The sequence below is a fragment of the uncultured Algibacter sp. genome (genome assembly GCF_947495675.1).
GTDB lineage: Bacteria > Bacteroidota > Bacteroidia > Flavobacteriales > Flavobacteriaceae > Algibacter_B.
In genome coordinates, this window is the sequence record NZ_CANLZX010000002.1 from 1 (window position 1) to 57,671 (window position 57,671).

General features: G+C 29.2%; 59 protein-coding genes and 1 pseudogene (1 of these 60 running past the window's edge). 32 read left to right on the forward strand and 28 right to left on the reverse strand.

Annotated elements, in window-relative coordinates:
- A pseudogene (locus tag Q0842_RS01670) lies at positions 1-117 on the forward strand (fructose-6-phosphate aldolase); the annotation flags it as partial.
- A 34-nt stretch (positions 118-151) separates the two neighbouring features.
- On the opposite strand, the gene Q0842_RS01675 reads toward Q0842_RS01670, so the two are convergent.
- The 16 genes from Q0842_RS01675 to Q0842_RS01750 all read right to left on the reverse strand — a co-directional run bounded on the left by Q0842_RS01675 (position 152) and on the right by Q0842_RS01750 (position 14,579).
- A complete protein-coding gene (locus Q0842_RS01675) occupies positions 152-829 on the reverse strand; it encodes a hypothetical protein (RefSeq protein WP_298493571.1) in 678 nt (225 codons plus the stop codon).
- Positions 810-1,478 (reverse strand): hypothetical protein, encoded by a 669-nt coding sequence (locus Q0842_RS01680; protein WP_298493573.1) that lies wholly within the window; start codon positions 1,476-1,478, stop codon positions 810-812. Before Q0842_RS01680 ends, Q0842_RS01675 begins: the two co-directional genes overlap by 20 nt.
- Before the next feature lie 13 nt (positions 1,479-1,491).
- Positions 1,492-1,938, reverse strand: a complete 447-nt coding sequence (locus tag Q0842_RS01685) for a hypothetical protein (protein ID WP_298493577.1) — start codon at positions 1,936-1,938, stop codon at positions 1,492-1,494.
- Positions 1,939-2,008: 70 nt separating this feature from the next.
- A complete protein-coding gene (locus Q0842_RS01690; protein ID WP_298493580.1) occupies positions 2,009-2,527 on the reverse strand; it encodes an Hsp20/alpha crystallin family protein in 519 nt (172 codons plus the stop codon).
- A gap of 119 nt (positions 2,528-2,646) precedes the next feature.
- Complete coding sequence (locus tag Q0842_RS01695; protein ID WP_298493583.1) at positions 2,647-3,063, reverse strand: hypothetical protein; 417 nt, start codon at positions 3,061-3,063, stop codon at positions 2,647-2,649.
- Positions 3,064-3,082: 19 nt separating this feature from the next.
- A complete protein-coding gene (locus tag Q0842_RS01700; protein WP_298493586.1) occupies positions 3,083-4,456 on the reverse strand; it encodes an MBL fold metallo-hydrolase in 1,374 nt (457 codons plus the stop codon).
- Between the two features lie 11 nt (positions 4,457-4,467).
- On the reverse strand, positions 4,468-5,307 hold the full coding sequence (locus Q0842_RS01705) for a restriction endonuclease (protein ID WP_298493590.1): 840 nt from the start codon (positions 5,305-5,307) through the stop codon (positions 4,468-4,470).
- A gap of 74 nt (positions 5,308-5,381) precedes the next feature.
- Positions 5,382-5,816 carry a hypothetical protein gene (locus Q0842_RS01710; RefSeq protein ID WP_298493593.1) on the reverse strand — a complete coding sequence of 145 codons (435 nt, stop codon included), beginning with the start codon at positions 5,814-5,816 and terminating at the stop codon, positions 5,382-5,384.
- A 33-nt stretch (positions 5,817-5,849) separates the two neighbouring features.
- Positions 5,850-6,704 carry a universal stress protein gene (locus Q0842_RS01715; protein WP_298493596.1) on the reverse strand — a complete coding sequence of 285 codons (855 nt, stop codon included), beginning with the start codon at positions 6,702-6,704 and terminating at the stop codon, positions 5,850-5,852.
- Positions 6,705-6,770: 66 nt separating this feature from the next.
- Positions 6,771-7,601 carry a universal stress protein gene (locus tag Q0842_RS01720; RefSeq protein WP_298493599.1) on the reverse strand — a complete coding sequence of 277 codons (831 nt, stop codon included), beginning with the start codon at positions 7,599-7,601 and terminating at the stop codon, positions 6,771-6,773.
- A gap of 82 nt (positions 7,602-7,683) precedes the next feature.
- Complete coding sequence (locus tag Q0842_RS01725; protein WP_298493602.1) at positions 7,684-8,535, reverse strand: universal stress protein; 852 nt, start codon at positions 8,533-8,535, stop codon at positions 7,684-7,686.
- Positions 8,536-8,554: 19 nt separating this feature from the next.
- Positions 8,555-9,406 (reverse strand): universal stress protein, encoded by an 852-nt coding sequence (locus tag Q0842_RS01730; RefSeq protein WP_298493605.1) that lies wholly within the window; start codon positions 9,404-9,406, stop codon positions 8,555-8,557.
- 819 nt (positions 9,407-10,225) lie between these two features.
- Complete coding sequence (locus Q0842_RS01735) at positions 10,226-10,612, reverse strand: hypothetical protein (protein WP_298493608.1); 387 nt, start codon at positions 10,610-10,612, stop codon at positions 10,226-10,228.
- A 6-nt stretch (positions 10,613-10,618) separates the two neighbouring features.
- Complete coding sequence (locus Q0842_RS01740; protein ID WP_298493611.1) at positions 10,619-11,467, reverse strand: universal stress protein; 849 nt, start codon at positions 11,465-11,467, stop codon at positions 10,619-10,621.
- A 93-nt stretch (positions 11,468-11,560) separates the two neighbouring features.
- Complete coding sequence (locus tag Q0842_RS01745) at positions 11,561-12,622, reverse strand: response regulator (RefSeq protein ID WP_298493614.1); 1,062 nt, start codon at positions 12,620-12,622, stop codon at positions 11,561-11,563.
- A gap of 79 nt (positions 12,623-12,701) precedes the next feature.
- A complete protein-coding gene (locus Q0842_RS01750; protein WP_366941093.1) occupies positions 12,702-14,579 on the reverse strand; it encodes a PAS domain S-box protein in 1,878 nt (625 codons plus the stop codon).
- 118 nt (positions 14,580-14,697) lie between these two features.
- On the opposite strand from Q0842_RS01750, the gene Q0842_RS01760 reads away from it, so the two are divergent.
- The 17 genes from Q0842_RS01760 to Q0842_RS01840 all read left to right on the forward strand — a co-directional run bounded on the left by Q0842_RS01760 (position 14,698) and on the right by Q0842_RS01840 (position 29,107).
- Positions 14,698-15,111, forward strand: a complete 414-nt coding sequence (locus Q0842_RS01760) for a hypothetical protein (RefSeq protein ID WP_298493617.1) — start codon at positions 14,698-14,700, stop codon at positions 15,109-15,111.
- Entirely contained in the window at positions 15,111-15,410 is a 300-nt protein-coding gene (gene trxA, locus Q0842_RS01765) for a thioredoxin (RefSeq protein WP_298493619.1), read from the forward strand. The genes Q0842_RS01760 and trxA overlap by 1 nt, the downstream gene beginning before the upstream one ends.
- Positions 15,407-16,105, forward strand: a complete 699-nt coding sequence (gene deoD / locus Q0842_RS01770; protein ID WP_298493622.1) for a purine-nucleoside phosphorylase — start codon at positions 15,407-15,409, stop codon at positions 16,103-16,105. The genes trxA and deoD overlap by 4 nt, the downstream gene beginning before the upstream one ends.
- Before the next feature lie 316 nt (positions 16,106-16,421).
- Positions 16,422-17,504, forward strand: a complete 1,083-nt coding sequence (locus Q0842_RS01775) for a site-2 protease family protein (RefSeq protein WP_298493625.1) — start codon at positions 16,422-16,424, stop codon at positions 17,502-17,504.
- 5 nt (positions 17,505-17,509) lie between these two features.
- Positions 17,510-18,589, forward strand: a complete 1,080-nt coding sequence (locus Q0842_RS01780) for an efflux RND transporter periplasmic adaptor subunit (RefSeq protein ID WP_298493628.1) — start codon at positions 17,510-17,512, stop codon at positions 18,587-18,589.
- Positions 18,589-19,851 (forward strand): FtsX-like permease family protein, encoded by a 1,263-nt coding sequence (locus tag Q0842_RS01785; protein ID WP_298493630.1) that lies wholly within the window; start codon positions 18,589-18,591, stop codon positions 19,849-19,851. Before Q0842_RS01780 ends, Q0842_RS01785 begins: the two co-directional genes overlap by 1 nt.
- Position 19,852: 1 nt before the next feature.
- Entirely contained in the window at positions 19,853-20,527 is a 675-nt protein-coding gene (locus tag Q0842_RS01790) for an ABC transporter ATP-binding protein (protein ID WP_298493633.1), read from the forward strand.
- A 104-nt stretch (positions 20,528-20,631) separates the two neighbouring features.
- Positions 20,632-21,084 (forward strand): hypothetical protein, encoded by a 453-nt coding sequence (locus tag Q0842_RS01795; RefSeq protein ID WP_298493636.1) that lies wholly within the window; start codon positions 20,632-20,634, stop codon positions 21,082-21,084.
- Between the two features lie 173 nt (positions 21,085-21,257).
- Positions 21,258-22,166 carry a J domain-containing protein gene (locus Q0842_RS01800; protein WP_298493639.1) on the forward strand — a complete coding sequence of 303 codons (909 nt, stop codon included), beginning with the start codon at positions 21,258-21,260 and terminating at the stop codon, positions 22,164-22,166.
- A gap of 1 nt (position 22,167) precedes the next feature.
- Positions 22,168-22,464, forward strand: a complete 297-nt coding sequence (locus tag Q0842_RS01805; RefSeq protein WP_298493642.1) for a chaperone modulator CbpM — start codon at positions 22,168-22,170, stop codon at positions 22,462-22,464.
- Positions 22,465-22,476: 12 nt separating this feature from the next.
- Positions 22,477-23,382 (forward strand): mechanosensitive ion channel family protein, encoded by a 906-nt coding sequence (locus Q0842_RS01810; protein ID WP_298493645.1) that lies wholly within the window; start codon positions 22,477-22,479, stop codon positions 23,380-23,382.
- A 43-nt stretch (positions 23,383-23,425) separates the two neighbouring features.
- A complete protein-coding gene (locus tag Q0842_RS01815; RefSeq protein WP_298493648.1) occupies positions 23,426-25,402 on the forward strand; it encodes a heavy metal translocating P-type ATPase in 1,977 nt (658 codons plus the stop codon).
- A gap of 320 nt (positions 25,403-25,722) precedes the next feature.
- Positions 25,723-26,175 carry a pyridoxamine 5'-phosphate oxidase family protein gene (locus Q0842_RS01820; protein WP_298493651.1) on the forward strand — a complete coding sequence of 151 codons (453 nt, stop codon included), beginning with the start codon at positions 25,723-25,725 and terminating at the stop codon, positions 26,173-26,175.
- Between the two features lie 72 nt (positions 26,176-26,247).
- Positions 26,248-26,775, forward strand: coding sequence for a pyridoxamine 5'-phosphate oxidase family protein (locus Q0842_RS01825; RefSeq protein ID WP_298493654.1), 528 nt, complete (start codon positions 26,248-26,250; stop codon positions 26,773-26,775).
- A 130-nt stretch (positions 26,776-26,905) separates the two neighbouring features.
- The gene (locus tag Q0842_RS01830) at positions 26,906-27,373 is read left to right on the forward strand and encodes a pyridoxamine 5'-phosphate oxidase family protein (RefSeq protein WP_298493657.1); all 468 of its coding nucleotides are present in this window, start codon (positions 26,906-26,908) and stop codon (positions 27,371-27,373) included.
- A 110-nt stretch (positions 27,374-27,483) separates the two neighbouring features.
- Positions 27,484-27,990: a nicotinate-nucleotide adenylyltransferase gene (locus Q0842_RS01835; protein WP_298493659.1), complete on the forward strand. Its 507-nt coding sequence runs from the start codon at positions 27,484-27,486 to the stop codon at positions 27,988-27,990.
- A gap of 214 nt (positions 27,991-28,204) precedes the next feature.
- Complete coding sequence (locus Q0842_RS01840; protein ID WP_298493662.1) at positions 28,205-29,107, forward strand: universal stress protein; 903 nt, start codon at positions 28,205-28,207, stop codon at positions 29,105-29,107.
- A 79-nt stretch (positions 29,108-29,186) separates the two neighbouring features.
- On the opposite strand, the gene Q0842_RS01845 is transcribed toward Q0842_RS01840, so the two are convergent.
- The 4 genes from Q0842_RS01845 to Q0842_RS01860 form a co-directional block, all read right to left on the reverse strand.
- Positions 29,187-29,393 carry a dodecin family protein gene (locus tag Q0842_RS01845; RefSeq protein ID WP_298493665.1) on the reverse strand — a complete coding sequence of 69 codons (207 nt, stop codon included), beginning with the start codon at positions 29,391-29,393 and terminating at the stop codon, positions 29,187-29,189.
- A gap of 95 nt (positions 29,394-29,488) precedes the next feature.
- Positions 29,489-30,478, reverse strand: coding sequence for an MlaD family protein (locus tag Q0842_RS01850; RefSeq protein ID WP_298493668.1), 990 nt, complete (start codon positions 30,476-30,478; stop codon positions 29,489-29,491).
- Between the two features lie 11 nt (positions 30,479-30,489).
- A complete protein-coding gene (locus Q0842_RS01855; protein ID WP_298493671.1) occupies positions 30,490-31,269 on the reverse strand; it encodes an ATP-binding cassette domain-containing protein in 780 nt (259 codons plus the stop codon).
- A 2-nt stretch (positions 31,270-31,271) separates the two neighbouring features.
- A complete protein-coding gene (locus Q0842_RS01860) occupies positions 31,272-32,042 on the reverse strand; it encodes an ABC transporter permease (protein WP_298493673.1) in 771 nt (256 codons plus the stop codon).
- Positions 32,043-32,579: 537 nt separating this feature from the next.
- Between Q0842_RS01860 and Q0842_RS01865 the strand changes: the two genes are divergently transcribed.
- The 3 genes from Q0842_RS01865 (at position 32,580) to Q0842_RS01875 (ending at position 35,916) form a co-directional block, all read left to right on the forward strand.
- The gene (locus tag Q0842_RS01865; RefSeq protein ID WP_298493676.1) at positions 32,580-33,914 is read left to right on the forward strand and encodes an outer membrane protein transport protein; all 1,335 of its coding nucleotides are present in this window, start codon (positions 32,580-32,582) and stop codon (positions 33,912-33,914) included.
- Between the two features lie 130 nt (positions 33,915-34,044).
- Positions 34,045-34,809 carry a patatin-like phospholipase family protein gene (locus Q0842_RS01870; protein ID WP_298493679.1) on the forward strand — a complete coding sequence of 255 codons (765 nt, stop codon included), beginning with the start codon at positions 34,045-34,047 and terminating at the stop codon, positions 34,807-34,809.
- Between the two features lie 168 nt (positions 34,810-34,977).
- Positions 34,978-35,916: a L,D-transpeptidase gene (locus Q0842_RS01875; protein ID WP_298493682.1), complete on the forward strand. Its 939-nt coding sequence runs from the start codon at positions 34,978-34,980 to the stop codon at positions 35,914-35,916.
- 36 nt (positions 35,917-35,952) lie between these two features.
- Here the strand turns inward: Q0842_RS01875 and Q0842_RS01880 are convergent, their stop codons facing one another.
- Complete coding sequence (locus Q0842_RS01880; protein WP_298493684.1) at positions 35,953-36,945, reverse strand: 2-hydroxyacid dehydrogenase; 993 nt, start codon at positions 36,943-36,945, stop codon at positions 35,953-35,955.
- 149 nt (positions 36,946-37,094) lie between these two features.
- On the opposite strand from Q0842_RS01880, the gene Q0842_RS01885 reads away from it, so the two are divergent.
- From Q0842_RS01885 to Q0842_RS01935, 11 genes are all read left to right on the forward strand, one after another.
- Positions 37,095-37,592 carry a hypothetical protein gene (locus Q0842_RS01885; RefSeq protein ID WP_298493687.1) on the forward strand — a complete coding sequence of 166 codons (498 nt, stop codon included), beginning with the start codon at positions 37,095-37,097 and terminating at the stop codon, positions 37,590-37,592.
- A gap of 11 nt (positions 37,593-37,603) precedes the next feature.
- A complete protein-coding gene (locus Q0842_RS01890; RefSeq protein ID WP_298493690.1) occupies positions 37,604-37,975 on the forward strand; it encodes a GerW family sporulation protein in 372 nt (123 codons plus the stop codon).
- 314 nt (positions 37,976-38,289) lie between these two features.
- Positions 38,290-40,806: a nitrite reductase large subunit NirB gene (nirB, locus tag Q0842_RS01895; RefSeq protein ID WP_298493693.1), complete on the forward strand. Its 2,517-nt coding sequence runs from the start codon at positions 38,290-38,292 to the stop codon at positions 40,804-40,806.
- 23 nt (positions 40,807-40,829) lie between these two features.
- The gene (gene nirD, locus Q0842_RS01900; protein WP_298493696.1) at positions 40,830-41,207 is read left to right on the forward strand and encodes a nitrite reductase small subunit NirD; all 378 of its coding nucleotides are present in this window, start codon (positions 40,830-40,832) and stop codon (positions 41,205-41,207) included.
- A gap of 23 nt (positions 41,208-41,230) precedes the next feature.
- Positions 41,231-41,815, forward strand: coding sequence for a DUF4202 domain-containing protein (locus Q0842_RS01905; protein ID WP_298493699.1), 585 nt, complete (start codon positions 41,231-41,233; stop codon positions 41,813-41,815).
- 10 nt (positions 41,816-41,825) lie between these two features.
- Positions 41,826-43,640, forward strand: coding sequence for an ATP-binding protein (locus tag Q0842_RS01910; protein WP_298493701.1), 1,815 nt, complete (start codon positions 41,826-41,828; stop codon positions 43,638-43,640).
- 10 nt (positions 43,641-43,650) lie between these two features.
- On the forward strand, positions 43,651-44,031 hold the full coding sequence (locus Q0842_RS01915; protein WP_298493702.1) for a RidA family protein: 381 nt from the start codon (positions 43,651-43,653) through the stop codon (positions 44,029-44,031).
- Positions 44,032-44,068: 37 nt separating this feature from the next.
- Positions 44,069-44,734: a response regulator transcription factor gene (locus Q0842_RS01920; RefSeq protein WP_298493704.1), complete on the forward strand. Its 666-nt coding sequence runs from the start codon at positions 44,069-44,071 to the stop codon at positions 44,732-44,734.
- A gap of 419 nt (positions 44,735-45,153) precedes the next feature.
- Complete coding sequence (locus tag Q0842_RS01925) at positions 45,154-46,581, forward strand: MFS transporter (RefSeq protein ID WP_298493707.1); 1,428 nt, start codon at positions 45,154-45,156, stop codon at positions 46,579-46,581.
- A 186-nt stretch (positions 46,582-46,767) separates the two neighbouring features.
- Positions 46,768-50,289 carry a nitrate reductase gene (locus tag Q0842_RS01930; protein WP_298493710.1) on the forward strand — a complete coding sequence of 1,174 codons (3,522 nt, stop codon included), beginning with the start codon at positions 46,768-46,770 and terminating at the stop codon, positions 50,287-50,289.
- Positions 50,289-51,716 (forward strand): rubredoxin domain-containing protein, encoded by a 1,428-nt coding sequence (locus tag Q0842_RS01935; RefSeq protein WP_298493713.1) that lies wholly within the window; start codon positions 50,289-50,291, stop codon positions 51,714-51,716. Before Q0842_RS01930 ends, Q0842_RS01935 begins: the two co-directional genes overlap by 1 nt.
- 28 nt (positions 51,717-51,744) lie before the next feature.
- Here the strand turns inward: Q0842_RS01935 and Q0842_RS01940 are convergent, their stop codons facing one another.
- The 7 genes from Q0842_RS01940 to Q0842_RS01970 form a co-directional block, all read right to left on the reverse strand.
- Complete coding sequence (locus Q0842_RS01940) at positions 51,745-52,404, reverse strand: Crp/Fnr family transcriptional regulator (protein WP_298493716.1); 660 nt, start codon at positions 52,402-52,404, stop codon at positions 51,745-51,747.
- Between the two features lie 122 nt (positions 52,405-52,526).
- Positions 52,527-53,579: a porin gene (locus tag Q0842_RS01945; RefSeq protein WP_298493719.1), complete on the reverse strand. Its 1,053-nt coding sequence runs from the start codon at positions 53,577-53,579 to the stop codon at positions 52,527-52,529.
- A gap of 24 nt (positions 53,580-53,603) precedes the next feature.
- Positions 53,604-54,614, reverse strand: coding sequence for a rhodanese-like domain-containing protein (locus Q0842_RS01950; RefSeq protein ID WP_298493722.1), 1,011 nt, complete (start codon positions 54,612-54,614; stop codon positions 53,604-53,606).
- Between the two features lie 34 nt (positions 54,615-54,648).
- Positions 54,649-55,626 (reverse strand): rhodanese-like domain-containing protein, encoded by a 978-nt coding sequence (locus Q0842_RS01955; protein WP_298493725.1) that lies wholly within the window; start codon positions 55,624-55,626, stop codon positions 54,649-54,651.
- A 367-nt stretch (positions 55,627-55,993) separates the two neighbouring features.
- Positions 55,994-56,647: a Crp/Fnr family transcriptional regulator gene (locus Q0842_RS01960; RefSeq protein WP_298493730.1), complete on the reverse strand. Its 654-nt coding sequence runs from the start codon at positions 56,645-56,647 to the stop codon at positions 55,994-55,996.
- Between the two features lie 63 nt (positions 56,648-56,710).
- A complete protein-coding gene (locus Q0842_RS01965; RefSeq protein ID WP_298493733.1) occupies positions 56,711-57,349 on the reverse strand; it encodes a rhodanese-like domain-containing protein in 639 nt (212 codons plus the stop codon).
- Between the two features lie 54 nt (positions 57,350-57,403).
- Positions 57,404-57,671, reverse strand: partial view of a rhodanese-like domain-containing protein gene (locus Q0842_RS01970; protein ID WP_298493736.1) — the final stretch only. 389 nt of this gene lie beyond the right edge of the window; only the last 268 of its 657 coding nucleotides appear in the window; its start codon lies beyond the right edge, outside the window; it ends in the stop codon at positions 57,404-57,406.

The following is a 57,671-nucleotide window of genomic DNA, read 5'->3' on the forward strand; positions in this document are numbered from 1 at the left end:
AAATTAGGAAGTGATGTTATGACAGGTCCTTTATCGGCTATTAAAGGATTATTAAAACACCCTTTAACAGATATTGGATTGGCTAAATTTTTAGAAGACTATAACAAAGGAAATTAGAAGTAAACATTCAAATTATTACTCAAAAAAAAGTTCAGTTTTTACTGAACTTTTTTGGAATAATTTTCTCTTTTTCTAAGGTCTTAATTAATTTTTTGACATAAGTTTCAATAGCTTTAGTATTGCTATTGGGGTCTACTAAATCAAATGTTCCTTGCCATACTAAAGATTTATCAGAGTCTTTTTTTAAATTATATATAGTTGTTTCAATATTGTAAACCTTATATTTAGTACGATTTTCTTCATTAAAATAGGCATTTTGATGAGTTAAATAATATAATGCAAATCGACGTAAATGATAATCGGTTTTTGATGATTCACCTTCAAATAATTCATTTTCATCTATACCTTTAACTAAAGAAACTAATACAGTATCATAATTGTTTTGTAATAATTTATCAATTTCTAACTCTATTTCTTTTTCAGTTTGCTCTTTGTTTTTAAAAGAAGATTCAAAAACTACGGCACTTTGCAAAGCATTTATTTTTCTTGCATTTAACTGTGTTATAACTTTAAATTCAAAAGTTTTTCTGGCTTCATAATCTGGTGTTACACCAACAACCAATATTTTTTTAGGTTTAAATAAATTGAATTTCGGATTTTTATTACTTCTAATTAATTTTATTGAAGAACAGCTAGTTATTAGGCATATGAATAATAGAACAAATAAAATTCTTAATCTTGAATTGATATTATTTAATGGCTTCTTCATTTTTTGGTTCTTCCATAATAATTGAATTGATAAGCTTTTGCTCTTCTAAAACAACAGTAATAAGGTTAACATAATCATTTACCGTTTCACTTACAGATTGAGGATCCATAATATCTATATAACCTTTCCAGATAAGTTCTTTATCTTTTGTTGGACAAATACAATACATTGAGGTTTCTGTATGATATACAGTATATTCTTTATAATAATCTGGGTTGTAAAATGCATCTTGATATTTTAAATAATCTTCCCTAAATTTTTTATGTGTGTTATCATACCTTTCGTAATTTTCTTTATATGCTATTTTATCTTCAACACCTATTACTTTTGTTAATAAAATAGTATCAAAACCATCCATTAAAAGTTTGTTTTCTAGCGATATTAATTCCTCTTCAGTTTTCTTTTCGGATGTAAATGTAGGCTCAAAAAGATTTAGGCTCATAACAGCTTCAATGCCTCTAGAAGTATATTCTTTTTGTAATTGGGTTTCAAATTGTTGTCTGGCTTCACGATTAGAAGTCATACCAACTATAAACACTTTATTAGCATTGTAAGAGTCTATATCTGGGTTTTTCCAATTATCAACGAGTTCGGTAGTTGAGCAACCAAATGTAAAGACGCAAATTAATAATATAATAAAATGTTTCATTTTAGTTAGGTTTTTATTGAAGCAAACGCTTTTGTTTGCCTTCTTTAATAATACTTTTTATTAGTGTGAATAGTTGAGATTTTAAAACTTTGTATTTTTTTGAAAACTCGCTCATTACAATAATTAGTTTTCCATGTTCGTCTTTATAAGCATTCTCCTCTTTAATTTGATTTATGCCATCTACCATGATGTTAAGTCCTTTTTCATGGTCTAATACTTTACTTATTAATTCATCGGTTTCCTTTTGTTGAGCAACTAATTGGCTTACAATTTTTTTACTTTCTGCAAAATGTTTTGAATCTATTAGTTGAAGTGTGTATGATTTAATTAAATCATCAAAAAATAATTGTTCATCTTTTGCAAATTTTAATTCAGACAACCATTTAATAGAGCTGCTATGCATGATCTCTGTACTTAGCCAAGCTTCATATTTTTTTACTTTAAATTGTTTTGTTTTCATGATTATTAATTTTTTTAAGAAAGCAGAAAGTAACTTTTTAAGTTTATTACTTTCTGCTTACAAAAAGTTATTACAGCACTTCAATAACTTTTTTAGGGTTTTCTTTTTTAACAGTTTCTTCTTGCTTTAACAGCTTTACCTTTAAAATGCCATTTTTATAGGATGCTTTAATTTCTTGATTTAAATCAACCGAGTTAGGTAGCATCATAGATCTTTGAAAAGACTTGTAGCTAAACTCTTTACGAGAAAAATCATCTTCTTTTTGTTCGTCTTCTTTTTTCTTTTCACCACAAACATGAAGTACATCTTCTTCAATTGAAACTTCGAAATCTTTTTTATCGAATCCTGGTGCTGCAAATTCAATTTCGAAATCCTTTTTATGTTCTTTCACATTCATAGCAGGCATTAAGCTATCACCTTCAAAAAAATCATCTTCAAAAACATCATCAAATCTTGTAAGATTATTTAAGTTAGAATTAAATAACCTATTTCCCCAAGGTCTTAACATACTATTACTCCATGGGGTTAATAATCTGTTTTCTAATGCAGATAAACCATTACGCTTTCTGCGTTTTTTTAATGTTGTCATAATATTAAGTATTAAGGTTAAACTTATTTTTATGTTCTAAATTATTTACAAAAACAGATTTTCGCAATGATATATATCAGTATGCTATGTCTTGAATAGTTAATTAATAAATAATATTTTTAGTCGTTTAGCACACTTTCTGTAAATTGAAAAAGTTTAAATTTAAAGTCGTAAATTTTAGTATTAAAATTGAAAACGTTAAGCTCAATAGCATCATGTTTTTTTATAAAAAAGAGGTCGCAAGCAACATCTTCACATTCCATTTTAATTCTAATTTTATTAGCATGAGAGATTAATCTTTCTATTAACTCCTCACAATTTTTATTTAAAGACTTTATTTCATTTTTAAATTTTGAAAGCGTTTCAAATAAATTCATCGCATGTGGATTAAAAATGGGTTTATTTAATAGATTTTTTAAAAATTGAAGTTCGAATTTTATATTTTCAAGACCAGTTTTATGCATTTTTATATTGTATTCTAATTCTTCAATAGTTTTATTCTCGTTAAAGCTTTTGTATAATAATTGTGGTTCCATTACTTGCTAATTTTAAAATTTAAATGATTAGTTTTTCTACATCTGTAAGTTTTGGTATTGCAACATTCCAATTAAATGTCTCTTTTATTTTTACTCTAAATGCATCTTGTGCATTAGGTTCGCCATGAATTAGAAATACTTTTTCGGGCACATTTTTAATATGACTCATCCATTGTAATAAATCATTTTGATCTGCATGTGCCGATAAACTTTCTATGTGTTTAATTGTAGCTTTTACGGGATAGTATTTACCAAAAAAACGTATTTCATGCACTCCTTCTTGTAATTGCCTACCCCGTGTGCCTTCGGCTTGATAACCTACTAATAGTACTGTTGTAGAAGTTTCGTCTATAAGTTGTTGTAAATAGGTAAGTACCCGTCCGCCTGTTACCATACCACTTCCGGCAATAACTATTTTAGATCTTTTATCATCAATAGTTTCCCATGTTTCTTTATAAGATTGAATAATATTTACATGGTTACACATAGCATTATAATCTGTCATAGATAATTTGTGCCATTTAGGAAAACGCTGAAAAACATCTAAAACATTGTTACCCATAGGACTATCTATAAAAATTGGGATATTGGGAATTCTATTTTTTTTATAGAGTTTCCAGAGTAAATACATTAGTGTTTGCAATCGTTCTACTGCAAAACTTGGGATAATTAAATTACCTTTTTTGTGAATGGTGTTGTTAATAAGTTGAGCCAATAAATCTTCAATACTTTCTTCTGGATGTAATTTATTACCATAAGTACTTTCAACAAATAAAAAATCTGCCCATTCAGGTTTTTTAGGGTCGTCTAGCAAATAATCATTTGGTCTACCAATATCTCCAGAAAAGACAAAACGTTTTCCGTTAATATCCAATTCTATAAAAGTGGCCCCAATTATATGACCATTGTACTGAAAACGGTATGATATGTTTTTAGATAACGAAATCCATTTATCTTGGATTTCAACTTGAAATAGTGCGATGGCTTTTTCTGCTTCCCTCACGGTATAAAAAGGTAACGCAGGATTATGTTTTGTGAATTTTTCCTTATTTGCTTTTTTAGCATCTTCTTCATGAATTTTAGCACTATCTATTAAAATAATTTCTGCAATGGCTAGAGTAGGAGCGGTGCCAATAATTTTGCCTTTAAAACCTTGTTTTATTAATCTTGGTAAATACCCAACATGGTCTAAATGGCCATGTGTTAATAAAACAACATCAATAGTATTAACATCTACAGGTAAATCACTCCAATTAAGTTCTCTTAATTCTTTTAGACCTTGAAACATGCCGCAGTCTATTAATATATTTTTTTCTGAAGTTTCGATAAGAAATTTTGAACCTGTAACCGTACTTGCTGCTCCTAAAAAATTAACTTTCACAAAATTATCCATATGTGTTATTTTTATGCGTTACATAACATTTTTATTTCATTCAATATTTTTTCTTTTCGGGTTTCTGAAACGCCTAAATGGTCTAAATAAAAGGCATCGCCAATTAATTCTCTACACAATACTACATCTCTACTTAATAAAAATTGTTTTTCTCTATTGGTTAATAATGTAGAAACAGTAATTGGATATAAGCCTAAACGATCTATGCGGTCTTTTAAGCCATCATTTTTAGGATAATCCCAGCTTAGTAAATATAAGTTTGCACATTTGCCAAATTGTATTGCATCTATTGTAAAACGTGTGTTTGTTACAACCCAACCTTTTGTAAGCTTGTTGTTTTTGTTATTAGCGTTCCAATAAGCTTTAACATCATTATACCGAGAGTTTATATAAAGTGGAATTTTTACATTACAATTAATTCCCTCATCGTTATGAAACTTACATTCAATTATAGTTGTTTCGCTATTCTTTTTGGCTATGATATCAATTTCGTGGGTAACACATTTTCCTTGTAAAATTTTATTCACTTCGGTTTCATAACCAGAATATTGTAAAATGGCACTTATAAAACGTTCAAAAGGGAAGCCCGTAGGACCTAACTCATAAATGGCTTTTTTAAGTTTATACTTAGAAGCTAAGTAACTTTTTTTCTTTTTAAGTAATGCAAATGCCCTGTTGTAAATCTCTTTTGTTGAAATGCCTTGGTACAATTCATCTCTAACTTTATTAATAATTTGATTTACCGTTTTTTGGTCTGTACCAATGCGTTTTAAGGAGGCCTTTAATTTATCTAAAGAAAATTTTACTTTTTCTCCTGATGATTTAATAATCTCGATAGAGTTTGTTTCCATATCACTTTTTTATTAAAACTGCCAAAACCAAAAAAATGATTTTGGCAGTTACCAACCAACCTAATTTTAATCGACTAGGACGTTGATTTATAAAAATTTTTAACCCAAGCTTTAACTTGTCTTTTAGTCATACTATCTGCTTTTACCACATCTTTAACCTTTTTACTTAAATCTTTGTAATTTGAGTGTATTATTTTATTAAACTTGTTACAAGTTTCTCCAGGTCCAAAGATGACAATTGCTGTAGCATCTTTTATCTCAGAAATGATATGATGGAAATACTTTTTTATTTGATGCTTTTCGCGCTCCAAATATTTGCTATCGTGAACAACATCTTGTGGTCCACCTTTTTTTCGAGAGCCAGAACCACCTTGTATATGAAAATGCTCTACACCAGAAAGGATAGTATTTAAACTAATATCGCCATTGTAAAGGTTTACAATTATTGCTTTGTCCTTATCTAGCCAAATTCCGGTTTTTCTTATACTATTAAATTTTATTTTTCCCATTGTAATTTGTTTATAAAGGATTATAATTTCTGTTTAGTTTCTCAAATCGTGCATGACCAATATGGGAACTTTAGAATCGTAACTAATTTCTTTAACAAGAGGTTTACTTAATATGCTACCAAAAAAAGTGTGCTTTTTATTAATAAACGCTACCATATCACTTTCTCTACTTTCTACAAAACAGTTAATTGCAGCAGGCACTTCAATAGGGCCAAGGGTATGGAAGGAATAATCAATATTTTCAAAATACTCTTCTAATAGTTTTTTGTTATTAAGTTGTTCTTTATCTAATTGGTCTTCTTCGGTAACATGAAGAATTCTAATAGATGCATTACAGTTTTTAGCCAATTCTATTAAATAATTAAGTTCGCGCCTTTTTACATGTGTTCTATAGCTTGTGGGAAATACAATTTCTTTAGGTAAATTATGTTTTGCTAATTCTGGTACAACTAAAACAGGACAATTACGCACCTTTTCCATTACGTTTATGGCGGTACTTCCATAAACTATTTTATTGTAGTTTGTTTCACCTTTTGTACCCATAACAATCATATCTATGTCCTTTTCTTCAACAATGTTTTTTATGGCTTCGACAGCATTATTGAAAGTTGAAATAATTTCAAATTTATGTTTCGGGTTTTTATGATCTTTAAAAGCCAACATATCTAAAACTTTAGCTAGCCCGTTTTCAGAATTTAATTTTGCAGTTTCATATAATTCACTCCCAGGTTCCATGTTAATTAAACTATCAATAATGTTACCTGAAGCAGTAAATACATTTAAAATATAAAACGTACACTGTTCTTTTTTGTATAGCTCTATGGCATAGTTTATAGCATGCCATGCATTTTTAGAAAAATCTGTAGGTAATAATATTTTGCTTCTCATAAGGTTTGTTTTTTTATTACTTAAATTTACTTTTAAGAGCTATTTATAGCAATGATATCTATCAGTTCATTCTGGAATAACTAAAAATGGTATTACAGGTTTAAAACCAATTTTTTTTATCACAGGTTCTTTTATTATTTTTTCAATAAAACTGTGTTTGTAATTTACCATGGCTAGTATTTCAATATTCAATTCTTCTATAAAATCATTGATTTCTACTACTTTTTTTGCATATTTAGGCATCCAATGAAAACTACATTCGTAATTTTTTAAATAGCTTTGTAATTCAAATAAATTATAATCTTGTACATCATTTAATTCTTTTTTTACGTTTATGTGTACAATTCTAATTTTCGAATTATATAAATCTGCTATGTGCTTTAAAGGTTTAATTTCTTTAATACTATAAAACCTATTGTAATCTGTTGGAAATGCTATTTGTGTAGGTGTAATAAAATTATAATCTTCGGGTACAATTAAAATGGGGCAATTTCTAATATTATTAATTACATGAACGGTATTACTACCAAAAAATAATTCTTTTGTACCAGTAGCTCCTTTAGTACCCATAACAATTAAATCTATTTTCCATTCTTCAATGGCTTTATTAATAGCTTTATTTAAATTCTCAGTACTTAAAATTATTTGATAGTCATGATTTGCATTAGCGTTATTTATTTCTACTATTTTTTTTACTTGTAGTAATTCTTTTAAAGCATCATCTTTCATAGTTTCTAATAACTTATTTGAAAGATTTGATAAGGTGGATACTTTAATTGAAATTGAATTTAGAAAGTAAAACGAGCACTCCTCATTAGCATAAAGTTTTAAAGCATAACCTATGGCACTCCATGAGTTGTCTGAAAAATCTGTGGGTATTAATATGTTTCGTTTCATCTGTTTAATTTTTATTTTGTTAATTTCAGATGTATTTTGCCTTTAATTACATGTGATTATTTATCACATATTTGTAATATTTCTATTCTTTATTTTTCGTTGAAGGAATTACTAAAAAGGGTATGTTTAAATGAAAGCCTATTTGGTTTATGGCATTCTTGAAAAACAAATTTTCAAAAAATGAATGTTTATTATTAATCATTACCAATAAGTTTATTCGATTTTTTAATTGAAAATTATTGATTGCTTCTGCTACTGTTTGTCCACTAACACTATGAAATAACTTGGCTGTATCTTTTAAATAAGTTTCTAGTTTGTTTTTATTTTTTAATTGTTTTTCAGATAAGTCATAACCATAAGTTGCATTTAACACATTTACTCTTGTATTAAAAAGAGCGGTAATATCATTAATTGGTTTAATATGATAGTCTTTATAATCAATTTCATAATCTGTAGGAAATAGTACTTCATGAGGTTTTTCAAATTCGAAACCATCAGGTATTGCAATTATTGGGCATTTTACATTTTTAAATACATGTACAGTATTAGATCCAAATAACACTTCTTTTAATCCCGAAGCACCTTTTGTACCCATTACTACAAAATCTATTTTCTTTTTTTTAACGATATCTTTAATTTCTTGAACTAAAGTGTTAAAAACAGCCATTGTTTCTATTTTATGCTTAGGGTTCTTATACTCATTTTCTATTCGTGTCTCAAAATCACTCAAGTTTTTTAATGCATTATCTTTAATTGCATCATACATACCAAATTGTGCAGGTTCAACTAACACATATTCTACTTGATAAATTGCTGGTGTATAGGTGTTAAGTAAATAGAATTTACAGGATTCGTTCTTAAAAAGCTGTAAAGCATAAGTAATAGCATTCCAAGAGTTTCTAGAAAAATCGGTAGGAAGAAGTATATTTTTCATGACATTTATTTTTTAATTGTTATAATTTGCGTTGTATATTTTGTAGTGCTAAAAAAGGTATATCAAGATTTAAACTTAATTCATCAATAGTAGATTGGTATAAAATATTTTCTAAAAATGAATGTCTAGTATTTACCATTACAAGCACATCGGTATTATTTTCTTTAATAAGTTTATAAATTGCATTAATGATGTTTTTGCTGTTTTCTACTTTAAAATTGATACTGTTTTTACATAGTTCTTCTTTAATAAATTCTTTGTTATCTTTTTGCCTCATAGATAGTTTATTGCTTTTAGAGATGTATAACATGTCAATTTTAGCCCTATATGGGTGAGCCATTTCACAGAGTAATTTTAATTCTCGTCTCTTATATGGTATTAAATAATTTGTTGGAAAAAGAATATGCTTAGGTTGTTTGTATTTATAGTTTTCTGGAATGGCAAATACAGGGCATTGCACATACCTTAATACCTGAAGAGTGTAGCTGCCAAAAGTTATATTTTTATCATTAGTTTTACCTTTAGTACCCATAATGATAATATCTATATTGTGTTTATCTACAATTTTATCAGTTTCATCAATAAGTAAATTATTAGAAGAAATAGTATAAAAAGTATGTCTTGGGTTTGGTGATATATTAGTAATCTCTTTTTTGATATCTTGTAGTTTCTCCTCAGATTTTTTACTAATGGTGTTTGTTCTATTCTCTAAAGTTTCTTTAGTCAGTAATTCTTCGTCAGAATAAATGTCATCTTGATAAGCGTGCATGATATAATACTCGCTAACGTCATATTTAAATAATTCTGTAGCGTATTTTAATGCATTCATTGCATTTTTAGAAAAATCGGTAGGAATCAATATTTTTCTCATGGCTTTTAGTATTATTACTAAAAATAGATACTAAGCCGTTTAAAAACAATGATATATATCAGATTAAGTAACCTGGTAGAAACAACAAATTAAGAGAATAATACTAACGAAAAAAAGAGATATTTAATAAACACCTCTTTTTTTCTTCACATTATAGAATTAATTAATAGCCGCTTTTTGAATAAGAAACAGGAAGTTTATACTTCCTGTTTCCTTTTTATAAAATATTTGATTTTATTGGTTAGCATTTACTAATTATTAATATCCCTTATGGAAGCTATATTAAATCTTTAGCTTACTAATAATTCCAAACATTTATAAAACAACGTTTAACATATTGCAATACAAAACGTTGTAATTTTTTAAAAAAAACAGGAAGCTTACACTTCCTGTTTTTCCAAAGTATTTATTGTCATTTTCTCACTTTTGGTTTTCTGCAATTTATACCCTGTTATTAAAAAGGCATTATTGAGGTTTTCTTGTCAAAAAACAGCTTGAAACACTCTGTTTTGGTATTATTATTTACAACAACAATACCTATATATATTTTAAAAAACAGGAAGCTTATACTTCCTGTTTTTCCAAAGTATCTATTGTCATTTTCTTACTTTTTGGTTTTCTACAATTTATATCTTGCTTTACGAGATACTATTGAGGTTTTCTTGTCAAAAAAATAGCTTCAAACACTTTGTTTTGGTATTATTATTTTACAACAACAATACCTATATTTTTGCAACTATGTAAAAGAACTTTTTAATTATGGTACTAATCTAAACATCTATTTCCAATTAGTAAATGATATCCATCAGTTTACAAAAATTATACGGGTATAATGCCATACACTATATTTAATAAAAATAAACCCATAAGTAATAATAGGGTATATATAATTTGCACTAATTTAATATTAACAAACTGTAAAAATGCTACCATACGCTTAGGGAATATAAATAATGATAAACCAATAAATAACGAAATCCACCCTATAAGTGTAATTATAAATTTCCAATTGGCTTCCCAAATATTATGAAATAAAATATTAAGTAAACCAACAATTATTGCCATAAATGATGACATGATTAAAAATTTTTCATCATTTAAATCATTGAAAATTTGTTTAATTCTTTTAGGGTTGAAGCTTAATATACAAAAGAAGATAATTAAATACCATCCCCAAAACTTTGCTAAAAAAAATGAATTATCCATGATGTTTTAAGATTTATCGTGTAATACTAAAAAAGGTGTTTCTATATGATAACTTATGTTCTCTACTTTTGAGCGGAACAATATTTGTTGAAAATAATTTAGATTTTTTGCCACCATACAAATCATATTTATATCTCGGCTTTCAACAAAACATTGTACAGCACTTTCTACTTTGTTATTTGATAAATAATGGAAACTATATGGTATGTTATTAAAGTAATCTTCTAATATTTCTTTACTTATAATTTGGTTACTATTTAAATCTGTTTTCTTTTTATTTATGTGAAGTATTCTTAACGAGGAATTCCATTTTTCTAAAATATCATAAAGAGGGTCAAGAATTTGTATATTATAGTTTACAGAAAAATCAGAAGGAAATGCTATTTCATCCATTTTAACAAATTGAGCACCTTCTGGTATTGCTAAGGTTGTACATTGTACTTTTGTAATAACATCGGCAGTATTGCTTCCAACTATAATTTTTTTTAAGCCAGAGGCACCTTTTGTACCTAATACAATACAATCTATTTTTTTTTCTTCAACATGTTTTCTAATAGAATCTAAGAAATAATTATAATCTGTAAGTGTATAAAATTTATGGTTTTTATTATTTGTAAACTGTGTAGCTATACGTTTTAAAATTCCACGTAATTTTAATTTTGTAGGCTTGGTATAAACATTATCTACAACTTGATTTGTGGCAACATAAGTAGAGTCGTCAAAAACAACGGTGCTAAACCTATTTACGTGTAATAAAAAAAAGTTACATGATTCATTTTCAAAAAAATTAATTGCGTATACAATAGCATTCCAAGAGTTTTCTGAAAAATCTGTGGGAAGTAATATATTTTTCATCTAATAGCATTTTACTTGTACTAATGTATGTTGTAAATGCTAAAGAAGAAATGATATTCGTCATTTTTAAAATGAGTTAAATAATAGATTTATTTAAATAACATTTTTTAATTTTTCAATGTTTATAACTTTAATATTTCTGCCTTCTGCTTTAATAATACCTTGTTTTTTAAACTCGGTTAAAGCTCTAATTAAAGTTTCTGTAGCAATACCAGCAACACTTGCTAAATCGTTTCTTGAAATTTTTATAGGATCTTCTGGTTTACGATTCATTTTTTCAGCAAATTTTAAAATGGTAGCGGCTGTTTTTTGGTTAACAGTTCCATATGCCATTTGTAAAAGTTGTTTTTTTACATTAGATAAATCGTCGGTTAAAAGATTAATAAGTTCTAATGCTACTTTATGATTTTTACTAAGAATATTATTGAATTCAATGATAGAAATCCCTATTAAATTAGTGTTTGCAATTGCTTTAGCTGTTTCTTGATGAGGAGTGGTTTCTGTAAATGAGGTGTAACCAAATATATCATCTTCTTTGAATAAAGCGGTAGTTAATTCTTTTCCCTGCTCATCTATTCTATAGTTTTTTACAGCGCCTTGACCAATTAAGTATATGTAATTTGAATGGTCGCCTTCTCGGTAAATTACTTCTTCATTATCATATGCGAACTCTTCACCATAATCTTCAAAAAAGTTTTTTAAATCATTAAGTGTTTTTATTTCATTTTCATTTGGTTCATCAATATTGAGTTCTTTTTCGCGCTTTAATTCTTGCAAGATTGAAACTTTAGCTAAACGGCTTTCTATAGCACTTACTAAATCATTTTCAGTAAATGGTTTTGTTATATAATCATCGGCACCTAAATTCATACCTTTTCTAACATCGCTAGGTTCTGTTTTTGCAGATAAAAATATAAAAGGTATATATTTAGTTAATTTACTTTTTGAAAGGGTTTTAAGTACACCATAGCCATCAAGTTCTGGCATCATAATATCACATATTATAATATCTAAATCAAAGTGTTGTTTTTTTGCAACATTAACTCCATATATTCCATTTGGAGCTTTTAACACTTTATAGCCTTGAAGTTCTAGAAGTTCAGCTGTATTTTCCCTTAAAACCACATCGTCTTCAATGAGTAAAACAGTTTTCATGGTTGGTTGATATTTAATTAGTTGTTTTTACTGTATTCTTATTATTTTAAATAATTATATTTCTAGTTACTACTAGTTCTTATTCCGCTACATTAGGAAATGTTATTGTAAAAGTTGTTCCAAGGTTTTCTTTGCTATTAAAACAAATATTGCCGCCTAAGTTTTCTAGGTGGTTTTTAGCTATGTTTAAACCAATTCCTGTGCCTTGGGTGTTAATAACATTTTCTGCTCTAAAATAACGTTCAAAAATGCTTTTTTGGTCTTTTAAAGGTATACCTACGCCTTCATCAATAACTGATAATGTAGTAACATTGTTATCTTGTGTAATTTTTAAGTCTATTACCGATCCTTCAGGCGAATATTTAATGGCATTATGCAATAAATTTGAAAATATTAGCTGAATTATTTTCTCGTCTTGATAGAGCGATAAATCTTCAATATCTTCAGGATAATTTATTTGTTGACCTTCTTTTAAAAGCATATTGGCATTATACACAACCTCATTTACTATTTTGCTAAGTTTAAAATGGTTAAATTTATAATTAACTTTTCCTGTTTCTAATTTTTCAATAGAAAGAAAATCGTTTAATATATTATTTAAATAATATACTTTATCTGTAATGGTTTTTATGTGTTTATCTCTTTTTTCTTGATGTTCACTTAAATGGTATTTACTTAGTAGTTGACTAGATGTTAAAATACCACTTAAAGGTGTTTTAAACTCATGTGAAACTAATGATAGGAATTTAGTTTTTAGCTCATTAAGTTCTTTTTCTTTGTTTAGTGCAATTTTAAGTTGTTGGGTTCTTTCTTCTACTTTGTTTTCTAATCTTGTAGTGTAGTTTTTTCGTTCTGTTATATCTAAAATAATGGCAACAAAAACTTTTTTTTCGCCTAGATATGATGTTTGTAAATGTACTTCAACAGGATATTTAGTGCCATCTTTTCTCTGGTGTATTGATTCAAATTCTAATTTTTCAACGTTCTTTTTAATTAAAACATCTATAGTTTTTATAAATTCATCTTTAATAGCAAATGGCTTTATATCAAGGGGTGTCATGTGTTTTAACTCTTCAATATTATAACCAATATTTTTTTGAGCACCATAGTTAGCATTTATAAATTTTAGTGTTTTAGTATCAAAAACATATATTTCATTTAAAGACTCATTAAATATTGTTGCTAGGTGATGGCGTTCTTCTTCAGATTTTATTTTTAAAGTAACATCATTTTGTATGCCAATAAAATTTGTAGTATTTCCGTTAGAATCTATAATAGGGAAAACATATAAATCGTTCCAAAACATAGAGCCATCTTTTTTGTAATTTCTAAGTGTTGCTTGGCAACTTTCTCCTTTTTTTATAGCTTCCCTTAGTTTTTTAAGTGGTTTTTGATTTCTGTCTTTACCTTGTAAAAAGCGACAATTATGATTAAGTATTTCTGCATCAGAATAACCAGTAAGATTTTGAAAAGCAGAATTAAAATAAATTATTGGATTATCTTTTTTTAATGCATCAGTAATAACAACACCATTTTTTGAAGATTGTAATGCTTGAGTTCGCAACATTAAGTTTCTTTCAGTTTCTTTCTTTTCTGAGAGATCTTTAATTACAGCCATTACATAGGTTTCATTAAAGATATAGAAAGGGTTTAAATCAACTTCAACAGGAATAACTTCTCCGTTTTTTTTTAAACCAAAAATATTTGAGGAATCACCCATTTTACGGCGTTTGCCCATTTTTATAAATGCCTCAAAGCGTATAGCGTGTCTTTTATGATGGGCGGGAGGTATAAGTGTATTTAATGCTTTTCCTGAAATTTCTTTTCCTGAATACCCAAAAATATTTTCGGCGGCAGTATTTACTTTTACTATGTTTTGATTTTCATCAACAATTAACACACCCTCAGAAATGGTTTCTGAAAGAATATTAAAAATATCTTTATCTTGATGAAACATAAAATTTTATGTTTTAGTGGTTTTTTAAAAATACAAAAAAAATGTCTTAAGCATTACTGATTTTTATCATATATGATTTGGCAAAAAGTATGTAATTTTATAAATATATTCTGGGAAAATGAAAACCAAAAAAAAATTAACTCTTAAGTTTTACCAAAACCTTGGTAAGTTATTCTATGCTATGGCAGCGGCAGATAAGCAAGTGCGTGATGTTGAATCTAATAAGTTAAAAGAATTAGTAAAAAAACAATGGTTGGCTGTTGATTTAATTGAAGATCCTTATCATACAGATGCAGCATACCAAATTGAAATTGTTTTTGATTGGTTGAATAGTCAAGAAAACTTAAATGTAAAATCATGTTATAATGATTTTGTATCTTATAAAAATGATCAGCCACAATTATTCACAGAACCTATTAAAAAATTAATTTTAAAAACAGCAGGTGCTATTGCAGCTTCATTTTCAGGTGTTAATAAATCAGAACTAATTATGCTTGCCCAACTAGATATAGATTTAAAAAAAAATAAATAATGAATAATAGTTTTTCTAATATTATTAATTCAGATACACCTGTTTTGGTAGATTTTTTTGCCAATTGGTGTGGGCCATGTAAAATGCTAGCTCCTATTTTAAAAGACGTAAAGCAAGAACTAGAAGACACCGTTAAAATCATTAAAATAGATGTTGATAAAAATCAACCTTTAGCCGCAAAATTTCAAGTTAGGGGAGTACCTACTATGATTCTTTTTAAAAATGGTAAACAAGTTTGGAGACAATCTGGAGTACTTCAAAAAAATGAAATTATTAATATTATAAAATCTAACTTATGAGTACTCATATAGAGGCTAAAAAAGGTGATATTGCAGAAACAGTTTTATTACCAGGAGACCCATTACGTGCAAAATGGATTGCAGAAACATTTTTAGAAAACGCTACCTGCTATAACAATATACGAGGTATGTTAGGTTTTACAGGATTTTATAAAGGTAAGCGAGTTTCTGTTCAAGGTACTGGTATGGGTATACCATCTGCACTTATTTATTGTAATGAATTAATAAGTGAATATGATGTGAAAAACCTAATTCGTGTTGGTTCTGCAGGATCTTATCATAAAGATGTAAAAATACACGATATTGTTATTGCTATGGCTGCCTCATCAACTTCGGGCATTAATAATTCACGCTTTTTAAATGCAGATTATTCGCCTACAGCAAACTTTGATTTGTTTATGAAAACAGCATTGTACGCCAAAGAAAAAAATATTCCTATTAAAGCAGGTAATGTATTATCTGCTGATGAATTTTATGATGACGATTTTGAGTCTTATAAAAAATGGGCAGATTTCGGGGTGCTATGTGTCGAAATGGAAACAGCTGGTTTATATACAATAGCTGCTAAATTTAATGTAAAGGCCTTATCTATTTTAACCATTTCAGACTCTTTAGTTACTAAAAAAAGTATAACTGCTAGCGATAGAGAGAGTAGTTTTAATACCATGGTAGAAATGGCTTTAAATACATTATAATTTACTTTTAATGTTTCTTTTTTTTGAATGATAAATATCATTTTAAAATTGCTCTAAGCATCCTATTTTTAGAATGTTAATTGTAAATACATAGTCTTAAAAAATAATAATATTACCCAAAAATAATTCCTGTTATTGTTTAAAGCAAACTACAGCAAATTAGATTTTATATTTTTTATAAATGAAATTGTAACAGCTGTTAATAGCCAATTTAATAGTGTTTTAAGTGATGTGGTAATATTAATTTAGCGTTTACAAAAGACTTAGTTTTAACTGTTACCAATGAAAATTATAAATAATTCATTAAATAAACAGGATGAAAGCAAATTTAAAATTAGGGAGTATTTCTGGAATTAAAATTAAAGTACATTGGACGTTCTTTTTTTTAATTGCATGGATAATTTTTGGCGAATTAAAAAGGGGTGGTACAAGCGAAAGCATATTATTTAATGTCGCATTAGTGCTAGCAGTTTTTGCATGTGTGATATTACATGAATTAGGGCACGCCTTAACTGCCAAAAACTTTGGTATACAAACAAAAAAAATAACATTACTGCCTATTGGTGGAGTGGCAAGTTTAGAAAGTATACCAGAATCACCAAGACAAGAATTTTTAGTTACCATAGCGGGCCCTTTAGTAAATGTTATTATTGCCATATTTCTCTATTTTATTGTACCTGTTAATGAATTTGTACACTTAAATTTTACAGAAACCTTTGAAGTATTAATGAGCTTTACATTTCAAAATTTTCTATTCTATTTATTTATTGTTAATGTAGGCCTAGTAGTTTTTAATTTGATACCAGCTTTTCCTATGGATGGCGGACGCATTTTAAGGGCCTTGCTAGCAAATAAAATGAATCGTGTAAAAGCTACCCAAATAGCCACAAGTGTTGGGCAATTTATTGCTGTATTATTTCTTTTACTGGGTCTTTTATACGATCCGTGGTTAATATTAATAGCCTTATTTATTTTTATAGGCGCCTATGGTGAAAATAAAATGGTGCAACATTTAGCTTTAATTAAAGGACATACTGTCGAAGAAGCAATGATGATTAATATTACCACTTTTCAGCCAGATGATTCTTTAGATTTAGTTGTAAACAAATTAATATCGAGTACAGAAAATAATTTTGTTGTGTTAAAAAACAATGAGGTTGTAGGGCTAATTTATCACCAAGATATTATAGATAATTCCAATAAAAATACATTGGTTAAAGATATTATGAATACAAATTTTAAAATAGTAAAAAATACAGACTCACTTCAAGAGATTTATAAATTATCACTTAGTGAAATAAATTCTTTCTTGCCAGTTACTAAAAACAACAAACTTGTAGGAGCCATTGATAATTTTAACTTAAACGAATATATATTGTTACAAACAAAATTAGCATAATACATATGATACGACTTAACATTTTCATGATTATTCTTGTGTTATTTTCTTGTTCAAAATCAAAAGATAAAATACTTCCAACGGAAAGAAGTTTAACAGAATCGGTATATTCATCAGTTACTATTCAACCAGATAGTTTATATCAAGCTTATGCTATTGTTTCTGGTATATTAGATAAGAATTTTGTGGAAGAAGATGAGGTAGTTTTAAAAGATCAGCCATTAATTCAAATAATTAATAATACGCCAAAACTTAATTCCCAAAACGCAAAATTCACCTTAGAATTGGCCAAGGAAAATTATAATGGAAGTGCTGCTGTGTTAAGCAGCATTAAAGATGAAATAGCTTCTGCAAAGCTTAAATTTAAAAATGACTCTATTAACTATTTCCGTCAAAAAAATCTATGGCAGCAAAAAATCGGTTCAAAATTAGATTTTGATACTAAAAAGCTTAATTACGAACTAGCTATCAATAATTTAAAAACTGTACAAAACAAATACTTTACCACAAAAAACGAATTGCAAACAGCTGTAAAACAAGCTCAAAATAATTATAAAACAGCTTTAATAACCACTAAAGATTTTATGGTTAAAAGCAAGATAAATGGAAAGGTATATGCTTTATATAAAGAGCCAGGAGAAATTGTAAACACAATGGAAGCATTAGCAAGTATAGGAAGTGCTACCAATTTTGTTATTGAAATGTTGGTTGATGAAGTTGACATTATCCGAATATCAAAAAATCAAAATGTTATTATTCATTTAGATGCATATAACGGTCAAGTTTTTACAGGTAAAGTATCAAAAATATATCCTAAAAAAGACGAGCGAAATCAAACCTTTAAAGTTGAAGCTGTTTTTGAAAATCCACCAAATATATTATACCCAGGACTATCTGGCGAAGCCAATATTGTTATAGCAAAAAGGGATACAGTATTAACTATTCCTAAAAGCTATTTAATTGATAATGATAAAGTACAAACAGATGAAGGACTAACTACTATAAAAACAGGATTGCAAAATATGGAGTACATTGAGGTAGTTTCTGGAATTACTAAAGATACCCACATTTATAAACCAGAATAATGACAAACTGGAAAGTCATATTAAACATTGCTAAAACTCATTTGCTTACTAAGATAAAGCAAACATCTACTGCTGCTTTAGGGGTTACTTTCGGTATTGGAGCGTACATAACTTTAGTTTGTTTTATGACGGGTTTAAACGCCATGTTAGATGATTTAATTCTAAATCAAACACCTCATATTCATATTTATAATGAAATTGAACCTTCAGAAAATCAGCCTATCACTTTATACGATGATTTAAAAAACAGTTTTAATGTTGTACATTCTATAAAACCAAAATTAACTCAAAAAAAAATTCATAATGCCTTACCAATTATTTCATATTTAGAAGATAACCAAGATGTATATGGTGCTTTGCCACAGGTAAAAACACAAATCTTTTATATGGCAGGTTCAATTGAGTTGGGAGGAAATTTAACGGGTATTAACCCTGTAGATGAAGCACGTTTATTTAATATGGGCGATTATATTGTTGAGGGTTCTGCTGAGGCTTTACAAAACTCAGATAATGGTATTTTATTAGGTATTGGTATTGCAAAAAAAATGTCTTTAAAAGTTGGTGATCGTGTACAAATAAGCCCTATAAACGGTGGTGTTTTTCCCCTAAAAATTGTTGGATTCTATCAAAGTGGTATTTCAGACATTGATGCCATACAAAGCTTTACTAATATTAAAACAGTACAACGTATTTTAGGTAAAGCTAAAAACTATATTACAGATATTAATGTAAAATTATATGATATAGAACAAGCAATGCCTATGTCAAAAAAAATAGAGAAACAATTCAATTTAACAGCTATAGATATTAAAACAGCCAATGCACAATTTGAAACAGGTACAACCATAAGAAACCTTATTACTTATGCGGTTTCTATAACGCTTCTTATTGTAGCAGGATTTGGAATTTATAATATTTTAAACATGCTTATTTATGAGAAGATGAACGATATAGCCATTTTAAAGGCTACGGGGTTTTCTGGTAAAGATGTTCAGTTAATTTTTATGAGTCAAGCCATGATAATTGGTTTTGTTGGAGGTGTTTTAGGTTTACTTGTTGGTTTTGGTTTAGTAAGTATTATTGATACAATTCCTTTTCAAACTGAAGCATTACCAACAGTAGAAACGTATCCTATAAATTTAAATCCATTGTTTTTTGTTATTGGTTTTTCCTTTGCTATGCTTTCAACTTTTTTAGCAGGATATTTACCATCAAAAAAAGCAAAGAAAATAGATCCTGTACAAATTATAAGAGGGCAATAAAATGAGTGTAGTATTAGAAGCAAAACATATCAATAAATACTTTAGAAAACCAGTATTATTTCATGTTTTAAAAGATATTAATTTTCAAATAAAAAAAGGGGAGTTTGTATCTATTATGGGGAAATCTGGTTGTGGTAAATCTACTTTGCTTTATATCCTATCTACTATGGATACCGATTATGAAGGCCAACTGTTATTAAATGATAATTTAATAACAGGCCAAACCAGAGATCATCTTTCATTTATCAGAAATAAACATATTGGTTTTGTATTTCAATTTCATTATTTATTGTCTGAATTTTCAGTTTTAGAAAATGTGATGCTTCCTGCTAAAAAACTTGCCGAAAAAACACATGAAGAAATTGAATTTGACGCATACCAAAAGCTAAAAATGCTTAATATAGAGCATTTGGCAAAAAAGAGAGCGTCTAGGGTGTCTGGTGGAGAAAAACAGCGTGTTGCTATTGCTAGAGCTTTAATTAATAACCCCTCTATAATAATGGGCGATGAGCCTACAGGTAATTTAGATAGCCATAATGCTGAAAATGTATTTAATATTTTCAAACAGTTAAGTGATGAGAAAGGATTATCACTTTTAATTGTAACCCACGACGAAGATTTTGCTAATAAAACAGATAGAATTATTCAAATGGGAGATGGTGAAATTATTGTCTAATAAAATATAAACACTTCTTTCAAAAATATTATAGGACTGATATTCATCATTTCAAATCTGCATTTTTAAAATTAATTTTAAGTATTAATCTTAAAACTAGTAAGATGATTAATTATAGAAACAGACCAAAAGGGAATTATATAAAAGATGCAAATTGGAATGAACTTTATCTATTGTCTGAAAAATGGAAAAGCGATTTAGAGTTTTATTTGTATGAATTAAATTTTCTGGAAACTTTAATTGAAAGCCATTTTTCTGAACTATTACTTACCGAGAATCTTGACGAATTAAGAGAGTTGCAAATTGAGCTTTATGAACTAAAGAACCAAAGTGAATATTTGCTTAGTTATACTAAGAATAATCTTGAATGTATTGTGGATGTTATTAACAACGTTTATATTCATGAAACCTCCAGTCTTAGAATTGAGAATGAGCAGCTTGAAGAAAACATAGTGCGTTTTATAAATGCAGAAAGAGAAATTAAAAAGTTCATTTTTAATATGATTAAAAGTATACTTGAAAACAAAAAATCAAGAAAGTTTTGGATGTTTAATTAATACAATTAGCTCTCAATTACAAAACTTATATTTAAAAGTTATAAGAGAATATTCCTTTTTGGCATAAATTTTTAGAGCATTTATGGATTAATAAAAATACTACAGAAGATTAATTAAGGCGCATAAAAAAGTAAATATTAAAACATCATATTGAAACCTATAAATCAAAATAAATGGCATTTATTGATTATTATAAAATATTAGGAATATCTAAAAATGCTTCCGAAAAAGACATTAAAAAAGCTTATCGAAAATTAGCACGAAAATATCATCCTGATTTAAACCCAAACGACAAGATTGCCGAAAAAAACTTTAAAGAAGTTAATGAAGCTAATGAAGTATTGAGCAATCCTGAAAATCGAAAAAAATACGATCAATATGGCGAGCATTGGCAAAATGCAGAAGCGTATGAAAAGGCAAAGCAGCAACAACAATATCAAGGAAGTTACCGAGACGGTTACCAAAGAAGCAATCAAGGTGCTTCTGGTGGTTATTCAGAACAAGACTTTTCAGACTTTTTCGAAAACATGTTTGGTGATGCATCCTCACAATCTCGTGGTAGACAAGTAAAGTTTAGAGGGCAAGATTTTAATGCCGAATTACAACTAAACTTAAAAGATGTTTTTACTACACATAAACGCACTTTAACAGTTAATAACAAAAATATTCGAATTACTATTCCGGCTGGTGTAGAAAACGGACAAATTATTAAAATAAATGGTCACGGAGGTAAAGGTGTTAATGGTGGGCCAAATGGCGATTTACTTATTCAATTTTTAATTATAAACCATTCAAAATTTAAAAGAGATAAAGATAACCTCTATACAACCGTAGATTTAGATTTATATAAAGCTTTATTAGGCGGAGAAATTATGGTTGATACATTTAATGGTAAAGTAAAATTAAACATTAAACCAGAAACCCAAAATGGTACAAAAGTAAAGTTGAAAGGAAAAGGTTTTCCAAAATATAAAAAAGAAGGGCAATTTGGAGATTTATACATCACTTATCAAATAAAACTACCAACTAAACTTTCTTCTGAAGAAAAGGAACAACTAAAACAGTTACAAAAATTGCGTTAATATGAAACCAAAAGATTTAATACCCATACAATTAATTTGCAAAAGTTATAATGTTCCAATCTCTTTTATTAACACTTTACAAGAGTATCAACTTATAGAACTTATAGTAGAAAAGGAAGATTCTTATATTCATTCTAAGCAAATAAAAGAGGTTGAAAAAATAATGCGTTTACACTATGATTTGGATATTAATTTAGAAGGTGTAGATGCCATTTATAATCTCTTAAAACAAGTTGAAACATTAAAACAAGAAATAAGTATTTTACATAACAGATTACGATTTTACGAAGGTTTATAAATACATATTATAATGGAACAAATAAAAACCTGGTTTGCAGAAAACCCAACGTTATTTAGTGTTTTTAAGTATGTTTTACTTGTGTCATTTGTTCTAATACTAATTCAATTAATAAGACGGTATTTAAGAAAAAAAGTAGCAAATACTAATGCTCGATATAAATCTCAAAAAGGTGTTGAAATTATTGGATATGTTGTTTTAATCATTCTTTCCTTTTCATATTTTACAGGCAATATAAAAGATTTTTCTTTGGCTATTGGTCTATTTAGTGCAGGTGTTGCATTTACACTTCAAGAGTTAATTTTAAGTATTGCGGGATCGTTATATATATTTATTGTTAAAGTATATAAACCTGGAGACCGAATCGAAATAAATGGTATTAAAGGTGATGTAATTGATGTTGATAGTATTTACACTACCATGATGGAAATTGGGCAATGGGTAAGTAGTGATAATTATAGCGGACGCATTGTAAAACTAAGTAACGCCTTTGTGTTTAAAGGCCCTATTTATAATTATTCGCAAGACTTTCCTTTTATTTGGGACGAATTTAATTTACCTATTAAGTACGGTTCAGATATGGAGCTAGCAAAATCTATAATAATTAAAATTGCTTCAGAAACGCTTTCAGAATACACCAAAAATTCAAAATCTAAATGGTCAGAAGTTGTCAATAAATATTATATTGAAGATGCTGTTGTAGACCCAACCTTAGCAATTACATTAACAGATAATTGGATTCAATTTAATCTTAGGTATATTGTAGATTACAAAAAAAGACGTCATACAAAACATGTTTTAAATGATTATATTAGAAAAGCAATTGAAAATACAAATGGTCAAGTTTTATTAGCATCAACAACTTTAGAACTTATTAAAATACCTGAATTTAATGTGAATGTAAATAAGGGTAAATAAAACCTTTTTATATTAATTCATTATTAAATGTTAACTCTAACTTATGGAAGTTATAATGGCAGAAAATAAAAATGAAACCCATAAGCATAATCATGGTATTGGAAAAAAAGCAGAACTCTATTTTGCTATTTTATGCGGTGTATTTCTTCTTATTGGTTTTATTGTTCAAAAAGCAACTAATTTATCTAGTTTACTTTTTCTATCATGTTATATTATCTCTTATTTTTTTGGTGGTTATTATATAACTATCGAAGCTTTTAATAAAATTGTTAAAGGTGGTTTTGATATTGATTTTTTAATGATTGCTGCAGCCTTGGGTGCCTTTTATATTGATAAATGGGCAGAAGGTGCATTGCTTTTATTTTTGTTTAGTTTAGGGCATGCTTTAGAGCATTTTGCCATGAATAAAGCAAAGAAATCTATTGAGGCTTTAAGTAAACTTTCGCCTAAAACCGCACTTATAAAATATCAGGATAAACTTGAAGAAATACCTATTAAAAACCTCAAAATAAATGATGTTATTGTTGTAAAGCCAAATACAAAAATTGCTGCCGATGGGGTTATTATTAGTGGCAGTAGTAGTATAAATCAAGCGCCAATAACTGGAGAAAGCATACCTGTAGATAAAGTATTTATAGAAAACACCAATAATTTACCCAGGTTCACAGAAATTGATAAGAAACATATTGTTTTTACAGGAACCATTAATGGAGATAATAGTATTGAAGTTTTAGTCCTAAAACTTAGCAAAGACTCTACTGTTTCCAGGTTAATTAAAATGGTAAGTGAAGTTGAAACTCAAAAATCGCCAACACAACGACTAACCAAAAAATTCGAAAAATGGTATGTGCCAATAGTTATACTAGTAGTTTTTTTATTGTGCTTTGCCCATGTTTTTATTAACGAGAGTTTTAATCAAAGTTTATATAGAGCTATTACCGTTTTAGTAGCTGCAAGCCCTTGTGCTTTAGCAATTTCTACGCCAAGTGCGGTTTTAAGTGGTATTGCAAGAGCTGCACAAAAAGGTGTACTTATTAAAGGTGGTAAAGCTTTAGAAGATCTTGGAGAGATTACTACCATAGCATTTGATAAAACTGGTACATTAACTGAAGGAAAACCAAGGCTTACCAATATTATTCCTTTAAATAATTTTGATAAAATAGCGTTTATTGAATTAGTACTTGAAGTTGAAAGTTTAAGTAATCATCCACTAGCTAAAGCCATAGTAAATGATATAAGAGTAGAGTATAAAATTGAAGCAAAAAATAAAGCATCAAAAGTTAATGCTATTCAAGGCAAAGGAATGTCTGCAACATTTAATGGTGAAAATGTTTTTATTGGTAATACCAAACTTATTGAAGATGCTGGCATTACTATAAATAAAGACATTACTACTAAAATGGATACGCTTTTAAAAAATGGGCATACAGTCATGATTGTTGCGTTTAAAAGTGATATAATAGGCCTTATTAGCGTTATGGATATACCAAGAAAAACTACTGCCTCAACATTAAAACGTTTAAAAGAAATAGGTATAAAACAAATGATTATGCTTACTGGCGATCACCAAAATGTAGGCGATGCGATAGCCAAACAAATAGGACTTACCGGTGTTAAAGGAAATTTGTTGCCAGAAGACAAGGTTTCTGAAATAAAAAAATTAATTAAAAATAATAAAATTGCCATGGTTGGCGATGGTGTAAATGATGCACCAGCAATGGCTTTAAGTACCGTAAGTATTGCTATGGGAGCAGCTGGCAGCGATGTAGCCTTAGAAACTGCAGATGTAGCTTTAATGTCTGATAAAATTGAGAATCTACCATTTGTAATAGGTTTAAGTAGGGAATCAAAACGAATTATTAAACAAAATATCTGGATAAGTTTAGGTGTAGTCGTTTTGTTGGTGCCTGTTACTATCTTAGGTTTAACAAATATTGGTTTAGCTGTTTTATTTCACGAAGGTTCTACAATTGTGGTAGTTATTAATGCACTAAGATTATTGCGTTATAATTTAGATTAGTTGTCGTGTTTCATAATAATTTTTAATTTACATTTTATCTAACTAAGTTTCTCTGCTGTTCTTCAAAGTTTATTTATTAGCTGCTCTTTCTTATAATAGATAACAATTAATTTTCCATTATAATAAATTTTTTAAAATGATATCTATATGCATTTAAGTTAAATAGCTTCAAATAGAAATGGAACTAATAAGTTTCATGTAAAGACAATTAATTAGCTAAAATAGCTAAAGTTAGCAGGTAAAATATTGCCAATTGATATATATCATTGTAAATAAAAAAAAGCAATAATACTTTTAAGGGGATAGATATAAACAATGCCATGAGAGTTTTAGAAAAAGATGATATTATACATGTGTTGCAAACAAACTATATTGGTTATTTATCTTTTATATCTAACAATGAGCCATATGTAATACCCATTACTTATTATTATAATAAAGATGAAGATTGTATAATTAGTTATTCTTCAGAAGGGCATAAAATAGAAGCCATGAGAATGAATAAATCCGTATCTCTTGGCGTAACCAACATAATGTCTATTAATAATTGGGAGTCTGTTTTAATTCGTGGTACGTTTGAAGAGCTTGTTGGTACACATGCTAAACATCAATTACATAAGTTTTCGGTTGGAATAAAAAAAATAATATTGATTCAAGAGAATAAAGCTAAACAATTAATAAGTGATTTTTCTAGTAAAATAGCAACAAAAGGCTTACCCATAGTTTTTAGAATAAAGGTATCTGAGATAATTGGTAAATCTAGAGAGTTCTAATTGCTAAGGTTTAAATTTTATTGAATTCAAATGACATTTTTTTTAAAAATATATAAATAAAAAATAGAAGCTATGATAACAGATTTAACAAAGGCAGAATGTCTAAAAATATTAAGTAGTAATTATATAGGTCATTTAGGATACATATCTAGGAATTTACCATTTGTAATTCCTATTACCTATTATTTTGATAGTAAAAACATAACCGTTATTGGTTACTCGAGTGAAGGGCATAAAATAAATGCACTTAGAAAAAATAATGCAGTAGCACTTGAGGTTGTAGAGGTCGAGTCAATTAATAACTGGAAATCTATATTAGTTCATGGCGTTTTCGAAGAGTTACAGGGTCCAGATGCTAAATATTGCCTTCATGAGTTTTCTGATAAAGTAAAAAAACTTGTTCTCATTAAAGAAAAAAAAGAGCTTGATTTTATACCTCAATTTTCTGCTAAAACTCATTCTGAAACTATTCCAATTGTATACCGTATAAATATTCAAGAAATAACTGGAAAGGAAAGAAAAACAAAAAAATCTAATCAATACGCTGTTATTAATAGAAGAAAAAAAATAGAAGATATTTTAAACGTTAAAACTGAGTGAATCATGTTTTATAAGAAATTAAACTATTCTATAACTAAAAATATTGATGCAGTTAAAGGAAAATAAAAGCAATTTAAATCTAAAAAATATTTTGTATTCAGAGTTTTGAACTAAAAAAACTATTATTCCAATGATAATAAACTTAGATAAAAAAGAGAGTTTGTATTTACTTAGCCATAATTACATAGGGTACATATCATATATATCTCAAAATAGACCTTTTGTTGTGCCCATTACTTATTTTTTTGATTCAAGTAATAATACATTAATATGCTATTCTGGCGAAGGTCATAAGATTAGTGCCATGCGTCAAAACAATTTTGTATCATTATGTGTAACAGATATAAACACATCAAGCAATTGGAAATCTGTTTTAGTTCATGGTAGCTATTCTGAGTTAAGTGGGAGTAATGCCAAAACACATCTTCATGAATTTTCATTAGGAATTAAAGATATTATTAGAAAAAAAGAGAAAATGAATGTTGATTTTATAAGTGAGTTTTCTAGTAAAATATATAACGGTGAAAATTCAATAGTTTTTCTTATTAAAATAGAAGACATTATTGGAAAAAAAAGAAGATTTGAAAAAATAAACTAATTAATATCCGTAATTATTTTTAGCTTTTTTATAGTAACTGATGGTAGTCATTGCGTAATTTACTGACAGGAATTAGTTTTATTTCATATTAACAATTAATACTTTTTATTATGAAAAAATTAATCCTCGGTTTATTATTATTGGGGTTAACCACCCAAATTTATGCCCAAGACCCAGTACCTACAGAACAGCTTCCACCAATTTTTGTTGTTCATAATTATAAATATTTAAGTAGCTCTAGTGCAGAAGATGTTGCAATACCTGTAGAGAAATTACAGTTAAAAGTAAGTGATTTTGATATTAAGAGTTTAGATATTTATACGGATGAAAATGAATTATATGATGTTTATTTTATTATTCCTGAAGGTAAAGTTTTGGCTTCTTATAACGATAAAGGCGATTTATTAAGTACTGCTGAAAGATATAAGAATATTAAATTACCAATACCAGTTTCAAAAGCTATTGCTGAAAGGTTTCCTAATTGGTATGTATCAAAAAATATATATCTAGTTAACTACCATGATTCAGGTAAAACAAGAAAATTATATAAAATTACTCTTGAAAATGGTGAACAACGAATTAGAGTAAAAGTTGATGATAGAGGTAACTTTAAATAATAAATGTTTTAACTTTTAAAATAAAAACACCAAACTTATCTGGTTATTAATACTAGAACATTTTCTCAAAAAAGCATTTTTAAAACTATTTAAAGGTGCTTTTTTTATTAAAGCCTTTACATTAATTATTAAAATTATTATCTGAGTTATATGACAAATATCATTTCGAAAACTGAGTTTATAAACTAGATTTGATTAGTTAAAACATTATGTTATGAAAACAATAATATATGCTACAGATTGTAGTGAAAATGATGCTTCGTCACTTAAGTATGCTTATCGTTATAGTTGTATAATGAAAGCCGAATTGCATGTTTTGCATGTATATGATTTTCCTCCAATAACTTTTTCAACTATTCGCTCTTCAACAACTCTAAAAAAAGGCGTCCATGAAGAAAAAATAGCATTTTTGGATAAGTATTGTAAAACACACCTGAAAAATGAATTTAGCCAGAAACCTATTACTACACATGTTATTGATAGTGTTTCGATTTCTGAAAGTATAAAGCGCCTATCCAAGTCATTAAATACAGATTTAATTATTCTTGGTAAAAAAGACGGCCACAGTAACAGAGGTTATTTTTCTGGTAATATAGCAAGTGCTTTATTAGATATTATTGACGTGCCATTGTTAATTGTACCTAATGGTTTAATTTATAATACAATTTCAACAATTGTTTATGCTACTGATTTTGAGGAAGACGATGTTTTATCAATAAAAAAACTTATAGGAATTGCAGAACCATTTTCGGCACTAATAGAAGTTATTCATATTTATAAAACAGATGAGGAACCAGCAAAGGAGCTAATGGAAGAATTTAAAAATTTGGTTACTAATCAAATATCTTACAAGGAAATAACATTTAGAACCATAGCGTCTACAAGAATTAAGTCTGGTTTATTAAGTGTTTTAGATATAGAAAAAGCGAGTATGCTGGCTATGCTGGAGCGAAAACATGATTTAAATTTTTCAAATTTATTTCACAAAGATTTAGTGAAAGATATGGAGGAAACATTAAGAATACCTTTATTGGCTTTTAATAAACATAGTTCAAAACTTCAAAATGCTAATGCAAAACTTAAAAAAAAAGACAAACAATTATTAGCTTTTAGCTAAACAAAAGGCTGTATATAAAATAGCAATATATTATATACAGCCTTTTTCATTTCTAATTTTTAGTTATAAATACAGAAAATTACATACTCAAAATACCAAAGCATACTTTAGTAGTAACACGATACTCCATAATTTTATTGTTATTAACTGTAACCTGCATATCTTGTACATAAACAGATTTAATATCTTTTATAGTTTTTGATGCTTCAAGAACTACATTTTTTACAGCGTCTTCAAAACTAACGGTGGAGTTTCCTAGTATTTCTACAACTTTTAATACAGACATAATATTTGATTTTAAGATTAATAATAAAATCAATTTAGATGTAATGTATTGATAATGAAATGATATAAATCAATTATCATAAAAAATAAATGAAGCTATTTTTTTGTGTTTGATGCCTTCTTTTTATTCTCGCGTTCTAGTTTTTTAAAATATCGGCTTGTTAAAAAATTATGTTTAAATGCCTCCATATTCTGGTTAAACTTTTCGGTACCTTCATTAATATTTTTTATAGATTTATCAAGGTTTTTTACAAAATCTTCATCGTTACTAAGGTAGTTTAACGCGCCTTTGCCTTCTTTTATATTTATTAAGGTTTCATTTAAATTTAAAATAACGGTATTAATATCTTCACTAGTAGCATCAAGGTTGGCAATAAGATGTTTTACTTTTTGCGTTTCAATTGAATCATTAAATAATAGGCCTACAATACTTTCATCTAAATTAATTTTATTTACCATATTATTTATTTCTTTTATGGTTTTATTGGCTTCGATACTTGTTAGTTTTAAATTATAAATAGTTTGCTTTATGTTTTTAGCGGCTATAGTGTCATTAATAAGCATGCCTAGTGTGCCTTTTCCATTGGTTATAGTGTTTGTAATATCAAGTAATTTTGCGGTAAGTAAAGCAGCATTTTCGTTGGTAACGTTTAATGTGTTTAGCATTTCACCTGTGCCAATTTTAGTGTAAGTATTTATAATATCTCCTTGCTCAATAGGTTTGTTGTTAGTTTTACCCGGAATAATATTTACAATCATATTACCTACTAAACCATCTGTTCCAATAGTTGCAATAGCATCTTTATTTATATGAACAACCATTTTTTCTTCTATTGCCATAGTAACATTTATTGTAGAATCATTAAGCATAGAAATACGTTTTACTGTACCTATATTTAAACCAGAATATCTAACATTATTGCCCTGTAACAAACCATTAACATTGTTAAAATTGGCGCTTATGGTAAACGTTTTTGCAAACATATTTTGTCGTTCTCCAATCAAGTAAATAGCAACAATAAATAGCACTAATCCTGTAATGACTAGAATTCCTAATTTTAATTTTTCATTGGTTGTTTTTTTCATGATGACCTGTTTTATTTAAAAAAAGCTTTAACTTTTTCGTCTTTTGAGTTTTTTAATTCATCAAAAGTACCTTCGGCATAGTTAATGCCATCTACTAGCAAAATTATGCGTTCTGAAACAACTCGTGCACAATCTACATCGTGAGTAATAATAAGTGAAGACGTTTTATATTGCCTTTGTATGTTACGCATAAGCTCAATAATTTCTTTTGAAGTTATGGGGTCTAAGCCACTAGTAGGTTCGTCATATAAAATAATTTTAGGTTTTAAAATTAATGTTCTAGCTAAGGCAATACGTCGTTTCATACCACCAGAAAGTTCGGCTGGCATTAAATCTATGGCATCAATTAATCCAACGTTTTTAAGAGCTTCTGTAACCAGTTTTGAAGTATCAATATTATCACCAAATTTATGTTTGTGTCTTCTTAATGGAAATTCTAAATTTTCTCTAACTGTCATGGAATCATATAAGGCACTTCCTTGAAAAAGAAACCCTATTTCTGTTCTTAATTCATCTAAATTAATTTGATTGAGTCCTAATAGGTTTTTACCCATAATTTTAATGCTACCAGAGTCGGGTTCCATCAAACCAACTAAACATTTTATCATTACCGATTTTCCAGAACCTGATTTCCCCATTATTACAAGGTTTTCACCTTCTAATAATTCCAGATCAAAACCGTTTAATACATTATTTTCCCCAAAACTTTTGCGTAAATCTTTAATTTCTAGCATGAGTCTTTTGGTTGCTAATTTTTTCGAGGTTTCTTGTATGTGTTTAGCATCATTCATCTTTAAATTTCAAAAAATATATCGGTTATAAAAACAGCTATAAAATCAATTACAAAAAGTAATAATGATGAAAAAACAACCGCAGAATTTGCTGCAATACCAACGCCAACAGTTCCTTTTTTGCAATTATAGCCTTTAAAACATCCCACTAAACCTATTGCAAAACCAAAGAAATAAGTTTTAATTATTGCTGGTATAATATCTCCAAACTCTAAGGAGTTAAATACTTTATTAAAATATAATTGAAATGATACGTCACCTTTTGTGTTTTCAATTAAATAAGATCCATATAGCGCAATAGTATCACCAAGAATAACTAAAATGGGTAACATAAGTGTAGTTGCTAAAACTCTTGTTACTACTAAATATTTAAACGGATTGGTACCCGAAACTTCCATAGCATCAATTTGCTCTGTAACGCGCATAGAGCCTAATTCTGCACCAATACCTGATGCAATACGTCCTGCAAAAGTTAAAGCTATAATTACAGGTCCAATTTCTCTTACTATGGATATGCTTACCATTGATGGCATCCATGATTCAGCTCCAAATTCTTCTAATGTTGGCCTTGTTTGCAAGGTTATAACCAAACCAATAATAAATCCTGTAACCCCAACTAGTAACAGCGATTTATTACCAATATAATAGCATTGCCTTAAAAGTTCTTTAAACTCAAAAGGTTTTGAAAACAGTTCTTTAAAAAATCGTCGACCAAAATAAGTAAGCTCTCCAATTTCAATAAGAAATAATGTTATTTTTTTAGATTTAAACATGGAAAAGCTGTTTACTAATTCAAATATAGAACTTGTAAACGGCTATTGAAATGATATAAATCACTATAAATCTATGTTTTAATTAGATAAATAGTAATTGACAGCCTTCCTGGTAGGCTTTGCTATAAAAATCTCCAATAACTAAAAACCTATCTAATTCATCTATTAAATCTTCCTCTTTTAAATGAAACTAACATACAGCTAGTTTACATACCCGTTTTTCATATCTATAATTTTATGTGTTCGTTTGTGATGGTGTAATGTATTGATTGTTAGTTTTTTTTAATAAGGTTTGTGCGAAATCTATATGACTTTTATTATAACTGTTAGTAACAAAAAAGTCCAGAAGAAATTTTGACATTTTGGAGAATTTAAAATCTAGATTATCAATAATAACAACATTTTGCGTCTATGATAAAAATCATACTTCATCATTTATATTTCTATTATTTTTATAAGTGACTATAATTAATTGTCAATCAAAAAAATCATACTTTTTTGAGCCAGAATTTTTAAGAATCTTTTAAATCATTTTTTATGAAAACTAACTTTTTAAAATTATTTGTTTTGCTTTTCTCAACTGCTTTATTTTCACAAGCAGGACATGTTATGCAAGGTGTAGGAGCTGTAAATATGTCTATGGGAGGTGCATCAACTGCGCAACCTTTAGATATTTCGGGAGCGTTACAATGGAATCCTGCCACAATTTCAACGTTTAATGATAAGATTATTAAGTTAGATGTTGGTTTGTTTTTTTCATCTCCAGAGTTATTCTCTACGGTTCCAACACCAAATGGGACTTTTAGCGGTAATACTCAAGACGATAGAGGGGTGTCACCAATGCCATCTTTAGCTATGGTTTGGGGTAAAGAAAATAGTAAACATACATTTGGTGTCTCTGCATTTGGTATTAGTGGCTTTGGAGTTACTTTTCCAGAGAGTATGACAAATCCTATTAATATGTCTCAAAGTATGGGTGGTTTTGGACATATTGAATCTGATTATATGTTATTACAAATTGGATTTTCTTATGCATATGAAATAAGTGAAAAGTTTTCTATAGGGATACAACCAAATATAGATTATGCTGCATTAGAATTAGCCCCTAATCCGTTAGCATCACCAGATTTCCCTGTTGAAATGGGTGGGACTGGAAAAGGATATCCAACAAGCGATAAGGCATCAGCTATTGGTTATGGCGCTCAGTTTGGAGTGTTTTTCGATTCAGGTTTTGGACTTAAATTAGGAGCATCATATAAAACTGCTCAAAAATTTGGTGAATTTGAATTTAACAATACTTATTTAGACGGGACAGATGCACCAGATGTTAATTTTCAAATGGACTATCCAGCAATTATGTCTTTAGGTTTAGGTTATTCTGAAGGGAATATTGATTTTGCTTTAGACTTTAGAAGAGTTATGTATGAAGATACTGAAGGTTTTGAAGCTAGTGGCTGGCAATTTGCAAGCAATGGTTTTCCAACTGGCGCAGTAAACGGATTTGGTTGGGAAAACATTTCTATACTATCTGCAGGTATTCAATATAAAGGTATTAACAAATTGCCTTTGCGTTTAGGGTATACTTATAGTTCTAATCCAATTAGTGACGATTTAGCCTTTTTCTCAATTCCAGCTACAGCGGTAATTAAAAATGCTTATCAATTTGGACTTAGTTATGAAGTAAATAATAATTGGAAATTAGATGCTGTTTACCATTATGGTGATAGTGGAAATAAGACATCTGGTAAAATTTTAAACCCAATGCAAATTACACCAAGTAATATTCTTGGAGCTATTCCAGGATCATCTGTATCATATGAAATGAAAACATCTATGATTCAATTTGGCTTGAGTTATACTTTCAATAAGTAATATAAAAGCAGCTTTCTAGTTTGCTAATAAAAAAGTGAGATAACATGATTTTATCTAAGCATTTAATCAGATTATTTCGCTTTTTTATTTTATATTCAACATAATAACTACTTTCAATATTATTAAACAAATGAATTTAGGTTTAGTCTTATCAGGTGGAGGTATGCGAGGAGCTGCGCATATAGGAGTCATAAAGGCTTTAGAAGAGCATGGTTTATACCCAACTCATATAGCAGGAACTAGTGCAGGTGCTATTGTAGGGGCGCTTTATGCTTACGGATATAAGTGGGAAGATATACTTAAGTTTTTTAAAAGTATTAATGTATTAGATATAAAAAAATATGCTTTAAATAAACCTGGTTTTTTGGATGCTGAAAAGTTTTATCAAGAGTTTAAAAATTATATTAAAAATGATGATTTTTCTTTTCTAGAAAAGGAATTAAGTATAACCGCAACAAACATTTTAGATGGTAAGCTTGAAGTTTTTAATAAAGGAGAATTGATTAAACCTATATTAGCATCTGCAGCATTTCCTGGTGTTTTTGCTCCAGTTAAAATTAACGATTCTTATTTTGTTGATGGTGGGTCGCTTAATAACTTTCCTGTAGAGTTGTTAAAAAAATCTTGTGATAAAATTATAGGTGTTTATGTAAATGGGTATGATGTAGTCACCATTAAAGATTTAAAACATTCTTATAGTGTTATTGAGCGCGCTTACAAATTAAAATCAGTAAAAGAAGATAAAAAAAAGTTTATAGATTGCGATTTAGTTATTGCTCCAAATGCATTAAGTAAATATGGAACTTTCGATAAAAAATACATAGATCAGATATTTAATATAGGTTACAATGCAACTATAGATGAGCTATTGATTAATAAGAATTTTTCGCTTTAAACTAATAAAAACTGATTCATGTCATTTCTAATCTTTATAGACTAATGTACATTTATTTAATTGCATAATTAATCTAGTAAACTACAGTCTTCATTCTAAACATGTAATGTGCAAAATAAATGGTTTAAGTTGTGCAATAGGTAAAATTAATACTTAGAAGCTAGTAAGATGTTACAGAAATTAAGTCTACCATTTTTTTTAATTATTGTATTGTTATTTTCTTTAAAATATTGTTGCCCTAAAGATTCAGATTATCTTATAGTATCTTTAAATACAGAAAAAAGTAAAACTTCTTTTAAAAAATATAATTCAGACACTCTTGTAATTAATAAAGATGTTACAATTGGTAATTATTTTGAGTTTTTAGATTCTATTGTATTTAAATATGATTCGTTAGTCTCTTATGATTTAAATGAGCATGTTTTGGTAAGAGCTAATCCATGGATTATCAATAAACTTAAAAATACAGATTATTACATCATGAAATCAAGGGATTCATTTGTAAATAATCAAAAACAAATGATAGCCTTGCCAAAAGGATCTTACATTGTATTGCCAGATTCTGTTTTTATTGATAAACTTCAAAAAACCTTTATAAAAACGCATATTGATGTTAATATTCCAGAGTATAAACTTCGTATTTATGAAGATTCTGTAATGTTATACGAATTTCCAATTCGTGTTGGGCGAAATGAAAATAAGTACCTAAAAATGGCAGGAAGAAATGTAGATTTAAAAACAGAAACTGGTGATGGTTTTATTGTAGGATATAATAAAAACCCCAATTATTATAATCCTGTAAATGGCCATCAATATTTTGTAACAAGAAGAGATGATGAAAAAGTAACTAAATTACCTAGAATCCCTTTTATAGAGACTGAAATAAATGGTATTAGAAACGGGCAACTTATTCATCCAACTACAAACCCCAATACATTAGGGAGAGCGTATTCAAATGGTTGTATTGGAACCAATGAAGCCGATGCTTGGGTTATTTATTATTATGCACCAATTGGTACAAAAATACATATTAGGTATGATTTAAATGTGGTTGATAAAAACGGCAATAAAGTAATACTTAAAGATATTTATGGTTATAAACTATAAATTAGGAGTTAGGTTTTTAATTGTTTGGTTTATGGATTAAAAATGAAGTTCATTTTCAGACTCCTTATTATCACTCCAACAATCTAAATTGTAAATAGTAGTTTCTGCTATATTAGTTAATGCTTCATCTGTTAAAAATGCATGATGACCAGTAATTAATACATTGGGAAGCGCATTTAATCTTATAAGAATGTTGTCTTCAGGAATATTAAAAGATCTATCTTTAAAAAACACACTTTTTTCATGTTCATAAACATCTGTAGCGAAGCCAGAAATATCTTTATTGATTAATGCATCTAGAAGATCCTTTGAATTAATAACTGCGCCTCTTGCCGTATTTATAATAAGGCAATTAGGTTTCATTAAATTTATTGTTTTTTTATTAATTAAATACTGTGTTTCTGTATTTAAAGGTAAATGGATTGAAATAATATCAGCTTCTTTACACAAGGCATTAAGTGAAACATATTTTAAATGATATTGTTCTGATAAATTTTTATTTTCATTAATATCAAAACCCAGTAATTTACACCCAAAACCATGCATAATTTTAGTCATTACAGAGCCTATTTTCCCAGTACCTAAAATACCAACAGTTTTATTATTTAAATCAAAACCTACCAGATTGTTAATGTCAAAATTAAATCGTTTAACACGTTCATTCGATAATAAGATATGTCTATTTAATGCCATTAAAATAGCTACTGCATGTTCTGCAATAGCATGAGGAGAATATGCAGGTACATTAGCAACTTTAACACCCAAATCTTTTGCAGAAAACAGATTAACATTGTCAAAACCAGCAGATCTAAGTGTAATATGTTTTACCCCAAAATCTTTAAGTTTTTCCAAAACTATATTTGAAGCATTATCAGCTGAAAATATTGATATGGCCTCATAACCAATAGCTTTTATAGCGGTATCAGAGGTTAATGAATCTTCAATAAAAGTTAATTTATGTTTACCTCTATTTAGATCTTCTAAATAAGGAATTTCAAATGCTTTAGCGCTATAAACAAGAACTTTCATGTTTGCTTATTTAGTTGGTTTTTTAGTTGAATAAAGTTATCTGATTAAGAAGGGATTGACAATGATATATATCAGGAACGAGTGTCAAGTTGATTAATATCATTGCTTATATATTTAACAGTCATTACTTTAAGTGAAAATTATAAATAATGGGACTGTTAATAATAATAGCATGTATGATTTTATTGGTTGCTTTACTATTAGTGCCAATTACAATATGTATAGATACTATATCTAATCTATATTATATAAAATTGCAAGGTTTGTTTAAAGCTAATTTAGAACAGCATGAAACCGAATTATTCAGAATTAAATTAAAAATTTTGTTTATCAAATATTATATATATCCCTTAAAAAAAGGAACTGTAAACAAACCCAACAAGGCAAAAAAAATAGCTGTTAAAAAATATAATAAAAGGAGTGTTTTTTTAAGGCTTTTTAGAGTATTAAGAACATTTAAAACAAAATATTTTTATATGAATATTGATACAGGAAATTGTATTACAAATGCCAAATTGTATCCTATAATTGCTTTACTAAATTATAAAGGAGGTCATTATAATGTCAATTTTCAAGGACAAAATCAACTCGTTTTAATTTTAAAAAACAGACCAATCAATATTATAAAATCAATTATTAACCTTTAAATTATTGAATTATGGATTTACATTTTGAAGAATTATTAGGAAAAGTAACAGACTTTATAAAGTCTGAAGCTAAAACTGAAACTGTTGTTGGCGAACAGTTTGAATTAGGACAATTTAAATGCGTACCTGTAATAAAAGTAGGTATGGGATTTGGTTCTGGTGGTGGCGAAAGCTCTGAAACTAAAAAGGCCCAAAAGGGTCAAGGAGCAGGAGCAGGAGCAGGTGTTGGTATTGAACCTTTAGGTTTTTTAGTAACAAAAAATGATGAAATATCTTTTATTGAAGCAGGAAAATCACATGGGTTAGCTGCGGCTTTTGAGAAATTACCAAACTTAATTGATAAGTTTATTGATAAGAAATCAACAAGCGAAGTTGTTAGCTAAAGTTATTTCATTTTAATGGTTTAAATACAGACTGAATATTTTTAAATTATAATATTCAGTCTGTACCATTTTAAAATCAAGCTATATATTTTCATATACCGTATTCGGATTCTTGTTTAATTATTTACTTAGATTAAGTGTAATTAAGAAATTATCATTCTTTCATAATAAAAAAAGTAATATTTTATTTAATAACTAAATATATTATTCTCAATTGAGAAATTGATAATAATCATTCTTCTACGTAAAATTATATACTAAATACACTTTAAAATACGTATAAATACTTAGTTTTGTATTCAAAATACGTAATTATGAAGCAAATTGTTGTAGTTGGAAACGGCATGGTTGGTTATAAATTTTGTGAAAAATTTGTTGAAAAGCCAGAATTCAAAGATTTTAAGATTACAGTTTTTGGTGAAGAACCAAGACCTGCTTATGATAGAGTTCATTTAAGCGAGTTTTTTGAAAACCAAGATGCTAAAGCATTAGAGATGGCTCCTGCCGAGTGGTATGCTAAGAATAATATAGAATTAATTACAGGAGAACGTGTTGCAGATATCAATAGGACTTCAAAAACGATTACTACAGCTCAAGATCGTGAATTTACATATGATTATTTAGTTCTAGCTACTGGTTCTGCGCCTTTTGTACCACCAATAAAAGGTGTTGAAAAAGAGGGTGTTTTTGTATACAGAACTATTGAAGATTTAGAAGGCATGTTAGCTTATGCAGCTAAATTAAAAGCTAAAAATCCAAATGCTAAAGCTGCGGTTCTTGGTGGTGGTTTGTTAGGCTTAGAGGCTGGTAAAGCGGTTATGGATATGGGTTTAGAGCCTCATATTGTAGAGTTTGCTTCTAAGTTAATGCCTAGACAATTAGATTTAAGAAGTAGTCAAGTATTACAGCTAAAACTAGAGTCTATAGGATTAAATATACATTTAAGTAAAATAACTAATCAAATTTTAGGAAACGGATCTATTGTAGGCATGGAGTTTGGCGAAGATGATACGCTAGATGTTGATATGCTTATTGTTTCTGCAGGTATTAGACCTAGGGATGAATTAGGGAAAAATAGCGGATTAGAAGTTGGTGTTCGAGGTGGTATTGTGGTTAATAATAAAATGCAAACCTCAGATGAAAACATTTATGCCATTGGTGAAATTGCTCTTTACAATCAAATGATTTATGGGTTAGTGGCTCCCGGGTATGATATGGCTGCGGTTGCAGTAAACCAAATTATTGGGCAAGCTAAATCGGTAATGCCTGATGATATTGATATGTCTACCAAATTAAAATTAATTGGGGTAGATGTTGCAAGTTTTGGAGAACCATTTATGCCAGCCTCTAAAGGTCATTCTATTATTTTTGAAAATAAAACACAGCATTTATATAAACGTATAAATGTGAGTCACGATGGTAAAAAATTACTTGGTGGTATCCTTGTTGGAGATGCTTCAGATTATAATATGTTACATCAAATATATTTAAATGGAATGGCTATTCCTGAAGATCCTGCTCAACTTATTTTACCAGCAAGTGACGGTGCTTCTGCATTTGGTGATGTAAAAGATTTGCCAGACGAAGCTCAAGTTTGTTCTTGTGAAAGTGTTACAAAAGGACAAATATGTGCAGCCATTGAAAATGGTGAAGCTACAGATGTTGCAGCCGTTGTAAGTTGTACTAAAGCAGGTACAGGTTGCGGAGGTTGTAAACCCATGGTTGCAGATTTAACTAATGCTACACTTAAATCTTTAGGTATCGAAGTTAAAGAAGGTGTTTGCGAACACTTTGATCTTAATAGACAAGATTTATATAAAATTATTCAAGTAAAAGGCTATACTCATTTTAATGAAGTATTAGATAATCATGGAAATGGTGGTCATGGTTGCGAGTTGTGTAAACCATTAATTGCTTCATTAATGGCAACTATTAATGCAGATACGGCTAATAAAGAATATGCTATTCAAGATTCTAATGATCGATTTTTGGCAAACATTCAACGTAACGGAACGTATTCTGTAGTGCCTCGTGTTCCTGGCGGTGAAATTACACCAGATAAACTTATCGCATTAGGAGAAATTGCTAAGAAATACGATTTATATACAAAAGTAACAGGTGGTGTTAGAATTGATCTGTTTGGGGCAACATTAAACCAATTACCATTAATATGGAAAGAATTAATTAGTCATGGTTTTGAAAGTGGTCATGCTTATGGTAAATCTTTGCGTACTGTAAAAACTTGTGTAGGTTCAACTTGGTGTCGTTACGGTATGGATGAAAGTGTAAGTTTTGGTATAGAACTTGAAAATCGTTACAGAGGTATTCGTGCGCCTCACAAAATTAAAGGAGGCGTATCTGGGTGTATTAGAGAATGCGCCGAGGCTCGTGGTAAAGACTTTGGTTTAATTGCTGTAGAAGGAGGTTGGAATTTGTATTTAGGTGGTAATGGTGGTGCTAACCCGCGCCATGCTGAATTATTTGCTGAACAAATTGATAATGAAACGGTAATTAAATACTTAGATCGTTATTTAATGTTTTACATGCGTACTGCAAAACCATTACAGCGAACTGCTGCTTGGCAAGAGCGTTTAGAAGGCGGATTAGAGTATTTAAAAGAAGTAATTATTGATGATAAATTAGGTATTGCAGACGATTTAGAAAAAGAAATGCAAACATTGGTTAATAAATTTGAATGCGAATGGACACAAGCTATCAATAACCCAGAAATGATGAAACGTTTTAATCATTTTGTTAATAGTGAAGAGGAAGATGATAACTTAGTGTTTGTGCCTATGAGAGATCAAAAAATGCCAGAACCTTGGAAATAAATTAATACTCAAAATTAAAATAAATGGAAGAAATTCTTGATACATATAAAACAACTAAATTAGAAGATGTTAAAATTTGGTTTAAAGCAGCATCAATTCATGATTTTCCTGCAGATGGTGGTGCGTGTGTAAAGTATAAAAACAAACAAATAGCGGTGTTTAATTTTGCTAGAATAGGTAAGTGGTATGCTTGTCAAAATGTTTGTCCGCATAAAATGGAAATGGTATTATCTCGTGGCATGATTGGAGACGATAAAGGAATACCAAAAGTAGCATGCCCACTTCATAAAAAAACTTTTTCTTTAGAAGATGGAGAAAATTTAAATGGCGATATGGATGCTATTGCTACATATCCAGTAAAAATTGAAGAAGAAAATGTGTATATTGGCTTTTCGGATTAATTAACAGACCAAAACGCACAATAATGAAACCTACCAGATTTGAAACAGCCATTGCTCTAATCGATAAAGCAAACTCTGAAGATATAAATACTTATGAGGTAGCTGGTATGAAATACCCAAAGGAATTGTTATACTCACAACGTATGACAAGAAAATTGCTACAGTTCGATCCTAATGCATCTAAAGCATTACAAATCGCAGCTCGTGCACAACATATTTGCCGTTGGAAAATTAATCGTAATGAATACCCAATGGATCGTGTGGGGTATTTAAAATGGCGCGAAACCTTAAAGCGAATGCATGGTGATTTAACTGCAGATATTTTAACAAAAGTTGGTTTTGATAATCAATTTACAGATAGAGTTAAATCTATTATTCTTAAAAAATTAATAAAGAAAAATGAAGAATCTCAAACTCTAGAGGATACCATTTGTTTAGTGTTTTTAGATTATTATTTTGACGAATTTGCGGAAAAGCATAGTGACGAAAAAATTATTGATATTCTTAAAAAAACTTGGGTTAAAATGTCTGATAAAGGGCACGAAGCCGCATTAAAAATACCTTTCTCAGATAGAAGCTTGGCTTTAGTGAAACAAGCTATTTCATAAATGTAAACACATGACAAAACTGAGTAATTCATTAGACCAAAGAACGTTTGATAAATTACGCCGTTTATATATTATTGCTTTAAGCACAATTGCCGTTTCAGTAATTGTAAGTCAGATATTAATACGCACCCACCTTAGTGGTCAAGAAAGTGATTCTACTGTAATAAATGTTGCTGGTAGGCAGCGTATGTTAAGTCAAAAACTTACAAAAGATATTGTTTCGCTTTCCACAGAAATTAACCAATCAAATAGATTACTGTTAAAAGATAAAATTAAAGCAACACTTCAACTATGGGAGTTATCTCATTATTCGCTTCAGCAAGGAAATGATAGTTTAGGTTTACCAAAAAAAAATAGTCAAAGTGTCATTGCTAAATTTAAACGTTTAAATCCTGTTTTTGATACTATAAGTGAGGCTTCTAAAAGTGTGATTCAAAAAATCGAAAATTCACCCGCCTTACCATATAGCAGTTTTATAAATGATATTGAGAAAGTAAAATTAAACGAGAGTGATTTTTTAATGATCATGGATGATATTGTGAACCAATATGATATTGAAGCTAACGAAAAAGTAGAGTGGTTACGTAAGCTGGAATTATGGTTAACAACATTAACCTTATTAATATTATTAGGTGAGTTTTTATTTATTTTTTGGCCAGCTGCTAAATCTGTAAAATCAGTTTTAGCAGATTTATTAATTGCAGAAAAAAAGGCTAAAAAAATGGCTTTTGATGCCGATGAGTTAAGTGTAGCTAAAGAAAAATCAATAAAAGAATTACGTGCTTTAAGCCGTGTAATGGACGAAACATTATTGTTTGCTCGAATTTCACCTAATGGAAATGTAATACACTTTGGAGATAAATTTTCACGCTTATATAAATTCTCAAAATTCAATGAAACAGCCTTGTTTTGGAATGTATTATCCACGATAGAAAATGAGCAACTTAAAATTGAAGATCTTATTATTAAACATAAAAAAACAGGTTGGCAAGGTGAAGTTAAATCAACAACTAAAGAAGGCGATAGTATATGGTTAGAAATGTCTATAATTCCATATACGCCTACTGAAGATAAATCAGAATTATTGATTATTGCATCAGATATTACAGAGCGCAAAATTGCCCAATTAGAAATTGATAGATTGACAGAGAAGAGTTTTGAGGAAAAAATGAATCAGCAAAAAATCATTTCTAGCAAAATTATTGAAAATCAAGAAAAAGAACAGAACCGTATTGCTAAAGATGTACATGATGGCATAGGGCAAATGTTAACAGGTTTGAAATACAACTTGGAAAGTATTGATACCAAAGATGTTGAAAAAGCGACAGCTAAAATTGAACATTTAAAAGAGCTTACAACTAATATTATTAAAGGAGTTAGAACGGCAACCTTTAATTTAACTCCTCCAGAATTAACAGATCATGGTATTGTGCCTGCCTTAACAAAATTAACTCTCGAATTAGGAAAACTTACAGGAAAGGAAATAGTACTCTTTAATAAAACAGATTTTAATTTACGCCTTGATTCACTTTCTGAAATTAATATTTATCGCATAACTCAAGAAGCAATTAATAATGCTATAAAGTATGCCGAATCAACACATATTATCGTATCCTTATCTCATAGTAAAAAGATGTTAAGTATTGTTATTGATGACAATGGTAAAGGGTTTAATCCAGATAAGGTAAAACATGTAAAAACTGGTGATGGAGGTATGGGAATGACCTTTATGAAAGAGCGTATTAAATATATAGATGGAAGATTGTTTTTAACTTCAGAAGAAGGAACAGGTACGCGTGTTACACTAAATATACCATTAAATTAAAAATGAATTTATGAAAAGAAAATTAATAAGTTCAGGCTCTAATTTTGAAGAAAATATAGGCTATTCAAGAGCAGTTGTTCAAGGCGATTGGGTTTTTGTTTCTGGTACTACAGGTTATAATTATAGTAATATGACTATAAGCGAAAGTATAATAGAACAAACAGAACAATGTTTTATAAACATTAAAAATACTTTAGAGAGAGCAGACTCTAGTTTATCAGATATAGTTCGTATTACTTATATTTTGCCAAATGCTAACGAATTTGAATTGTGCTGGCCTGTATTGCAAAAATATTTAGGTAGTATAAAGCCTGCTGCTACAATGTTTTCCGCAGGACTTGCAGATAATAAAATGAAAATTGAAATTCAAGTAACTGCTTTAAAGTCTTAAATACTTAGAATTACGTATTTTTATTACATTTGTACTTATGGATATAATTAACGTTGTACTTGCCGATGATCATGTTTTAGTACGAGATGGTATTAAAGCACTTTTAGAAGATCAATCTGGAATTGTAGTTATTGATGAAGCATCTAACGGGAAAGAGGCTTTAGAGGTTGTAGCAAAAAATAAACCACATGTATTAATTATTGATATACGCATGCCAGAAATGAATGGTATTGATGCCGTTAGAGAGATTAATAGAATGTATACCGATGTACGAACTTTAGTGCTTTCTATGCACGACTCAGAAGAATATGTGGTTCAGGCTATTCAAGCAGGTGCAGATGGTTACTTGTTAAAAGGAGCTAGTAAAGAAGAATTTTTAAAAGCTGTAAATAAAGTAGCTTCTGGCGGTAAGTATTTTACAGGAGATGTTACAGCTATCATTATGAATAATTTTGTTAATGGTAATACCAATACAGTAGTTAATCAAAAAGTAGAAGTTAAAGAAGACCCATTTAAACTCACCAAAAGAGAAAAGCAAATTTTAACTTTAGTATTACAATTAAAAAATAATAAAGATATAGCAGACGAGCTTCAAATTAGCAAGCGTACTGCAGAGGTACATCGTTTTAATCTTATGAAAAAGCTTGAGGTAAAAAACTTAATGGAACTAAGTAATAAGGCAAAAGAGTTTGGGTTAGTGTAACATAAATTCTTTTCATTTTGCTAAAATCTTTAAAAGAGAATTTTATTAATTTATTAGAAGAATATCCTTTTTATACAGGAATAGTAATTTTACTTTTAACTATTTTGTTGTTGTTATATAAGATTAGAAAGAATCAATCAATAGATTTTGATAATAGAAACGTTGCCTCATGGGATGCCTATTTTAACTCATGGGCAATAATAATTGTACTATTTATCTTTGCTCCTTTTTTATTATTATAGTGTTGCTGTTACTTTCTTATATTCATAAAATTCTATTGATTTAAATACTCAATTTACCAAATCCTCAAAATCCATATTCTCAAATTATCAACTTCATATTTTTTTATAATTACGTACCTGTTTTAAATTAAAATTAAGTATTAATACGTAGATTTGTACGTATAAAAGTACTTAATTATGAATTCTACAGCACAAGCTAAGTCAACAACATTACAATTATTCAATCTTAAAAATGTATCAATTCGAACATTTTGGATTACAGCTATATCCTTTTTCTTATGTTTTTTTGCATGGTTTGGTATAGTGCCTTTTATGCCAGATGTAGTAAGAGATTTAGGACTAACCCCAGATCAAAAATGGAACTCTATAATATTAGCGGTTACAGGAACAGTTTTCGCGCGTTTGTTAATAGGTAAATTGTGTGATAAATACGGGCCTCGTTTATGTTATACCTGGTTACTAATGCTAGGAGCAATTCCTGTAATTTTATGCGGATTAGTACAAACTCCAACACAATTTTTAGTTTGTAGATTATTTATTGGGTTTATAGGCGCATCTTTCGTAATCACTCAAGTACATACTTCGTTAATGTTTGCGCCAAATATTGTTGGTACTGCTAATGCAACTTCTGCTGGTTGGGGAAACCTTGGTGGTGGTGCTAACCGATTAGGAATGCCCTTAATTGCTGCTGCCGTAGTTGGTTTTGGAGTAGCAGAAGGAGAAGCTTGGAGATACTCTATGGTAATTGCTGGTATAGTATGTTTCCTTATGGGAATTGTGTATTTCTTTTTTACACAAGATACACCACAAGGAAATTTTAAAGAATTAAAAGCATCTGGTATTAAAATAGAGAAAAAGAAAGACCAGGTTGGGTTTGCTACTGTATTAAAAGATTATAGAACATGGATTTTGTTTTTAGTTTATGCAGCATGTTTCGGAATTGAACTAACGGTTTATGGAACCATGGATGATTACTTACAAAACACTTTTCAAATAGAAAGAGCAACTGCCGGAAATATTGTACTGTCCTTTGCATTAATGAATATTTTTGCAAGAACATTAGGTGGTTTTTTTGGTGATAAATTTGGTAAACTTAAAGGTTTAAGAGGTCGTGTATTATTCTTATCTGGAATTTTAACTGTACAGGGCGTTATGTTAATGACCTTTTCTACAACTACAAGTATTGCCGTAGGTATTTTGTTTTTAATATTGTTTAGTTTATCCGTTCAAATGGCAGAAGGAGCTACTTTTTCTGTTGTGCCTTTTATTAATAAAAAGGCTATCGGGTCTGTTTCAGGAATAGTGGGTGCAGGTGGAAATGTGGGAGCGTTTTTAGCAGCCATGTTATTAAAATCTCAATCTGCTGTTGCAGAGAAAGCAGCTATTTTAGCAAGCAATGGCTTAGATGAAGCTTCTGTTACTGCAGCGCAATCTGCAGCGTCTGCTTCAGCAGTATCTAATGGTTATTTTATTATAAGTATTGTTGTTCTTATCACCGCAATTGTTTCATTAGCTATTCGCTTTTCAACTGATGATGAAGAAATTGCAAAAAAAGATTCTAATATTAACCTTAATGATTTAGTGCCTATTAAAGTAAGAAGTTAATTCAATTATTGGTAATCAAGATTTGAAAATAATTATTAAGATTGATAAATATAATTGGTTAAATAATATATTCATTTTTATTAATTTAAAAATATATTACAACCTTTTTAAAGTATTCAGAATAATGAGTTTAGTATTTGTTTACTAAAATTTAAATGTATTATTTAGTGTAAAATGTAAGTCCCTATGATTAAAAAAGAAGTAAAAACAACTTGTTCATATTGTGGTGTTGGCTGTGGTATTATTGTAAAAAAAGATAGCAATAATAAAGTATTAGTTGAAGGTGATAAAGATCACCCAGTAAATAAAGGCATGTTGTGCTCTAAAGGCATGAATTTACATTATGTTGCAAATGATATTTCTGATAGAATTTTATACCCAGAAATGCGCTGGAGTCGTTCTCATCCAAGAGAGCGTGTAAGTTGGGACGATGCTTTAGATAGGGCAGCGAGCGTTTTTAAATCAATTATAAAAAAACACGGTCCAGATAGTGTTGCTTTCTACGTTTCTGGGCAAAGCTTAACCGAAGAATATTACATTGCTAATAAACTAACCAAAGGTTTTATTGGTACTAATAATATCGATACAAACTCACGTTTATGTATGAGTTCTGCTGTAGTAGGTTATAAAAAAACATTTGGTGAAGATAGTGTACCTGTTTCTTATGAGGATATTGAACTGGCAGATACATTTTTAATTACAGGAGCAAATCCAGCTTGGTGTCATCCTATATTATTTAGACGTATTGAAAAACGTAAAGAGGAAAACCCCAATGTAAAAATTATTGTAATTGACCCTAGAAAAACAGATACTGCTAATTTTGCAGATTTGCATTTACAACTAATTCCTGGTACAGATGTTATTTTAAATAACGCCATAGCAAGATGTTTGTATAAGAGAGGATTAATTGACGAAGATTTTATAAAAAATCATACCGAAGGATTTGGTGCTTATAAAGATCTTATTTTTAAAACATCATTAAAGCAAGCTTCAAAACTATGTGGTGTTGATGAAAAAGATATAAGGAAAGCTGCAGATATTATTGGACTTTCAAAAGGTTTTATTAGTATGTGGACTATGGGGCTTAATCAAAGTGTTATAGGAACTGATAAAAACGTATCGTTATTAAATTTATCATTAATTACAGGACAAGTAGGAAAACCAGGCTCTGGTCCATTTTCTTTAACAGGGCAACCAAATGCCATGGGTGGACGAGAAGTAGGAGGTATGGCAAACCTACTGGCAGTTCACAAGGATTTAATGAATGAAGAACACCGCAGGGAAGTTGCTCAGTTTTGGGGAGTCGATAAAATAAATCCAAAACCAGGATTAACAGCCACCGAAATGTTTGATGCTCTTGAAAGTGGAAAGTTAAAAGCAGTTTGGATTGCATGTACAAACCCATTAGTAAGTTTACCAAATTTAAATCGTGTTGAAAAAGCCATGAAAAACGCTAAGTTTGTTGTGGTTCAAGATATATCGCACAAATCTGATACGGTTGCTTTTGCAGATTTAGTATTGCCTGCTGCTGGTTGGTTAGAGAAGGAGGGAACAATGACTAATTCTGAAAGAAGAATATCATATCTACCTAAAGAAATTCAAGCTCCAGGTGAAGCTAGACCTGATGTTGAAATTTTTTGTGACTTTGCACAACGAATGGGTTTTAGAGGTTTTAATTTTAACAATGCAAGCGAAATCTATGATGAGTATGCATCAATGACAAAAGGAACAAATATCGATGTGTCCTTTTTAAATTACGATAGATTAAAAAACGAAGGTACTTTTCAATGGCCGGTTCCAGAACACAGACATCAAGGCACTCCGCGTTTATTTGAAGATAAAAAGTTTTATACACCATCGCAAAAAGCACAATTTAATTTACCGAGTAGTATTGTAAATACATCGGTTCTTCCAAATAATGAGTTTCCTTTAATTTTAACCACAGGTAGAGTTAGAGACCAATGGCATACTATGACAAAAACAGGAAAGGTATCGCGTTTAAAAACACATTACCCAACGCCTGTTTTGGAAATTAATCCTGTAGATGCATTTTTGTATAAAATTAAAAATGGAGACATTACTCAAATTAATGGAGAAAATGGAGAAGTAAGAGTACGTGCAAAAGTTACAGATACTATAAAAAAAGGGGTGGTGTTTTTACCAATGCATTGGGGCAAGCAATTGCAAAGTAATTTAAACAGAGCAAATAATTTAACAAACACACATTTAGACCCTGTTTCCAAAGAACCAGATTTTAAATTCACACGTGTTTCGGTTTCAAAATATAAAAAAGAAATAGAGAAAATTATTGTTGTTGGTGCTGGTGCCGCAGCTTTTAGATTTATACAAAATTATAGAGAAAATAATGAATTTGATGAAATTCATGTATTTTCAAAAGAACCTAATTTATTTTATAACAGAGTCTTATTACCAGAGTATGTTACCGAAGAATTATCTTGGGAACAACTATTAAAAATAAAAGAAAAGGAGTTAAATAAGCTTAATATTTATTTACACCCTGAAACATATATTACCAAAATTAATAAAGATGATAAGGTTGTAATTGATAATAAAGGTGAAACCCATAGCTATATTAAATTAATATTAGCTACAGGAAGTAGAGCATTTGTGCCAAAGGATGTTCAAATCGATTTGCCAGGGCGATTTACTATGCGTAATAAAACGGATGCAGATAGATTTAAAACTTACTTAGATGCTACAGGATTGCCTACAGAAGAGCAACACGTTGTTATTGTAGGTGGCGGACTTTTAGGTCTGGAACTTGCAGCAGCAATGAAACATAAAAATGCGAAAATAACCATTGTTCAGCGTGGTTCGCGTTTAATGGAAAGACAATTAGATAAAGTATCAAGTAAATTATTGGCTTTGGATGTTCAAGAACGTGGTATTCAAATTTATTTTGATAATGAAGTAAGTACGGTATTTGATGATGAAGATACAGGTGAACTAAATATCACTTTAAAAAGTGGAAAATTTATTACAGCAAACGCCATAGTTTATGCTATAGGTACAATTCCTAATATTGAAATGGCTAGAGCTAACGGGTTAGAATGTGGGCGAGGAGTTAAAGTAAACCAGCATTTACAATCTTCTAATCCAGATATTTTTGCCATAGGAGAAATAGCAGAATATAATAATCAGTTATTCGGAATTACATCGGCTGCAGAAGAGCAAGCCAATATTTTAGCCAATTTTATTGCTGGAGATATTAGTTGCTCTTACAATGGTTCTGTATTGATGAATATTTTAAAATTTAATGATTTAAGCCTTTGTAGTATTGGAGATATCAATGTACCTGATAATGATGATAGTTATGAGGAAATTATCTTTACAGACATAAAAAAGAGGTATTATAAAAAGTGTATTGTAAAAGACGATTTATTGGTTGGAGCGGTTTTAATGGGCGATAAAAACGAGTTTGCCGAATTTAAAACAATGATAGAGAGTAAGATAGAAATGGCCGATAAACGAGATAAATTACTTCGTGGCTCTTCAAATGATGTTCCTGTATTAGGTAAATTAGTATGTTCTTGTAGCCAAGTAGGAACTGGTAATATAGAAGAGGCCATATCAAGCGGCTGTACAGATTTTACAGAATTGTGTAATAAAACAGGTGCCGGTTTAGGCTGTGGAAGTTGTAAAACTGAAGTTAGAGAAATTCTTCAAAACTCAAAAGTATTAGCATAATGGTAGAGCCTTATAGATTACGAATTAATGGAGGTGTGTTATCGCCAGCAGAATTAAAATATATTTGTGAAGCTGCAGAAGCTTTAGGACTAGACACCATTTCTTTTGGTTCTCGACAAGATATAATTTTTCCTGAAACTATTGATGAAAGTAAATTTAAGCAATTTGATAAAATCCAGTTTGTAAAACCAAAACGCGATGGCATAGAAAACATTGTTTCTTCTTATGTTTCTGCCGAGATATTACAAAGTACATCATGGTTAACTAGCGATCGTTATTTGTATGTCTTAGAGCAATTTAAGCATAACCCAAAGCTTCGAATTAATGTTATAGATCCAAAACAACGATTGGTTCCTTTATTTACTGGAAATGTGAATTTTATAGCTTCTGATCATGAAGATTATTGGTATTTGTATTTAAGGCTTCCAGGTTGGGAAAAAACACTCATGTACCCTGCATTAATTTATAGTTGGGATATGGAGAAAATAGAATTCGCTATTGAAAGTATTTTAATAGAAGAGCCAGAAACTATTGAAACCGTTTTCGATTTGGTAAACGATGCAGTTGATACAAATAACAGAACTGTTGATAAGCCATTGGAAGTGCCTTTTTATCCTTTCCCTTATTATGAAGGTATGAATCGTATAGGTACAGATCGCTATTGGTTAGGTTTGTATTGGAGAAATAACAGGTACGATATTCCTTTTTTAAAAGCTATGTGTGAGTTATGTTCTGATAATAAAATAGGTAAAATTTCAATTACTCCCTGGAAATCATTTATTGTTAAAGGAATTCCATTACAATCAAAATTAAATTGGGAGAAATTTTTAGGAAAATACGGTATTAATGTGCGCCACTCTATGCTAGAAATGAATTGGCATTTACCCGTTAACGATAAAGATGCGTTAAGTTTAAAAAAATACTTAGTTACAAATTTTGATCAAAATGACATCAGTACTTATGGTTTAACTTTCGGTATTACTAGTTATGATAGTGACACATATAATTTCACTTCCATTGTAATCGAAAAAAACAGACAACCAGAAGCAATAGGTGGTTTTAAAATAAGAGATACATATAACTTATTATATGCTAAAAATTTCGACCCAAATACCCGAAAATACATTATGCATGTTCAAGATGTTGATAAGGTAGAATTACCGGGGTTATTAATGGAATTAAGTCAATTATATTTTGAGCAGTTAGGAACAGATAAAGAAGAAGATGTTCAGTCAATTATAAAAGAAACTAAAGAAGAGGAAGTATATCAATGTTCAGAATGCAAGACTATGTATAGTGAAGTTTATGGAGATATAACACAAAATATTGAGCCAAAAACATCTTTTGAAAGCTTACCAGAAACTTATGAGTGTTCGCTTTGTGAAGCACCTAAAAGTAGTTTTGAAAAGAAGGTTTTATTGAAGTAATTTAGCTCTAAATAATAAAATTTAAATTCTATTCAAACAGTTCCAGAACTTTAATGCTGTTTCTGGTTGAATGAATTTTACCCTCATCGTGTAATTGTTTTACCAGTCTTGTAATAACAACTCTAGAGGTATTTAAATCATTGGCAATTTCTTGATGCGTTATTTCAAGGTCAATATCATGATTAATTTTAACTTTATCTGTAAAGTATTTTAATAGCCTTTCATTCATTTTTAAAAAAGCTAAACTGTCAATAGATTCAACCATTTCTATCAATCTAAAATGATAGCTATCAATAATAAAATGACGCCAAGATTGGTACTTTTCTAACCATTCATCTATATTATCTACAGGTAAAAAAACGGCTTCAATATCTTTATCTACAATACCTTTAAAAATACTTTTTTTCTTATTTATGCAGTTTACAAACGAAATAGCACAGGTATCGCCACGCTCTAAAAAGTAAAGGACTAATTCTTCACCTTTTTTTTCTTTTCGGATAATTTTCACAACACCATCTAGTATTAAAGGAATATGTGTCATGTCATCACCAATATCAACTAAAAGTTCTCCACTTTTAATTTTATCAAAATGGCCAACTTTAATTATTTCATTGATTAATTCATCCTCAAAAATATCAGAGTAATAATCATTTAATTTTTCTCTTAAAATAATTTCTTGTTTATTCACTTTATTGATAGCTAGATTATTAAGTAAAGATAACCAAGAAGAATACAAAACCCCATGACATTTGTCATGAGGTTTAGTTAAAAATCAAAATATTAAATAAAAAAATAAAACCAATTATTAAATTAAAACTTGATTTGCATTTGAGCTAATAGGGCATCGTCATTTACATTTACAACAGTTTGAATATTAGCTTGGTAATTTAGTTGGAATCTTACTTTTTCGCTAAAGAAATAATTAACACCAAGAGTCATTCTTTCTTGGTAAGTACCGTCATCTTTATGGTCTAAATCTGGATCAAAGAATTCATATTTAAATACAGGTTGAAACTTTTCGTCTACGTTATATGAGGCCATCATGTATGCACCATCTCTTTTTTCACCAAGAGCAACAGGAGTTGCACCGCAACCACCACTTGTTCCTAAAAAGTAAGCACCTTCGTCGTAAATATACTCGCCTTGTACATTTAGTTTATTTAATTTTAGTAAAAATTCTCCGCCAAAAGTAGTACGGTCGTCCTTGTTATTGTTTGGTATTGGATAACCATACCTGAAACTACCACCAATTGATAAAAAATCAGTCAGCTTATAGGTTGCTCTACCAACAAAATCTTTTTTAGTATTTTCATCTGATTTTCCTAATCCTGTACCATTCATTAAAGCTACCCAATAGTTAAATTTGGTATACTTGTTTCCGCCTAAAACCATTAACCCAAAGTCTCTTTGTGGAGCTACTAATTGGTCTGCTACTATTGATCTATCAATAGTAGTTAAAGAGTGACAAGGTGTTGCGACGTCCAAACTAAAAGGTTGTTTAAAAGAACCTACAGAGATTTTGGCCCAATTGTATTTAGTATAAGATATAAATGCATCCATTAAGTAAGCATCTCCTGAACTTCCAATAAATGGACTAGTTTCAAGCATAAAATAGTACGAGAAATCATCGTGAAACTTGCCTAATACACCTATTCTGGCCCTTTTGAACTTAAAGGTGTTATCTTGATCACCATCAGTAAAATTATAATCAAACTGAGGTTGTATGTAACCAAATATTTTAACGTTAGGAGCACTTATAGAATCATTACCTCCTGGTATATCACCTTCACAGCCTTGTGCGAAAACTTGATTTACCTGAAAAAGAAATACAAGTGCAAACAGTATATATATATTGTTTTTCATAATTATTTTATTTATTTATTATAATCAATTAGAGAAAACAGGATAGTCCTTAGGTACCGATGAACTCCATTTGTTAGATGACCAAACAGGGTTAGAGTTGTACAAGCCGTTCATTCCAAATTTTAAGCTAGCACCATTATAACCCAATACTCTTAAGGTTGCTGTTAAGACTGCAGATGTTTGTCCTGTATAGCAATATGTTACTAAAGTTTTAGCATCTGGGTCAAGACTTAAATAAGTGTCGTCAGCGAGTTTAAAAGGAAGTATTCTGTTAGCGGTATTGATATGGCCAAACCCTAAATAATCGGTTTCACTAAAATAGTTATTGATAAAATAGTTTCCTGGGTTATCTAATACATCTGCTCCATTAACACCTTGGAAGCCTAAAGCTAAAACAGCTTCAACTCTTTCTTTAAGAATGGCCTCACCATTAGTTAATAAGGTAGTTATTACTGGTTCTGTATAAGTTACATTAGAAGGCGCTGCAGTATATTTCCAGTTTATACTGGTCGCTGCAGGGTTTCCTTTAATTGCATTATTCCATGAACCAGCAGTTGTCGAATTCCAACCAGACATTCCCCATTTTAATGCTCTTGTGCTTGGGTAACCATACATACGTAATAATGCTGTTGCATAACAAGCTGTTTGGCCAGTATAACAAACTACAAGAATTGGTTTTGTTGCATTTGCTGCTTCGGTTAAAATATTTGCAAAAGCAACATTGTTAGCTCCTGCTACATGAGCAGATAAAAAGTCGGTATTACTTCTAATATCCATAATGTAATAAGTGTCAAGGAATGCGTCAACTTCTTCAGCAGTTGAGGGAGCAGCTACTACAAATTTTTGTCCGTCAACGTTGGTAAGAATCATATCTACATCCAGATTGTTATTCACCATATAATCTTTCAATATTGTGAATTTCGAATCTGTAGCACCAATAATGTTATCTATTGGATCGTCCCCTCTATCACAAGAAGTAAGCAATAGGGTAGGAATCAATAATAGTCCTGTGAGAATTAATGATAGTTTTTTCATGTCTTTAAATTTAACGTTAGATAATTTTGGTTTTTTATTCTATTACGGGATACATGTTAATTTCTTTTTTTGTGAAGGCATCTCTTCCTTTTTCTTTTAGCACATTATTCATAAAGCTATTTTCTCCATAAGCTAAATTGCCAGTATTATATCCTAATACATTTAAGTAAGCGACTATATAAGCTGCTTTTTGCCCTGTAGCTTCGTATACTACAATTTTTTGATCTGTAGGAAGTGTAAGTAAATCTTTAGTTAATGATGCGTTAGGGGCGTAATGGAGAGTTCCTGGGATGTGACCTTCACATTTTTCTTGATCCCAATAATTTACTATAAAGTAATTGTCTGGATTATCAAAAATATCTAATGATTTTAAAATATACTCTTTATAAGGTGTAGCAAATAATTCTTGTAATCTTACTTTTAAAATGTCTTTGCCTTCTGTTTTACCAGTATTTATAACAGGATGAGCTCCTAATTCTGGTTTTACCTTCTCTGTAGTTTCTAATTTAGTGGCAAAATCATTTTTAATGTTCTTGTTCCAGGCATTGTCGGCAAAATCTTCTCTCCAAGAACTCATTCCCCATTTCATACTATATACATTATCATAACCTGCAAGTCTTAATAAACTTGAGTAATAGGCTGCAGATTGACCGGAGTAGCATACCATAACTATTTTGTCAAAATCTAAGGGGTTAATTGTGTTTTCAAAATAAGTCAATAGGTTTTCTGATTTTACATTTGCTGCATTTTTAATATGACCATATTCAAACCAGCTATCATTTCTAATATCTATAATATGGTATTTAGGATTTTTAAGATTCTTTTTAACCTCGTCTGACATAATTAAGGGTAATTCACCATTAATAAAACTGTTATTAGTTTCAAGGTAGTTTAATAGAGTTTCAAATTCATCTGGTGGATTTGAAATGGAGTTGTTAATATTTGTGAAACTGCTAAATAATACAGTCCCAGAAATTAAAATTGCGATTAAAAAAATTGAAGATTTCTTCATGATATAAAAGTTTAAAAATTTACTTGCTTAGTTAGGACTAAAATTATAACCGAAGGGAAAGGATTTTTATGATTTTTGTCACCTTTGTTTAATACATAACCAGTATACACAGTATCTTTAGTTACATAATTATGTAACAATTGTTACAAAGAAAAAGTAGTGTGTGAAATTGCGAAAAAGGAATGTAATTCGCTTAATTTCAGGTGTTTGAAATGAATTTAAATTTATGAATTGTACTTTGTAAGATTAAATACGTAAATTTTATTTGACATATTTTTAAAAAAAATTGAAGCGTCAAAATAGTTTAGTATTTATGCTAAAAAAGAGGCTACTAAAACGTCAAGTTTTAAAATTAATAGTTGTTTTTTTAGTACTTAGAGACATGAATATTACGTCTATTAAGTTTAATTTTTCCTTCTTGTTCTAAGTTTTTTAGAATTCTGGAAATAACCACTCTTGATGTATTTAAATCGTTTGCAATTTCTTGATGGGTAATTATTAAATCATCTGTATGTTTAATTTTAACCTGATTAGAAAGATATTTGTAAATACGATTTTCAAGTTTAAAAAAGGCTAAATCTTTAATAACACTTAGCATTTCTTCCAATCGGGTATGGTAACTATCAATAATAAAAACACGCCAAGTTTTATAATTAATCATCCATTCTTCAATTTTATTAACAGGGAACATGATGCACTCTACAGGTTCTTCGGCTGTTGCTCTAAACATACTTTTGCTAAGGTGTATACAATTAACAAATGAAATTGCACAAGTATCTCCTTCTTCTAAAAAGTAAAGTAGAATTTCTTTCTCGTGGGTGTCTTCTCTTGATATTTTAACGAGACCATTTATAATTAATGGAATATGAGTCATTTCTAATCCAATATCGATTAGAATATCATTTTTCTCATAAGTTGCATAGGTGCCATTTTTAGCTATTTCATTAATCAATTTTTTTTCAAAAACATCCTTAAAATGTAAGTGTAATTGTTCCTTTAAAAAAGTTAAGTTTTTTTTCATTTTGATTTGAATAACAACAAGTAAACTTCAAATTACTTAAAACTTGAAATTTTTTATTAGAAATTAGCAACCACCTTCAACAGGCATTTTCTTTTTCTTTTTAAGAGGGATTATTTTTTTAGGAGCTGTAACAGCCTTTGGTTTAGGTTTTACTACAACTTTTGCCTTTTTCATGGCTTCTGCTTGCTTTTTAACAGATTCCTGTATAAAAGCTGTAACATCTGCTTTAGATGTTTCAATTTCACTATTTTTTGCAATTAATCTATTTTGATTATAATCTATATCGACAGTTAGTAGTTTAATGTTATCATAGCCTAATTGATAAAGTAGTAAAAATGGTAAATTAGTTTCTTGCGGATTATTACCACATAAAACAATTGTTTTATTAGTGTTTTTTAATTCTTTAAAGATTGTTAAGTTATCCTCATTTAAAAAATCTGGAGTGTGAATATTTATAGCATCTTTTAAATGACCTTTTTCAAAATCGAAAGCACTTCTAATATCAACTAATGCATAGTCTTGATTATTAATGTCGTTGAGGTTTATAAAGTAATTATAGTTTGATACTTTTTCAAGCGTGTTTTTTGTATCATGGCTATATGTGTTTTTAGGTCTTTTGTATGTAAATAGTCCAATTAATACAGCTAATATAAAAAGCGTAGAAGCTATTGATATACGTTTTGTTTTTTCTAGTTCTTTCATGTGTTAGATCTATTGTTTTTTAGTTGTCATGCTAGACTATAACTTCAATTAAAATTAACAACCACCTTCAACAGGCATTTTCTTTTTCTTTTTTACTGTAATTATTTTCCTAGGCGCTTTCTTAATAACGCTTTTTGTTTTAGTTTGATCTGGATAAACAACCCCATAAAACAAACTTGCAGCCTTTCTAGTTGTATACAATTCAAATGCTTTAGAAGACATGTTTTCATTAGGCTTTTTAGGGTTTATTATTGTGGTAAACCATTTGTTTATACCGCCTTTTAAAACATGTAAATTTTTATATTCTAATCGATTGCAAATA

Excerpts from the sequence above, each read along its gene's own strand:
- Q0842_RS01675 (WP_298493571.1), bottom strand. The coding sequence starts at position 829 with ATGAAGAAGCCATTAAATAATATCAATTCAAGATTAAGAATTTTATTT.
- Q0842_RS01680 (WP_298493573.1), bottom strand. The coding sequence starts at position 1,478 with ATGAAACATTTTATTATATTATTAATTTGCGTCTTTACATTTGGTTGC.
- Q0842_RS01685 (WP_298493577.1), bottom strand. The coding sequence starts at position 1,938 with ATGAAAACAAAACAATTTAAAGTAAAAAAATATGAAGCTTGGCTAAGT.
- Q0842_RS01690 (WP_298493580.1), bottom strand. The coding sequence starts at position 2,527 with ATGACAACATTAAAAAAACGCAGAAAGCGTAATGGTTTATCTGCATTA.
- Q0842_RS01695 (WP_298493583.1), bottom strand. The coding sequence starts at position 3,063 with ATGGAACCACAATTATTATACAAAAGCTTTAACGAGAATAAAACTATT.
- Q0842_RS01700 (WP_298493586.1), bottom strand. The coding sequence starts at position 4,456 with ATGGATAATTTTGTGAAAGTTAATTTTTTAGGAGCAGCAAGTACGGTT.
- Q0842_RS01705 (WP_298493590.1), bottom strand. The coding sequence starts at position 5,307 with ATGGAAACAAACTCTATCGAGATTATTAAATCATCAGGAGAAAAAGTA.
- Q0842_RS01710 (WP_298493593.1), bottom strand. The coding sequence starts at position 5,816 with ATGGGAAAAATAAAATTTAATAGTATAAGAAAAACCGGAATTTGGCTA.
- Q0842_RS01715 (WP_298493596.1), bottom strand. The coding sequence starts at position 6,704 with ATGAGAAGCAAAATATTATTACCTACAGATTTTTCTAAAAATGCATGG.
- Q0842_RS01720 (WP_298493599.1), bottom strand. The coding sequence starts at position 7,601 with ATGAAACGAAACATATTAATACCCACAGATTTTTCAGACAACTCATGG.
- Q0842_RS01725 (WP_298493602.1), bottom strand. The coding sequence starts at position 8,535 with ATGAAAAATATACTTCTTCCTACCGATTTTTCTAGAAACTCTTGGAAT.
- Q0842_RS01730 (WP_298493605.1), bottom strand. The coding sequence starts at position 9,406 with ATGAGAAAAATATTGATTCCTACCGATTTTTCTAAAAATGCAATGAAT.
- Q0842_RS01735 (WP_298493608.1), bottom strand. The coding sequence starts at position 10,612 with ATGGATAATTCATTTTTTTTAGCAAAGTTTTGGGGATGGTATTTAATT.
- Q0842_RS01740 (WP_298493611.1), bottom strand. The coding sequence starts at position 11,467 with ATGAAAAATATATTACTTCCCACAGATTTTTCAGAAAACTCTTGGAAT.
- Q0842_RS01745 (WP_298493614.1), bottom strand. The coding sequence starts at position 12,622 with ATGAAAACTGTTTTACTCATTGAAGACGATGTGGTTTTAAGGGAAAAT.
- Q0842_RS01750 (WP_366941093.1), bottom strand. The coding sequence starts at position 14,579 with ATGTTTCATCAAGATAAAGATATTTTTAATATTCTTTCAGAAACCATT.
- Q0842_RS01760 (WP_298493617.1), top strand. The coding sequence starts at position 14,698 with ATGAAAACCAAAAAAAAATTAACTCTTAAGTTTTACCAAAACCTTGGT.
- trxA (WP_298493619.1), top strand. The coding sequence starts at position 15,111 with ATGAATAATAGTTTTTCTAATATTATTAATTCAGATACACCTGTTTTG.
- deoD (WP_298493622.1), top strand. The coding sequence starts at position 15,407 with ATGAGTACTCATATAGAGGCTAAAAAAGGTGATATTGCAGAAACAGTT.
- Q0842_RS01775 (WP_298493625.1), top strand. The coding sequence starts at position 16,422 with ATGAAAGCAAATTTAAAATTAGGGAGTATTTCTGGAATTAAAATTAAA.
- Q0842_RS01780 (WP_298493628.1), top strand. The coding sequence starts at position 17,510 with ATGATACGACTTAACATTTTCATGATTATTCTTGTGTTATTTTCTTGT.
- Q0842_RS01785 (WP_298493630.1), top strand. The coding sequence starts at position 18,589 with ATGACAAACTGGAAAGTCATATTAAACATTGCTAAAACTCATTTGCTT.
- Q0842_RS01790 (WP_298493633.1), top strand. The coding sequence starts at position 19,853 with ATGAGTGTAGTATTAGAAGCAAAACATATCAATAAATACTTTAGAAAA.
- Q0842_RS01795 (WP_298493636.1), top strand. The coding sequence starts at position 20,632 with ATGATTAATTATAGAAACAGACCAAAAGGGAATTATATAAAAGATGCA.
- Q0842_RS01800 (WP_298493639.1), top strand. The coding sequence starts at position 21,258 with ATGGCATTTATTGATTATTATAAAATATTAGGAATATCTAAAAATGCT.
- Q0842_RS01805 (WP_298493642.1), top strand. The coding sequence starts at position 22,168 with ATGAAACCAAAAGATTTAATACCCATACAATTAATTTGCAAAAGTTAT.
- Q0842_RS01810 (WP_298493645.1), top strand. The coding sequence starts at position 22,477 with ATGGAACAAATAAAAACCTGGTTTGCAGAAAACCCAACGTTATTTAGT.
- Q0842_RS01815 (WP_298493648.1), top strand. The coding sequence starts at position 23,426 with ATGGAAGTTATAATGGCAGAAAATAAAAATGAAACCCATAAGCATAAT.
- Q0842_RS01820 (WP_298493651.1), top strand. The coding sequence starts at position 25,723 with ATGAGAGTTTTAGAAAAAGATGATATTATACATGTGTTGCAAACAAAC.
- Q0842_RS01825 (WP_298493654.1), top strand. The coding sequence starts at position 26,248 with ATGATAACAGATTTAACAAAGGCAGAATGTCTAAAAATATTAAGTAGT.
- Q0842_RS01830 (WP_298493657.1), top strand. The coding sequence starts at position 26,906 with ATGATAATAAACTTAGATAAAAAAGAGAGTTTGTATTTACTTAGCCAT.
- Q0842_RS01835 (WP_298493659.1), top strand. The coding sequence starts at position 27,484 with ATGAAAAAATTAATCCTCGGTTTATTATTATTGGGGTTAACCACCCAA.
- Q0842_RS01840 (WP_298493662.1), top strand. The coding sequence starts at position 28,205 with ATGAAAACAATAATATATGCTACAGATTGTAGTGAAAATGATGCTTCG.
- Q0842_RS01845 (WP_298493665.1), bottom strand. The coding sequence starts at position 29,393 with ATGTCTGTATTAAAAGTTGTAGAAATACTAGGAAACTCCACCGTTAGT.
- Q0842_RS01850 (WP_298493668.1), bottom strand. The coding sequence starts at position 30,478 with ATGAAAAAAACAACCAATGAAAAATTAAAATTAGGAATTCTAGTCATT.
- Q0842_RS01855 (WP_298493671.1), bottom strand. The coding sequence starts at position 31,269 with ATGAATGATGCTAAACACATACAAGAAACCTCGAAAAAATTAGCAACC.
- Q0842_RS01860 (WP_298493673.1), bottom strand. The coding sequence starts at position 32,042 with ATGTTTAAATCTAAAAAAATAACATTATTTCTTATTGAAATTGGAGAG.
- Q0842_RS01865 (WP_298493676.1), top strand. The coding sequence starts at position 32,580 with ATGAAAACTAACTTTTTAAAATTATTTGTTTTGCTTTTCTCAACTGCT.
- Q0842_RS01870 (WP_298493679.1), top strand. The coding sequence starts at position 34,045 with ATGAATTTAGGTTTAGTCTTATCAGGTGGAGGTATGCGAGGAGCTGCG.
- Q0842_RS01875 (WP_298493682.1), top strand. The coding sequence starts at position 34,978 with ATGTTACAGAAATTAAGTCTACCATTTTTTTTAATTATTGTATTGTTA.
- Q0842_RS01880 (WP_298493684.1), bottom strand. The coding sequence starts at position 36,945 with ATGAAAGTTCTTGTTTATAGCGCTAAAGCATTTGAAATTCCTTATTTA.
- Q0842_RS01885 (WP_298493687.1), top strand. The coding sequence starts at position 37,095 with ATGGGACTGTTAATAATAATAGCATGTATGATTTTATTGGTTGCTTTA.
- Q0842_RS01890 (WP_298493690.1), top strand. The coding sequence starts at position 37,604 with ATGGATTTACATTTTGAAGAATTATTAGGAAAAGTAACAGACTTTATA.
- nirB (WP_298493693.1), top strand. The coding sequence starts at position 38,290 with ATGAAGCAAATTGTTGTAGTTGGAAACGGCATGGTTGGTTATAAATTT.
- nirD (WP_298493696.1), top strand. The coding sequence starts at position 40,830 with ATGGAAGAAATTCTTGATACATATAAAACAACTAAATTAGAAGATGTT.
- Q0842_RS01905 (WP_298493699.1), top strand. The coding sequence starts at position 41,231 with ATGAAACCTACCAGATTTGAAACAGCCATTGCTCTAATCGATAAAGCA.
- Q0842_RS01910 (WP_298493701.1), top strand. The coding sequence starts at position 41,826 with ATGACAAAACTGAGTAATTCATTAGACCAAAGAACGTTTGATAAATTA.
- Q0842_RS01915 (WP_298493702.1), top strand. The coding sequence starts at position 43,651 with ATGAAAAGAAAATTAATAAGTTCAGGCTCTAATTTTGAAGAAAATATA.
- Q0842_RS01920 (WP_298493704.1), top strand. The coding sequence starts at position 44,069 with ATGGATATAATTAACGTTGTACTTGCCGATGATCATGTTTTAGTACGA.
- Q0842_RS01925 (WP_298493707.1), top strand. The coding sequence starts at position 45,154 with ATGAATTCTACAGCACAAGCTAAGTCAACAACATTACAATTATTCAAT.
- Q0842_RS01930 (WP_298493710.1), top strand. The coding sequence starts at position 46,768 with ATGATTAAAAAAGAAGTAAAAACAACTTGTTCATATTGTGGTGTTGGC.
- Q0842_RS01935 (WP_298493713.1), top strand. The coding sequence starts at position 50,289 with ATGGTAGAGCCTTATAGATTACGAATTAATGGAGGTGTGTTATCGCCA.
- Q0842_RS01945 (WP_298493719.1), bottom strand. The coding sequence starts at position 53,579 with ATGAAAAACAATATATATATACTGTTTGCACTTGTATTTCTTTTTCAG.
- Q0842_RS01950 (WP_298493722.1), bottom strand. The coding sequence starts at position 54,614 with ATGAAAAAACTATCATTAATTCTCACAGGACTATTATTGATTCCTACC.
- Q0842_RS01955 (WP_298493725.1), bottom strand. The coding sequence starts at position 55,626 with ATGAAGAAATCTTCAATTTTTTTAATCGCAATTTTAATTTCTGGGACT.
- Q0842_RS01960 (WP_298493730.1), bottom strand. The coding sequence starts at position 56,647 with ATGAAAAAAAACTTAACTTTTTTAAAGGAACAATTACACTTACATTTT.
- Q0842_RS01965 (WP_298493733.1), bottom strand. The coding sequence starts at position 57,349 with ATGAAAGAACTAGAAAAAACAAAACGTATATCAATAGCTTCTACGCTT.